Origin of the sequence: Streptomyces zhihengii, from assembly GCF_016919245.1 — a bacterium.
Classification (GTDB): Bacteria; Actinomycetota; Actinomycetes; order Streptomycetales; family Streptomycetaceae; genus Streptomyces; species Streptomyces zhihengii.
Map to the genome: position 1 here is coordinate 519042 of NZ_JAFEJA010000003.1, position 57671 is coordinate 576712.

The 57671-nt window shown below is 69.7% G+C and carries 48 protein-coding genes, 2 pseudogenes and 2 CRISPR repeat arrays (1 of these 52 only partly in view); of the genes and pseudogenes, 22 read left to right on the forward strand and 28 right to left on the reverse strand.

What is annotated here, in order from left to right:
- Positions 1–147 precede the first annotated feature (147 nt).
- The 3 genes from JE024_RS40025 to JE024_RS40035 form a co-directional block, all read right to left on the reverse strand.
- The gene (locus JE024_RS40025) at positions 148–657 is read right to left on the reverse strand and encodes a DUF6302 family protein (protein WP_205378860.1); all 510 of its coding nucleotides are present in this window, start codon (positions 655–657) and stop codon (positions 148–150) included.
- Positions 654–1112 (reverse strand): hypothetical protein, encoded by a 459-nt coding sequence (locus JE024_RS40030; protein ID WP_205378861.1) that lies wholly within the window; start codon positions 1110–1112, stop codon positions 654–656. Before JE024_RS40030 ends, JE024_RS40025 begins: the two co-directional genes overlap by 4 nt.
- Positions 1113–1330: 218 nt before the next feature.
- Positions 1331–1531 (reverse strand): DUF5999 family protein, encoded by a 201-nt coding sequence (locus JE024_RS40035; RefSeq protein ID WP_030390311.1) that lies wholly within the window; start codon positions 1529–1531, stop codon positions 1331–1333.
- Between the two features lie 1109 nt (positions 1532–2640).
- On the opposite strand from JE024_RS40035, the gene JE024_RS40040 reads away from it, so the two are divergent.
- Both JE024_RS40040 and JE024_RS40045 read left to right on the forward strand, forming a co-directional pair.
- A complete protein-coding gene (locus tag JE024_RS40040; RefSeq protein ID WP_244883757.1) occupies positions 2641–3093 on the forward strand; it encodes an ATP-binding protein in 453 nt (150 codons plus the stop codon).
- Positions 3094–3122: 29 nt separating this feature from the next.
- Entirely contained in the window at positions 3123–4163 is a 1041-nt protein-coding gene (locus JE024_RS40045; RefSeq protein ID WP_244883759.1) for an aldo/keto reductase, read from the forward strand.
- Here the strand turns inward: JE024_RS40045 and JE024_RS40050 are convergent.
- The 4 genes from JE024_RS40050 to JE024_RS40065 are packed head-to-tail and all read right to left on the reverse strand — an operon-like array spanning position 4136 to position 7080.
- Positions 4136–4648, reverse strand: coding sequence for an NUDIX domain-containing protein (locus JE024_RS40050; protein ID WP_030390314.1), 513 nt, complete (start codon positions 4646–4648; stop codon positions 4136–4138). The two genes, JE024_RS40045 and JE024_RS40050, sit on opposite strands and share 28 nt — an antisense overlap.
- The gene (locus JE024_RS40055; protein ID WP_244883762.1) at positions 4645–5868 is read right to left on the reverse strand and encodes an NsdA family TPR-like regulatory protein; all 1224 of its coding nucleotides are present in this window, start codon (positions 5866–5868) and stop codon (positions 4645–4647) included. Before JE024_RS40055 ends, JE024_RS40050 begins: the two co-directional genes overlap by 4 nt.
- 58 nt (positions 5869–5926) lie before the next feature.
- Positions 5927–6406, reverse strand: a complete 480-nt coding sequence (locus tag JE024_RS40060) for a PPC domain-containing DNA-binding protein (protein ID WP_205378864.1) — start codon at positions 6404–6406, stop codon at positions 5927–5929.
- A 35-nt stretch (positions 6407–6441) separates the two neighbouring features.
- On the reverse strand, positions 6442–7080 hold the full coding sequence (locus JE024_RS40065; protein WP_205378865.1) for an asparaginase: 639 nt from the start codon (positions 7078–7080) through the stop codon (positions 6442–6444).
- A gap of 192 nt (positions 7081–7272) precedes the next feature.
- Here JE024_RS40065 and JE024_RS40070 point away from each other — a divergent pair, with 192 nt between their 5' ends.
- The 4 genes and pseudogenes from JE024_RS40070 to JE024_RS40085 form a co-directional block, all read left to right on the forward strand.
- Positions 7273–8178: a helix-turn-helix domain-containing protein gene (locus JE024_RS40070; RefSeq protein WP_205378866.1), complete on the forward strand. Its 906-nt coding sequence runs from the start codon at positions 7273–7275 to the stop codon at positions 8176–8178.
- On the forward strand, positions 8175–8417 hold the full coding sequence (locus tag JE024_RS40075) for a DUF397 domain-containing protein (protein ID WP_205378867.1): 243 nt from the start codon (positions 8175–8177) through the stop codon (positions 8415–8417). Before JE024_RS40070 ends, JE024_RS40075 begins: the two co-directional genes overlap by 4 nt.
- A 1221-nt stretch (positions 8418–9638) precedes the next feature.
- Positions 9639–10364 (forward strand): restriction endonuclease, encoded by a 726-nt coding sequence (locus tag JE024_RS40080; protein WP_205378868.1) that lies wholly within the window; start codon positions 9639–9641, stop codon positions 10362–10364.
- 83 nt (positions 10365–10447) lie between these two features.
- A pseudogene (locus JE024_RS40085) lies at positions 10448–11467 on the forward strand (NAD-dependent epimerase/dehydratase family protein); the annotation flags it as partial.
- 3 nt (positions 11468–11470) lie between these two features.
- Here JE024_RS40085 and JE024_RS40090 read toward each other — a convergent pair.
- Positions 11471–12436, reverse strand: a complete 966-nt coding sequence (locus JE024_RS40090) for an NsdA family TPR-like regulatory protein (protein WP_507232751.1) — start codon at positions 12434–12436, stop codon at positions 11471–11473.
- A gap of 196 nt (positions 12437–12632) precedes the next feature.
- On the opposite strand from JE024_RS40090, the gene JE024_RS40095 reads away from it, so the two are divergent.
- The 5 genes from JE024_RS40095 (at position 12633) to JE024_RS40110 (ending at position 21232) form a co-directional block, all read left to right on the forward strand.
- Complete coding sequence (locus JE024_RS40095) at positions 12633–13031, forward strand: Scr1 family TA system antitoxin-like transcriptional regulator (RefSeq protein WP_205378870.1); 399 nt, start codon at positions 12633–12635, stop codon at positions 13029–13031.
- 1140 nt (positions 13032–14171) lie between these two features.
- Positions 14172–14567: a CRISPR direct-repeat array (repeat unit 29 nt; unit sequence GTCCTCCCCGCTGGCGTGGGGGTGTGCCG).
- A gap of 340 nt (positions 14568–14907) precedes the next feature.
- Positions 14908–15231, forward strand: coding sequence for a hypothetical protein (locus tag JE024_RS42655; protein WP_386254083.1), 324 nt, complete (start codon positions 14908–14910; stop codon positions 15229–15231).
- Positions 15232–15248: 17 nt separating this feature from the next.
- Positions 15249–16070: direct repeats of the CRISPR family, unit length 29 nt; unit sequence GTCCTCCCCGCTGGCGTGGGGGTGTGCCG.
- A 235-nt stretch (positions 16071–16305) separates the two neighbouring features.
- The gene (locus JE024_RS40100; RefSeq protein ID WP_205378871.1) at positions 16306–17457 is read left to right on the forward strand and encodes a HEAT repeat domain-containing protein; all 1152 of its coding nucleotides are present in this window, start codon (positions 16306–16308) and stop codon (positions 17455–17457) included.
- Between the two features lie 2071 nt (positions 17458–19528).
- Positions 19529–20185 (forward strand): GNAT family N-acetyltransferase, encoded by a 657-nt coding sequence (locus JE024_RS40105; protein ID WP_205378872.1) that lies wholly within the window; start codon positions 19529–19531, stop codon positions 20183–20185.
- Positions 20186–20641: 456 nt separating this feature from the next.
- Complete coding sequence (locus tag JE024_RS40110; protein ID WP_205378873.1) at positions 20642–21232, forward strand: GNAT family N-acetyltransferase; 591 nt, start codon at positions 20642–20644, stop codon at positions 21230–21232.
- 722 nt (positions 21233–21954) lie between these two features.
- Here the strand turns inward: JE024_RS40110 and JE024_RS40115 are convergent.
- Positions 21955–22659, reverse strand: a complete 705-nt coding sequence (locus tag JE024_RS40115) for a hypothetical protein (RefSeq protein WP_205378874.1) — start codon at positions 22657–22659, stop codon at positions 21955–21957.
- 883 nt (positions 22660–23542) lie between these two features.
- On the opposite strand from JE024_RS40115, the gene JE024_RS40120 reads away from it, so the two are divergent.
- From JE024_RS40120 to JE024_RS40140, 5 genes are all read left to right on the forward strand, one after another.
- The gene (locus tag JE024_RS40120; RefSeq protein ID WP_205378875.1) at positions 23543–23866 is read left to right on the forward strand and encodes a hypothetical protein; all 324 of its coding nucleotides are present in this window, start codon (positions 23543–23545) and stop codon (positions 23864–23866) included.
- A 312-nt stretch (positions 23867–24178) separates the two neighbouring features.
- Positions 24179–24724 carry a DUF3085 domain-containing protein gene (locus JE024_RS42065; protein WP_205378876.1) on the forward strand — a complete coding sequence of 182 codons (546 nt, stop codon included), beginning with the start codon at positions 24179–24181 and terminating at the stop codon, positions 24722–24724.
- Between the two features lie 210 nt (positions 24725–24934).
- Positions 24935–25354: a hypothetical protein gene (locus tag JE024_RS40130; protein WP_205378877.1), complete on the forward strand. Its 420-nt coding sequence runs from the start codon at positions 24935–24937 to the stop codon at positions 25352–25354.
- Positions 25355–25844: 490 nt separating this feature from the next.
- Positions 25845–30536, forward strand: a complete 4692-nt coding sequence (gene mobF / locus JE024_RS40135; protein ID WP_205378973.1) for a MobF family relaxase — start codon at positions 25845–25847, stop codon at positions 30534–30536.
- Between the two features lie 787 nt (positions 30537–31323).
- Positions 31324–31800: a hypothetical protein gene (locus JE024_RS40140; RefSeq protein WP_205378878.1), complete on the forward strand. Its 477-nt coding sequence runs from the start codon at positions 31324–31326 to the stop codon at positions 31798–31800.
- 640 nt (positions 31801–32440) lie between these two features.
- Here the strand turns inward: JE024_RS40140 and JE024_RS41825 are convergent.
- The 4 genes from JE024_RS41825 to JE024_RS40160 all read right to left on the reverse strand — a co-directional run bounded on the left by JE024_RS41825 (position 32441) and on the right by JE024_RS40160 (position 36218).
- Entirely contained in the window at positions 32441–32632 is a 192-nt protein-coding gene (locus JE024_RS41825) for a barstar family protein (protein WP_307840750.1), read from the reverse strand.
- 370 nt (positions 32633–33002) lie between these two features.
- Positions 33003–33866 (reverse strand): hypothetical protein, encoded by an 864-nt coding sequence (locus JE024_RS40150; RefSeq protein WP_205378879.1) that lies wholly within the window; start codon positions 33864–33866, stop codon positions 33003–33005.
- 702 nt (positions 33867–34568) lie between these two features.
- The gene (locus JE024_RS40155) at positions 34569–35816 is read right to left on the reverse strand and encodes a GNAT family N-acetyltransferase (RefSeq protein ID WP_205378880.1); all 1248 of its coding nucleotides are present in this window, start codon (positions 35814–35816) and stop codon (positions 34569–34571) included.
- Positions 35817–35822: 6 nt separating this feature from the next.
- The gene (locus JE024_RS40160) at positions 35823–36218 is read right to left on the reverse strand and encodes a hypothetical protein (protein ID WP_205378881.1); all 396 of its coding nucleotides are present in this window, start codon (positions 36216–36218) and stop codon (positions 35823–35825) included.
- 556 nt (positions 36219–36774) lie between these two features.
- Between JE024_RS40160 and JE024_RS40165 the strand changes: the two genes are divergently transcribed.
- A complete protein-coding gene (locus JE024_RS40165) occupies positions 36775–37875 on the forward strand; it encodes a hypothetical protein (RefSeq protein ID WP_205378882.1) in 1101 nt (366 codons plus the stop codon).
- A 316-nt stretch (positions 37876–38191) separates the two neighbouring features.
- On the opposite strand, the gene JE024_RS40170 is transcribed toward JE024_RS40165, so the two are convergent.
- From JE024_RS40170 to JE024_RS40185, 4 genes are all read right to left on the reverse strand, one after another.
- The gene (locus JE024_RS40170; RefSeq protein WP_205378883.1) at positions 38192–38995 is read right to left on the reverse strand and encodes a hypothetical protein; all 804 of its coding nucleotides are present in this window, start codon (positions 38993–38995) and stop codon (positions 38192–38194) included.
- Between the two features lie 749 nt (positions 38996–39744).
- Positions 39745–40605, reverse strand: a complete 861-nt coding sequence (locus JE024_RS40175) for a hypothetical protein (RefSeq protein ID WP_205378884.1) — start codon at positions 40603–40605, stop codon at positions 39745–39747.
- Entirely contained in the window at positions 40602–41417 is an 816-nt protein-coding gene (locus JE024_RS40180; RefSeq protein WP_244883765.1) for a sigma-70 RNA polymerase sigma factor region 4 domain-containing protein, read from the reverse strand. Before JE024_RS40180 ends, JE024_RS40175 begins: the two co-directional genes overlap by 4 nt.
- Positions 41418–41491: 74 nt before the next feature.
- Positions 41492–41716: a hypothetical protein gene (locus JE024_RS40185; RefSeq protein WP_205378886.1), complete on the reverse strand. Its 225-nt coding sequence runs from the start codon at positions 41714–41716 to the stop codon at positions 41492–41494.
- Between the two features lie 719 nt (positions 41717–42435).
- Here JE024_RS40185 and JE024_RS40190 point away from each other — a divergent pair.
- Positions 42436–43095: an HNH endonuclease family protein gene (locus JE024_RS40190; RefSeq protein ID WP_205378887.1), complete on the forward strand. Its 660-nt coding sequence runs from the start codon at positions 42436–42438 to the stop codon at positions 43093–43095.
- Positions 43096–43617: 522 nt separating this feature from the next.
- Here JE024_RS40190 and JE024_RS40195 read toward each other — a convergent pair.
- The 5 genes and pseudogenes from JE024_RS40195 to JE024_RS42235 all read right to left on the reverse strand — a co-directional run.
- Entirely contained in the window at positions 43618–43887 is a 270-nt protein-coding gene (locus tag JE024_RS40195; RefSeq protein ID WP_205378888.1) for a hypothetical protein, read from the reverse strand.
- A gap of 937 nt (positions 43888–44824) precedes the next feature.
- A complete protein-coding gene (locus JE024_RS40200) occupies positions 44825–45154 on the reverse strand; it encodes a DNA replication/repair protein RecF (protein WP_205378889.1) in 330 nt (109 codons plus the stop codon).
- Between the two features lie 185 nt (positions 45155–45339).
- A complete protein-coding gene (locus tag JE024_RS40205; protein ID WP_205378890.1) occupies positions 45340–46623 on the reverse strand; it encodes a protein kinase domain-containing protein in 1284 nt (427 codons plus the stop codon).
- Between the two features lie 171 nt (positions 46624–46794).
- Entirely contained in the window at positions 46795–47037 is a 243-nt protein-coding gene (locus JE024_RS42230; protein ID WP_307840751.1) for a LysR substrate-binding domain-containing protein, read from the reverse strand.
- Between the two features lie 80 nt (positions 47038–47117).
- Positions 47118–47780, reverse strand: a pseudogene (locus JE024_RS42235) (LysR family transcriptional regulator); the annotation flags it as partial.
- A gap of 26 nt (positions 47781–47806) precedes the next feature.
- Here JE024_RS42235 and JE024_RS40215 point away from each other — a divergent pair.
- Together JE024_RS40215 and JE024_RS40220 are read left to right on the forward strand one after the other, a co-directional pair.
- Positions 47807–48700 carry a PhzF family phenazine biosynthesis isomerase gene (locus tag JE024_RS40215; RefSeq protein WP_205378891.1) on the forward strand — a complete coding sequence of 298 codons (894 nt, stop codon included), beginning with the start codon at positions 47807–47809 and terminating at the stop codon, positions 48698–48700.
- A gap of 157 nt (positions 48701–48857) precedes the next feature.
- Positions 48858–49046 (forward strand): hypothetical protein, encoded by a 189-nt coding sequence (locus JE024_RS40220; RefSeq protein ID WP_205378892.1) that lies wholly within the window; start codon positions 48858–48860, stop codon positions 49044–49046.
- Positions 49047–49305: 259 nt separating this feature from the next.
- Here JE024_RS40220 and JE024_RS40225 read toward each other — a convergent pair whose 3' ends face one another.
- The 4 genes from JE024_RS40225 to JE024_RS40240 form a co-directional block, all read right to left on the reverse strand.
- Positions 49306–49641, reverse strand: a complete 336-nt coding sequence (locus tag JE024_RS40225) for a hypothetical protein (protein WP_205378893.1) — start codon at positions 49639–49641, stop codon at positions 49306–49308.
- Positions 49641–50978 (reverse strand): hypothetical protein, encoded by a 1338-nt coding sequence (locus JE024_RS40230; protein WP_205378894.1) that lies wholly within the window; start codon positions 50976–50978, stop codon positions 49641–49643. Before JE024_RS40230 ends, JE024_RS40225 begins: the two co-directional genes overlap by 1 nt.
- 6 nt (positions 50979–50984) lie before the next feature.
- Positions 50985–51440 carry a hypothetical protein gene (locus JE024_RS41830; protein WP_244883766.1) on the reverse strand — a complete coding sequence of 152 codons (456 nt, stop codon included), beginning with the start codon at positions 51438–51440 and terminating at the stop codon, positions 50985–50987.
- Between the two features lie 407 nt (positions 51441–51847).
- Positions 51848–52399 carry a hypothetical protein gene (locus JE024_RS40240; RefSeq protein WP_244883767.1) on the reverse strand — a complete coding sequence of 184 codons (552 nt, stop codon included), beginning with the start codon at positions 52397–52399 and terminating at the stop codon, positions 51848–51850.
- Between the two features lie 422 nt (positions 52400–52821).
- Between JE024_RS40240 and JE024_RS41835 the strand changes: the two genes are divergently transcribed.
- Together JE024_RS41835 and JE024_RS40245 are read left to right on the forward strand one after the other, a co-directional pair.
- Positions 52822–52947, forward strand: a complete 126-nt coding sequence (locus tag JE024_RS41835; protein ID WP_244883797.1) for a DUF6228 family protein — start codon at positions 52822–52824, stop codon at positions 52945–52947.
- A gap of 1434 nt (positions 52948–54381) precedes the next feature.
- The gene (locus JE024_RS40245; protein WP_205378895.1) at positions 54382–55269 is read left to right on the forward strand and encodes an RNA polymerase sigma factor SigF; all 888 of its coding nucleotides are present in this window, start codon (positions 54382–54384) and stop codon (positions 55267–55269) included.
- A gap of 66 nt (positions 55270–55335) precedes the next feature.
- Here the strand turns inward: JE024_RS40245 and JE024_RS40250 are convergent, their stop codons facing one another.
- Entirely contained in the window at positions 55336–55839 is a 504-nt protein-coding gene (locus JE024_RS40250) for a MarR family winged helix-turn-helix transcriptional regulator (RefSeq protein ID WP_205378896.1), read from the reverse strand.
- 305 nt (positions 55840–56144) lie between these two features.
- Positions 56145–57671, reverse strand: the 3' portion of a protein-coding gene (locus JE024_RS40255) for a DEAD/DEAH box helicase (protein WP_205378897.1). Its footprint extends 1077 nt past the window's final position; only the last 1527 of its 2604 coding nucleotides appear in the window; the start codon falls outside the window, past its right edge; the stop codon is at positions 56145–56147.

Genomic DNA, 57671 nt, shown 5'->3' on the forward strand with positions numbered 1-57671 from the left:
GGTTGCTCACCGAGAGCGATATGCCACAGGTGGTCACTGCGTAACGTCATGAGGGTGTGTTCTCCAGCGAGTGATCGGGGCTCCGGTGCCGCGCCGTGGCGGGGGTGGCCGGCGCGGCACCAGAGCGGGGACAGGGCGCCGCGGCTGTCAGGCGTGCGCGGCGCCGGCCGTGACGACAGCCCGGGGAGGAGTGGGCTGTCGTTCGGGCGGTGACTCGGACAAGGGAGGCCAGCTCCTCGTGCCTTGGTCACGCCCCCCGTGTCCGGCGGGGGGCCGCATGTAGGGCCCGTACCTGGGCTCCTCCCGTAGTCCCTGGAAGCGGCGGCGGGCATCCGGGGCGAGGTCTTCCGGCATCGGCTCGCCCCAGCGCACGACCTGCCCGGAGACCGTGACCTGGTCGAAGCCCGGGCGTCCCCGCAGGGCGTCGGCGAGTGCTTCAGCGAAGACCGGGTGGCCCATGTCCATGAGCCCGCTGCGGCGATCCGTGCCCACCGGGACCGCCAGGAGCGGAAGCCGGTACAGCGCCACGGCCACCGCGTCGAGCAGGAGGCCGGGGTTCGCGAGCCGGCTCCTCCAGTACTCGTAGTCGTGGGCGGCCAGCGCGGCGAGAAGCCGCACGCCCAGGAGCTGCTCGGCAGGCGGGTGGAAGGGGGTCACGTCGTCACCGCCTCGCGCGGCAGTGGCCGCCGAGGGTCGACGGCACCGGTGGGCAGGAGGTACCCGGTGTCCTTGAACACGGCGGTACAGCCGTTGAGGGACAGCACCTGACGGGTGGCGACAAGCCAGTGGCGGGCGGGATCGCCGTAGGCGACCTTCGTGAGGTCGTCGCCGGGGACGGGCGAGAGGGTGTCCCTGTCGTACAGGATCCCGGCGACGCCCCACGGCAGCGGCCGTTCGACCCAGGCCGCGACGTGCCCGCGCAGGTGCGGGCAGTGCTCGACCGCGATCAGCGCACACGGGGGGCAGACCGGGGCTGCGGTGGTCAGCTCTCCCTCTTCGATCGGCCGCCCGACGTCCTTGAGGACGAACAGCTGCCGCTCCGGATCGTGCTTGAGGGTGTCGGCGCCGCAGACCTGGCACAGCATCCGGCTGACGGTTCGACGCTGGCGCAAGGCGTGGACGGTGGGGAACAGGGGGCGGCCGGATCCCCGGGCGATGGCCTGACGGATCCACAGCACTCCGTCCGCATCGCGGTCGTACGGCCCCTCATCCGTGAAGCCGATCCCGCGCCCGGTTCGGTGACGAACCACGGCCGGCGCATGTGCTGTCCCCACGCTCCACGCGGCCACGTACGGCACCGGGAGGCCAGCATGCGTGTACCGACGAGCGATCATGCGGCTGCACTCGCCATCGCGGCCGGCCGATGCGGAGCGATGATCGTGCCGTCGGGGAGCAGCTCACCGGTGTCGTCGAACGTCAGTACCCCGTTGCAGCGGAGCGCCCATCCCTGATCGGGATGCGCCGCGACCAGGACGGCGGCCTCGTGGTCGGGGGCGTCGGCGGAGGGGCAGGCGGGCGCGTGCTGACACATGGCGATTCCTTGAGGGAAGCGGCGTTGGAGAGGCAAGGGCTCGAGCGGCGATGAAAGGGATGACCGGCTGCCGCGGGGGAGTCCCTCGCCGCGGCAGCCGGGAGGCATGGGCAGCGTGCCCGTGCGCCTCGCTCCGGCCTTGTGGGAGCCGCGGTGCTGGGGCAGCACCGGACAACTCCCGTTTGAGGAACGGAGCCTGAGGGCGAGGCAGCGCAGGGCGTGCACGGGGAGCCTGTACCGTGCGCTGGCGCTCGCCCCGTTCTTGGGGTGGTCGACGGTGGCCTCTGCCGTGGCCAGGACCTTGGTCGTGCGGCGTTCGGCGGCGAGGCGGGCCATCATCAACTACTCCCTTCTGGGGTGTGTAGGGCGGGGCGCGACAGTGGCGTGCGCGCCCCTGGTGAACGGTGCGTCACTGACCCGGCAGCAGGGTTCACCGCTGTGAACCTGTTCGTCATCTAGGGACTGCGCGGCCGAATTGCGTGTTCCTGGTACCGCGTGAAGCTGTGAATAGCGTTGCCCTTGGGGAGCCTTGCCGGTAGCAAAAAGCCACCCCCACTTCTCCCCACTTCGGTACTGCGGAGTGGTCCCTGCTTGCCGAACCACCCGCACCAACCTCATCGGGAAAATGGGCAAAAGGGGTCATTCTTTGGTGGGTTGAGACGTGCGCGACAGGTCCGGCGGTCGACCGGCCCGCGCCACCCCACTTCGCCCCACTTCACCGGAATCGCTTGCCGTGATTTATGTACGGTGATAGGGCGCTCACTCGGCGGGCCTGTGGGGTATGGAGCCGCCATTTTCTACCTTCTGCCAGGTAGGGGCCGGTTTCGGCGCCGTCGTTCGAAGCAGCTCGCCCCGGCTGGGGCGGGTATTGGGAGACGCCGGGCTGGTGCTAGGCGTGCTGGATTGACCATGCGGAGCCAGAGCCTGTGTGCGAATTCCGATCTCCGTTGCCTGTGCGGATGCCCGGAAGTCCGCCTTCTCGGCGATGAAGTGGGGAGAAGTGGGGTCGGCTTTCCCTGTCGCCGGCACCGCGTCATCAGCGACCGTATTCACCAGGACTCGCCAGTCCGTCCCCCCGGGCATTGTGAATGCAGCGAGGAGTGACCCCCGTGCTTGGTCCCAGTACCGCCTTGCAAGAGAACCAGGAGTGCAGCCTCGGTCATCCGCTGACGCGCGCCGTGCTCGACCTCCGTGGCCTCGACGCTCCGCAGAGTGCTGCTCGCGGCATAGTCCGTCGTGCACTCACCCAGGCCCCGGTGGAGTTCATGGACGACGTGGTCCTGGTGGCCGACGAGCTGGTGGGAAACGCGGTTACGCACGCCGGGGAGGCTGTCGACGTCTCCCTAGACCTGTACCCGTGGGGAACGGTGGTCCAGGTCCGAGACCGCGACCGCGACACGGCCGCGGTGCCCCTGAAGCCGGAACCGGCCGGCGATGAGGATGTGAACGGGAGAGGCCTGTTTCTGGTGAACGAATTGGCCAGTGCTTGGCGCGTGCAGACCGACGAAGCGGGGAAACGAGTCGTCGCGGTCTTCCTGTACCGAGCGGGTGGCACGCACTGATGCTGCCCCGCGATCTTCCCCACTGCCCCATGGCACCGGGCTTGCTCCTGAAACCCCTGTGCGTCGGAACGGGCACCTCACGGTGGTCCGTGGGCACGAGCAGGCCGGACGACGAGAAGCTCCTCGACGGCTTGCGCTGCGCCGTGGAGTCAGGTGTGGAACTCGTCGATACGGCGGACAGTCATCTTCACGGGCACGCCGAGCGGCTCGTCGGCAAGATCCTCAAGGAGAACCGGGGCCACAGGGTGCAGGTGTCCAGCACCGTGGGTCGTGTCCTGGGTTCTGCTCCTCATCCGTACGCCGGCCCGCGTGTGCGCCATCAGCTCGAACAGACGCTGGAGAATCTGTACCTCGCCGAACTCGCCGTCTACATCCTGGAGTCGTACGACTTCGGCAACGGCGATCGCTACCTTGCCCCCGTGGTCGAGCAGATGCGGACCCTTCGGGATCTCGGCCAGATACGAGCTATCGGGCTGCGAGGCCCGGACGGCTCCTCCTCCCCTCGCTACATCCGCCGCTTCCTGGAGCTCTTCGACGAGGTCCGCCCCGACGTGGTCTGGACACGAGCAAACGGGCTGCTTCCCCTGCCGGACGTCGGTGACGGCGAGAGCCTGGGAGCCTTCACCGATCGCCAGGGCGTCGGCTTGCTGATCGCCTCTCCGCTGGCCAACGGCGTCCTTGCGGGCAGGCGCCCACGTATGGAGACGGGGGCGGGGGACCAAGGGGAGAAGCAGGCCACGGCAGTCGACCGCGGCCTGGCCGTTTTGGCCGACCGGTTCGGCCCCTCGGCCGATGCCCGGCTCCGAGTGGCCCTACGGTTCATCCTCCACCAGGCGCAGAACGCCGTGGTGGCCGTCGGCGTGGGTGAGCGCGCTGAAGTGAGTCGGTATTTCGGCTGTCTCGATGGGCCCCTGTGCGCCACGGACCTGGCGGTGATCGAGGAGGTTTTCGAGGTCGTCCGCAAGTCGATGCGCCTTCCCGAAGGTCGCGCGGTGATCGTAGAGGCGACCGACCACCCGGCTGGACGCGAGGTGTCTTCGTCTCAGCCGGAAACGCCGTTGCGGAGGTAGCGCGGGATCCCGTCGTTCAGCGCTTGCAGCGCCTGTTCCGTCCGGGCCCGCTGCCGGGCCGGCAGTAGCTGCAGTGCCTTGGGCACGTCGAAGAAGCCGTGCTCGGAGATCTCCTCGTCGCAGGGCTTCAGTTCTGCGGCCTGTCCGGGGGGAAGTACCCCGGCGTCGAAGACGAAGCCGAGGTAGTCGTCCCACGGGCCATGCGGTTCGACCCAGTCGACGCACAGGAAGTGCAGGCTGGTGATGTTCAGGCCGAGCTCCTCACGGAGCTCGCGGCGAAGTGCTTCATCAGGGGGTTCGTTCGCCTCAGCCATGCCTCCGGGCAGGTCCCAGCCGTCCTTGTAGGTCGGGTTCACCAAGAGCAGCCGACCCTCCTCGTCCCGCACCAGGGCATCGGCGGCCGCCCGCTTCCGGGCCTGCTTGGCGTTTCCTTCGGCCAGGTAGGCGTCGCGGCCCGGCTCTCCTGGCCTGGGTACATCGTTCACTGGGGACCTTCCGGGAGCGCGAGACTGCCGAGCAGCAATCTACGATGCCGCGCAGCTGCGGCCATCCGCGAGAGCAGGTCACGGACCTCCGGAATCGCGCGATGGTTTACGAAATCGCTCTGCAGAAGAGCGAGTTGGCTGCTCAGCCGCAGCGACGTCACGGACTGGCCGGCGGTCAGCAACTCCACGCCGACCTGGCACGCTGCGTCGACATGATCTTGAGCTAGCAGGACCCGCGCAAGCGTGACCTGCCCGAACGCCCGGCTCCGCACCCGGCTCGCGTCACGAAGCGCCAGTGCACGGGCCGCTTCCGCAGCCGCGGCGTCAAGCGCGCCGAGATCCAGGAGCGCGGAGGCCGCCTCACTGGCCAGGGCCGCTTCGTCGAACGGTGCGACCCACGGCGACATCGGAACGGAGGCTGCGAAGGAGAAGGCGTCGCGTGCGGCGTCGAGAGCCTGACGTGCACCGCGTCCCTCATCGCGCCGGGCGAGTGCCCGGGCCTCCATGGCGTGAAGGCGTGCCGAGAGGGCCGGGACCCGTGGGCCGGCGGAGAGCCGCGCCAAACCACTGCGCGCCAGGTCGGCGGCGATGTCCACCTGCTGGGTCTGCAGGGCCAGGTGGCTCATGCCTGCCAGTACGTTCGCCCCCGCGGTCACGTCCGTGAGGCTCTGAGCCAGCCGGAGTGCGCGGTCGAAGTGCCCGGAGGCCAGGTCGTCCCGGCCGGCATCGTGAGCCATCCACGCTGCCATCTCCGTGAGTACGACCGCGGCCCCGAAGACTCCTTCGCCGTCCTCGCCCGTCTCGGTCGAGCCGAAGAGGCCGGGGGCGACGACGTTGGTGAGATAGTGCACCACGGACCGGTAGACGTGGCCTCCACCGAGCTGACGGTCGGCAAGCCGGAACGACTCCAGAGCAGCTACGTGCGGCCCCTCTGCGCCGCCTCCAGTCGGACGCTCGCCTCTCGCCGCCGATTCGGGTTCGGTCCGACCGCCGGCGTCCGGTTCGGCCGGACCGAACAGCCGCTCGGCCGACTCGTCGAGCAGATGCTCCAGGACCCGGCAGGTCGGGTTGCGAGGGAGTCCTTTGATGTCCCCGGCCATCCACCGGTCCCATGTGGACCGGGAGACGTACACCGAGGCGAGAGAGGGGTCACCGTCCAGCTGAGCCACCTCCTTGGCAGCCCGCTGGAAGCGCACCGTGAACGTCTCGTAGACGCGCATGCGCCGCTCCGCGACCACCCTCGGAAAGAGGATCGCCCTGCGCATCGCCCGCCCCCTCTCAGAGGCCTGCGCCGAAGCCGAGGAGCGGAACGTCGTACAGAGAGGGGTTGCGGCGCCGTGTCAGTGACAGGCCCTCAGTGTCGCCGAGAACTGCGATGATGGGGATCTCGGAGATGAACTGTACGGTCGCGCCGAGCAGGTGAGAGACCCGTCCCTCGGCCTCCGCACCCTTGATGCTGGCCGCGACATGGATGTGGGGCGCCAGACAGTCCTTGTCCAGGTCCCAGGCGAGCGTCCCGCCGCCGAGTGCCTCGAGCGTCTCGACCGTGACTTCCTCCCACAGCGGGGCCTCGGGGTCGGCGAGCGGCTCACAGGTGCCCACGAGCCGCGCCGAGCTGAACCCGCCGACGAAGGTGGGGATGTAGCCGGACCGGATGTCCTGCTCCTCGCAGAATCTCGTGAGCCCGTCGAGGAAGTCCTCTCCGTGGTCGAGGGCGAGTACGAACTGCCGGCCGGGACGGACCTGGGAGAAGCGCATGGGCAAGGACGTCCTTCGTGATCGTTGCTGGGGGATCAGGCGTAGTCGAGGAAGGCCTTGGCGATGGCCTCGCGGGGGGTTCCCGCCGCCAGGTGGGCGGCCAGGACGAGGCGGGCCTTGTACGGGTCGAGCGGGCCTGCGGCGATCAGGCCGTGGGCCAGCAGGTCGCTCTCGGAGCCGGGGAAGGCGTAGGTCGAGGTGAGTACGGGCCCCGTTCCGATGCGCGATGCCAGGACGACGGGCATGGCCTCGGCCAGAAACGCCAGCCGGGGGACCCACGTCTGGGGTACGTGGCCGACGCCGAAAGCGGCCACGACCAAGCCGGTGACCCGGCCCTCCAGCCCCTCCAGCAGGATCCCGCTGCTGCCGAGGGACGCGGTGACAACCGCCACCTCGACCGGGGTGGACTCGGGGGTGAGGGGCAGCGCCACGGGGGCGGTGCGCTTCAGCGGATGCCGGAGTCGGACCGTTCCCTCCACCAGGTGGCCGACCGGGCCCGTTGCGGGAGAGGCGAAGGCGGCCGGGCTGGTCGTGTGCATCTTCCGGACATGCCGGGCGGCATGGATCTCGTCGCCCATGACGACGAAGACGCCGGTATCACGCACCCCAGCAAACACTTCCCAGGTGGTCAGGTTCTGTTCCTTCAGCAGGAGGCTGAACAGCGTCGGACTCATCGCGACAGCCCTTCCCCTGGGTGTGTACGGGCAGCAGAGCAGCGACCCTACGTCCACGCATGGCGACAGGGACCGCACACTTCGTGACCCTGGCAAGGATGCGCCCAAAGGTAAGCCGTTAGCAATATGGTCGAGCAAATTGCTCGGCCATATTGCTTGTAGGCGACGTGGCGAGCCGTCAGACTGGTCACCATGCCAGAAGCGAAGACGCCGTGGTCGCTGACCCTCAGTGAAGTCGGCCTGCGGCTGGAACAGTTGCGCGAGCGCCGGGGCCTCACGCAAGGCGACGTCGCCCGCCACGAGGTGCTGCGCCAACGCGGCGTCAAGATCGACACGAGCGCCATCAGCCGCCTCGAGCGCGGCCAGCGCCGCCGCGTGGCCCGCGATCTCGTCGCGGCGCTTCTCGAGGTCTACAGGGCCAGCGAGTCCGAGAGCTCAGAAATCCTGGCACTGCTGGGAGCCGACACCACGCCAGCCGGCCGGCCGCGCCCTGCCCTGTGGCGGCGCAACGCGCACCTGCTCGGGCCCATGCAATTCGAGAGCTACCTGCTCATGGAACGCCGGGCCGCCGGGCTGAAGAACTATGAAGGCGAACTCTGGCCAGGTCTCTGTCAGACCGAGGACTACGCCTACCTCGTCATCGCCCGGATGCGGCCCGATCTTCGCCTTTCAGAGGTCAAAGCACTCGTCGACGTGCGCATGGACCGCCAGCAGCACGTCCGAGCCGGCGCTCTCACCGACTTTCGCGCACTCGTGGACGAGCGCGCGCTCCGCGTCGTTGGCGACGACCCGGCAGTGTCGAGACTGCAGATGGAGCGAGTTTTGGAGGAGTCCGAGGACCCTCGCACCACCATCCGGATCCTGCCGGACACCATCGGCCTGCATCCGGGGTCAGCGGGCCCCTTCGTACTCATGTCCTTTCCGGAGGCCGCTCGCCAAGTCGTGTGGGTCGAGACGATGGTCAGCTCGCTGTACTTCGACGGCGACGACGACATGCAGCGCTACTCCGCGACCTTCACGGATCTGTGGGAGCGAGCGCTGGACCCCGATGAGACGCGCTCGCGTCTCAAGAAAAGGATCAAGGAGCTAGAACAGTGACAGCGAAGCCGGACCCTTCCTCGTTCGACCTGACGTCGGTCGAATGGACGGTGTCCTCCCACAGCGGCGGCGGCGGCAACTGCGTTCGCGTCGGCGTGCAGAACGGCCACGTACTGATCGGAGACTCGCAGAATCCCGATCGGCTGCCCCATGTGTACACGCCGACAGAGGCCCAGGCGTGGCTGAAGGCCGCCAAGGGCGGCGAGTTCGACTTCCTCCTCAGCCTGCCGGCAGATTAGAAGCAACTCCCGTGGGTCGGCCTCAACAGTCTGAGGCCGACCGCAGGGAATTTCGAGCTCTGTTTGGATGCCTCTCAAACCGACAACTGCGCTCCGCGCTACTCCTCGGATCGTCCGAGAGATGATCCGAGCTGCTTCGGCAACATTTGATCTGCCACGGTCCAAGGACAGAATCTTCTGCTGGCGCCCGGCGTGCCCATATGGGCTGAGCAACGCGGTGACAGCGAGTACACGCTCCGCTTTCGTACGACGTCTGCCCTCCCGGGGTCGACACCTTTCGGATGAGCTGGAAGCTCTGTTGTTGGTAGTAGGCGGCGAGAGCAGCCGAGCTGCAGTCCCGACGTACGCGGCTGATGCCTTCGCGTGCCGCGCGGTCGACCGCCCAGTCGGACCGCGCGGTCGACCGCCCAGTCGGCGATGAGGGTGCCGAGTTTGCGGTGGCGTTCGGCGGGTCGGTGACGGTGCCGTTGAGGTAGTAGGCGGATTCGGCGGCTTCGTCCGCGGTCCAGGTCCAGGGCGCGGATGTCCGAAGGATCGTTGTGCAGCCCAGGATCCGGTTGCCGTACTCAACGAGGACCCACATGTCGCCGGGGTGCCGTGCGCAGTTGTCGGCCAGCTCGTGGACGTGTCTTCCTCAGCTGCGCCAGCTGGGGAGTTGGTTGCCCTTCATCCAGTCGGAGCGGGCCTGGATCATCTCGGCGAGGCCGGGTTGGTCGTCCGGCGTGGCCGGGCGCATTGCGAGCATGCGGTCCGTTTCCTGTGTGCTCGTCCGTGAGCGGTCGCAGTTGGCTTTCTGGTCCGAACCATAAACGTCTACTGCCTGGTAGGTACATCGTTCCCGGGGGTGGGTGGGCGAGGCGTGCCGGTACATGGCGGGATGCCCTGAAAGCGCTCTCTGGCAGTCCGTCAGATACACCCGGATCGGGGGCGGCGGGCGGTCGGCCAGTGGAGGCCGGAGGCTGGCTGACCTGACCCTTGATGACCGGGTGGGCCTTACCGGCGGGGGCGGCGCGAAGCTGACCGTCGGTTGTCGGCCACGTTGTGCGCGGCGTTGCGCCGTGTCTGCCGTTTCCCGGGAAGTCTCGGTCCCCCGGATGGCACGATCGGCGCTGTGACCAGGCTGATCGCCGTACTTGCAGGTACGGCAGGTTGCCGTACTCCCCGCCGCCGTGGGCCGGGCAAGCCGTGCCCGGTCCCTTCACTAGCGGCCCGGAGGTGTGGGTGTTCAACGAGGATGGGTCACTCGACCCGCTGCTGAAGTTCCTGTTGTACGCCGTCCTTGCCCTGGCGATCGGCAAGATGCTGTGGGAGTGGCTCACGGAAGACGTCATCCCGTGGATCACCGTGGACCTATGGGGACTGATCACCGATCACCCCTGGTGGACCGGCTTCATCGCCGTTGGCACGCTGTGCCTGATCATCCTCCTCGCGAAGCTGCTGTCCTTCCTGTTTGGGGCCGGTACTTACGCCTACGTCGACAGCGAGGAGGACTGCACCTCCGCCGCCGAGCCGGGCGAGGCAGTGGATCCGGACGTCCTGACGTTCAAGATGAAGCAGCTCGCCGCGATGAGCGCGACGGGCTTCGAGCAGGCGTGCGCCGATCTCCTGGCCCGTGACGGCTTCCTCAGCCCGCGGAGGGTGGGAGGCGCCGGAGATCTTGGCGTGGACGTCAGCGCCCGTGACCACGACGACCGGCTCCTGATCTTGCAGTGCAAGCAGTACAAGGCACCGGTCGGCTCGGGGCACGTGCAGAAGTTCAACGGCACGGCACGTCTCCACCATAGAGCCGACCTCCCGATCATGATCGCCCTGAACGGGTTCACCGAGCCGGCAATCGGCTTCGCTGCGCACCATGACCTGATCCTCATGGGTCGTCCCGAGCTGAAGAGATGGGCGCACGGTCAGCACCTGTACGACGTTCTCGGCATCCCGAGCACGACGGAGTGATCCGACACTGCCCCGCCTGATTTCCGTTTCCTGGACGGGAGTTGCCTTCCCCATCGGCCGGGCTGCAAGAGATCATCGGCCCCATGGGACTTCTGGTGACGGGCGGGACCTGGTTCCTCGGGCGCACCGTGGCGGAGAGCGTGCTGGCCGCAGGCTGGGAGGTGACGACGCTCAACCGCGGGCGATCCGGCGAGGATGTGCCCGGCGTGACCGACGCGCACGGAGACCGGACGTCCGGTGACGACCTGGCGCGGCTTGCCGCGTCCGGCACCTGGGACGCAGTGGTCGACACCTCCGCGTCCGAGATGGCTCCCCGTGACGTCTTGGCGGGCGCGCGGGCGTTGGAGCCTGTCGCGGGCCGGTACGTGTACGTGTCGACCGTCAACGCCTACCGGGGATGGCCCGCTGAGTGAGGAGTCGGAGCTGCTGGACGGCCCGCCGGACGCGGACCGTGACTACGGAGTCCTTCCGGACGACTGGGAGGGGCCCGACTGGTACTACGGCCGGCAGAAGGCCGGGGCGGAGCGCGCCGCGGCCGCCGCGTTCGGCGACGACCGGACGGTCATCCTGCGGCCCGGGGTGATCCTCGGCCCAGGGGAGTACGTCGGCGGGCTCCCGTGGTGGCTCCAGCGCGCTGCCCGTGGGGGCCGGATGCTCGCCCCCGGTGCTCCGGAGCGGACCATCCAGCCGATCGACGTCCGGGACCTGGCGGCGTTTGCCCTCGAGCAGGCCACGGCGCAGACGGGAGGCGGGTACAACTGCGTCGCGCCGATCGGGCACGCGACGATGGCGATCTGCTCACGGCGTGCATCCTCGCGACGGGCGGCGAAGCGCAGCTTGCCTGGGCCCCGGAGAAGCTGCTCCTGGACCACGGGGTGCAGCAGTGGACCGAGCCGCCTCTGTGGCGTACGCACGCCAGCGTCTGGAACGTCGAGTCGAGGAGGGCGCAGGCGGCGGGGCTGCGGTGCCGGCCCATCGAGGAGGCGGTGCAGGACACCTGGGTTTGGCTGCACGGCGGGGGCGTCCCGGTCGACCACCCGCGGTGGGCCGAGCACGGCATCGCCCCCGCGCGAGAAGCAGCGATCCTGGCCGCGCTCGGCCGAAGGTCATCCTTCGATTGCCAGCGGGCTCGTTCCGCCGAGTCGCCGCGCGGGCGACAGCGCGGTGAACTCCTCGATCTCCTCCGCCAGGTCGACGGCTGAGCGTGCTCCCCGCAGCGCGGGGTGCGTCAGCTCGCACCGTGCTGCGGTGAGCCGCTCCAGCATCCCTGCGCCGCGCCACTGCACCGGGATCTTGAGTACGGGCCTCAGCGCCTCGCGCGCGCCCTCGATCTCGCCCGCCATGATCCGCGCGCGGGCGAGGTTGGACGCGGCCGGTGCCGAGATTACGAACCAGCGGTCCGACGTCCGGCGCTCGTTGTGGAGTTCGAGCGCGCGACTCGCCAACTCCTCCGCACCTTGTGCGTCGCGCAGGAGGAGGCACGTCGTGGAGTTGCTCATCGCAGTCCGCGCGTCGTCGAATGCGAACTCTCCGCCGATGCCGTCGTGCAACTCGTCGCGGTCGGCGCCGGTCTCTTCGAGGGCGTCCCGGATTGCGCGCTGCGCCTGGACGTCGTGCCGCTGGTGACCGTGGCCCCGGGCCTCGATGGCGTAGAGGCGGCGGCGCGTAGTCGCGCCGAGTCCCGGGAAGGCGAGGCCCTTCTTGGCCAGGCAAACGGCCTCGGTGGGGCGGCCGTCCCAGAACGCCATGAAGGCCAGCATGCCGTAGGCGAAGCCCTGGAGCGGGCCGTGGTTGACCGCCTTTCCGTACTGGGATGCGGATCGCGCGTAGGTGACGGCGGCAGTCAGGGAGCCGAGATCGAAGCACACCGCAGCCAGCAGCGCACTCGCCTGGCCCGCCACGTAGTAGAGCCGAGTCTGCTGCTGTGGGGAGCGGGTGCGGTCCAGCATCGTCTGGGACAACTTCAGCAGGTAGGAGGCATGCTCGAACACCCCTGAGGGGGGAATGCGGCCGTACTGCTGGGAGAGCTGGGCAAGGTCGTCGTCGAGCTGGTCGAGGGTCATCTCGTCCAACCGGAGCGGGGCGGAGGCTGACGCCCGCTATGTGGCCGTGCTGTGCTCGGCCAGCGAACTCATCGAGCACGCCACCACGCACATCCCCCGGACCTGAGTAGTGGCCAGAGTTCGGCGGCCAACGACATGGAGGGCATGCCGTCCTGGGTGTGCACGGTAGGACGTCATCCCGCGCAGCGTCGGACGCTGTTGATCGATGACCTTATTGCTGCGCCGTCCGATCGGCGGCCCTGCCATGGCGGCTAAGCAGCTCCGTCATCTCGTGGACCTGATGGATCGGGAGGATGAGAGCAGCCTACGGATCCGCGTGCTTGACTCCAACCGGCACAGCATCCTGGATCTGCTGCATACGCCGGCGCTGGTGACGATCGGCTCGCACCGCATGATCGTGGGGTACGGACTCTCGCCCTACTACGAGACTCGGTCCGGGGCGGCCGTCACCGCAGCCGACGGCTTCCGGGAGGCCCAGGAGCACGCCTACGACCGAATCACCACGATGAGTCGCATTGAACGTGCGCTTGAAGCGATGACCCACAAGGCAAGGCAGATTCCGCCTGCCCGCGCCCACCCAGTCAGGCCGATAGCGCGGCGCTGACCTCTCGGGGGTCCCCTGCCGCGGGGGTGTGCCGCCCTGATCCCGTACGGCTCCGGGCTGCTCCTCATCGTCCCCGCCGACAACGCCCTTGGCCTCAACCGGTCCCGCTACAGTGACCCCGTGCACCACCAACCCTCCCCGCAGCAGCAGGCGAAGAGGGAGCAAAGCCACTGCTAAGTCCCAGGTCAGGAAGTGTCCTCCCCGCTGGCGTGGGGGTGTGCCGAACCTGCTCGAACTCTCCGAACGCCTCCGCGCGTCCTCCCCGCTGGCGTGGGGGTGTGCCGCCACATTCGGCGGCCCGGGAAACCGGCGAACGGTTGTCCCCGCCGAGGCGGGGGTGCCGCCGCCGTTCCGCATCGACCCCGCCGGTATCGCGTCCTCCCTGCCGACGCGGGGGTGTGCCGGTGCGCACGCAGGTCCGCGAGGGCAGGTACCAGTCGTCCCCGCCGACGTGGGGGTGTGCCGGAGCTGGTGGTCGACGGCTGGACCCCCGTCGAGTCCTCCCCGCTGGCGTGGGGGTGTGCCGGACGGCACGATGACCGAGCTGTTCGGAATCAAGTCGTGCCCGCCGACGCGCGGGTGTGCCGGCGCGGGTGCGGGCGTACTCGGCCGTTCTGCCGTCGTTCCCGCCGACGCGCGGGTGTGCCGCAACGCCTGAAGGAAATGCGGCGGGCTGGGTGGCTGGTCCATCAGGTCCCGGATGGCGGCGTTGATGCGCGCGGCGGCAGGGCGCGACTGGCCGCGAGGGCGGGGTGGGCATCCAGTCAGCGTACGGGCCGGGCCGACAGCCGATTCAGAGCGTCGATTGCTGGGGCAGATCGAGAATCCTGGTTCTCCCCGCTGGCGTGGGGGTGTCCCGGACGGGCTGGCCGCCGGTGTTGGAGAGCTGGAGTCGTCCCCGCCGACGCGGGGGTGTGCCGGCGATCTCGGTCACCAACTCCTACCGGAACTCGTCGTCCCCGCTGTCGCGGGGTGTGCGGCCCTGATCCCGTACGGTTCCGCGCTGCTCCTCATCGTCCCCGCCGACAACGCTCCTGGACTCAACCGGCCCCGCTACAGTGACCCCGTGCACCACCAACCCTCCCCGCAGCAGCAGGCAAAGAGGGAGCAAAGCCACTGCTCAGGCCCAGGTCAGGAGGGGTCCTCCCCGCTGGCGTGGGGGTGTGCCGCCGAGCGGGTCCTCGAGGCGGCGACGGAGCGCGTCCTCCCCGCTGGCGTGGGGGTGTGCCGCTGCCGGGGCGGGGGCGGGGAGGCAGCCCTCTGTCCTCCCCGCTGGCGTGGGGGTGTGCCGCTGCGCAACGACGTCACCGTCACCAGGAGCGGGTCCTCCCCGCTGGCGTGGGGGTGTGCCCAGCTCCCGCGTGCGTGCCGTGCGGAACGACTCGTCCTCCCCGCTGGCGTGGGGGTGTGCCGCACGACGCGGTGACCAGGGAGACCCTGCTGCAGTCCTCCCCGCTGGCGTGGGGGTGTGCCGTTGACGACGATGTACAACTTCGTGCGTCCGCAGTCGTCTCCGCCGACGCGGGGGTGTGCCGGACCAGGTGGCAGACGCGCTCAAGGCCAAGGTGTCGTCCCTGCCAACGCGGGGGTGTGGCGGTCTGCGCCGAGGACGCACTCGCCATCCAGGCGTCGTCCCCGCCGACGCAGAGGTGTGCCGCTCCGCGTCCTGGCCCTGCGCGGTCCAGATTTGTCGTCCCCGCCGAGTACGAAGGCCGGAGCCCGCCCGTCGTCCCTGCCGACGCGGGGGTGTGCCGGCTGAGGGCGTCATCGTGCCTACGGCCCGTCTGTTCTCCCCGCTGGCGTGGGGATGTGCCGGTGCTGCGCCCGTTCGTCGAGCGGTCCTGGCGGTCCTCCCCGCCGACGCGGGGGTGTGCCGGTGATCGACGGCTCCTGGCCGCTGATCCCGGCGTCCTCCCCGCCGACGCGGGGTGTGCCGCACGACATCGCGGTGACCGAGGCCAACATCCTGTCCTCCTCGCCGACGCGAAGGTGTGCCGGCGATCTCGGTCATCAACTCCTACCGGAACTCGTCGTCCCCGCTGTCGCGGGGTGTGCGGCCCTGATCCCGTACGGTTCCGCGCTGCTCCTCATCGTCCCCGCCGACAACGCCCCTGGCCTCAACCGGTCCCGCTACAGTGACCCCGTGCACCACCAACCCTCCCCGCAGCAGCAGGCAAAGAGGGAGCAAAGCCACTGCTAAGTCCCAGGTCAGGAAGTGTCCTCCCCGCTGGCGTGGGGGTGTGCCGCGGAGTTGGTGGACCTCCCCCGGCCCACCCTGGTCCTCCCCGCTGGCGTGGGGGTGTGCCGCGACAGGTCGTAGCCGCGCGACCGTTCGTCACGTCCTCCCCGCTGGCGTGGGGGTGTGCCACCGGTGAGCCTGGCCATGCTGGCCAACCCGGTGTCCTCCCCGCTGGCGTGGGGGTGTGCCGGCCCTCGGCATAGGTGTGTCCAGCACCCCGCCGTCCTCCCCGCTGGCGTGGGGGTGTGCCGCCGTACCGCGCCGAACTGGCCGCGCAACTGGGGTCCTCCCCGCTGGCGTGGGGGTGTGCCGATGCTCGCCGACATGGACCGCCGACTGAAGGCGTCCTCCCCGCTGGCGTGGGGGTGTGCCGAAGACCAGCTCCGGGGGCGACTCCCCGGCCTGGTCCTCCCCGCTGGCGTGGGGGTGTGCCGTCGATCCGGTCCTGTACGCCCGGCTGACTGCCGTCCTCCCCGCTGGCGTGGGGGTGTGCCGTACAGCCAGTTCGACGTCTTCAGCCGCTACCGGTCCTCCCCGCTAGCGTGGGGGTGTGCCGGCGGGAGGCCAGCCGCTTCTCCTCCGCCGTCAGTCCTCCCCGCTGGCGTGGGGGTGTGCCGCCGGAGTACGGGGTGATGAGCGGGCTCGCGGTGTCCTCCCCGCTGGCGTGGGGGTGTGCCGTCTGTAGGGTCGAAACAGCAGGTCAACGAACTGTCCTCCCCGTTGGCGTGGGGGTGTGCCGACCACGTTCCGGATCATCCAGCGCGTCGACGTGTCCTCCCCGCTGGCGTGGGGGTGTGCCGAGCCCGCGCGACGCCCCCGACCGCATCCGCCCGTCCTCCCCGCTGGCGTGGGGGGTGTGCCGGGGCCGACCCGCACGCGTGGACGCTGAGACGCGTCGTCCCCGCTGACGTGGGGGTGTGCCGACGGTCACGGTCACCACCCGGCTCGTCGTGGTGTTCCCTGTCGTGTTGCTGTGCAGGGATGCACGGAGAGAATTCGTTGGCTGTTGGTGTTCCCTGCTGGAACGATTCTGAGATGACCGATCATCGTGACGCCGTCCTCCGCCTGTGGGGTCGCCAGCTCTTCGAGCGTCAGGGCGAGCCACTTGCCTGGGCCGAGGGGGTCCTGGGAGCCACAGGCCGCCCGCTGACCGTGGTCACCTCGGCGATGTCCGGCCGATTGGACGCCCTCGCTGATTCTCCATCGGACCGCGCATGGCTGCTGTTCCGTACAGTCGCCAAGCTGGTTGCGAACCTGCGGGCCGATGGCCGCTACGACGCCTACGTCGGCACCCGAATTGGTCCACTGGCCCTGCGGCTGGGCGAGCTCGAGCCATCGCTCGCCGGTCCGCTCGGGGACGCACTCGGCCACTTGCCGGACGGCCCGGCATCTCTCGTCACTGTCCACGCCGCCGAGTTGAGCAGGAGCCACACGCAGCGGCTGCGGGCGATCGACGCCTTGCTGGAGTGGGCCGAGCTCGGCCATCCGCAGGCTCGGGCGGCCCTGTCCGACGTCGCCTCCGACCACCGGATGCAGGAAGTCACCGTCTGGACCAAGGCACTGAACCGGATCGCCCTGTTCGGCGACGCGAGCGTCGAACAGGGCCTGCTGCGCGCGCTCGCCGACACCGGGCATCGCGGGGTGCGGTGGACGGCGCTCGCTTGTGCCGAACTCGGCTTCCGCCGGGCCGTTCCGCTGATCATCGCACTGCTCGAGCATCCCGATCCGATGGTCCGTGAGGGTGCCTGCGAAGCGCTCGGCATCTTCGAGGACCCCGCCGCCATACCTGCCCTGGCAGCCCGGCTAGATGATGAGATCCCCTGGGTACGCAGCAGGGCCGCCCTGGCGCTCGGCCACATCGGCGGCGACCGTGCACTTGCTGTGCTCTGGCAGGCCATGATGGAACGCCGCAACCCGAAGGCCAATCATCTCGCCTCAGCGATCGCTGCCTTCGGTCCGCCAGTCGTGGACGACCTGATCACCCTCACCACCGACCCCGACCCGGACCTTCGAGCACTGGCCTGCCGCGCTCTCGGCTCCACCGCCGACGGCCGTGCCCTGCCAGTGCTGGAACGCCTCGCCGCTCATGACCTCGTCAGAACCACTCTTGGCTGCCTCGTGGCAACCGCCGCCAAGCAGGGACTGCGGACCGCGCGCCGCATTCGCGCGCGCACCGCCTCGACGTGAGTTCGAGGCTCGTCTCGACGGACGTTGACTCTGAGCCCACGGCCGCGTGGCACGAAGAGGCCAAGGCATGGTCAACTGATGCCTCCCCTGACGCTTGAGCTCAACAAATACTCAGGGAAGTCGTCTTGTCCCCGCCGACACAGGGGTGTTACTCCGTTCACCGTGCGGACCGGTAGGGTCGACTGGTCTTCCTCGCTGACGCGGGTATGTTCCCAAGAAGGCGCCGATAGCAGCCCACGACCGGCGAGTTCCCCGACGCGGGGTGCGTCGCAAAGTTCGGCCTCATCCAGCCCATCACGCTGGTCGTCCCCGCCGATGCGTGGGTGCTCCGACGCAGCAGGAGTGCGGCAGCGCCCGGTGCGTGTTCCCTGCCTGTGCGGGGGTGCTCCGCGGGAGTTCGCCGATCGCCTCGGATGGGGCATGTCTTCCTCGCCGAAGCGGGGATGTTCCGGCCCAGGCGCCGACTGCGCAGGCACAGGCCGGATTGCCCCGCTGACGCAGTTGATGCGGGGGGCTGGTCGACGGTGCGAGGGTCTGTCGGCTCAGTGAGTCGTCGCTGCTGACGCGAGCGTGTGCCGAACTTCCGGATGAGCCAGGCGGCGGTCTCGACCTGTTCCCCGCCGCCACGGAGGTGTGTCGGCGTGGCTGGACAGGTCGCTGGAAAGGTACGAGTCCTCCCGTAGACGGGTGGGCTGTTCTCGTGGTGCGGATCGGGACGGCGACGGGCCAGCTGACCTCCCCGCCGACGCGGCGACACCCGGATGGACTCGGGCCGCATGCGGTGGGGGTGTCCCGACCGGCTCGCGAAAGACGAATCCGGCCATATAGTCCTCCCGGCTGACGTGCGGGCAGTCCACAGGCCGGAGCGAAGAACTACCCTGTGACACCTCCTCGCCGCCGACGCGGGGGTGTTTCGATGGCGCTCGTGGTCTTTCCGGCGCCGACCTTGTCGTCCCTGCCATCGCGGGGGTGCTCCGCGGACCTGGGCCCGGACTGTTTCTCACAAGGGGTCTCCTCTGCTGACGCAGAAGGGATCACTCTCCATACCGATCAGGCCCGCGGCGACATGAACGGGGGCCGCGAAGCGCTGATCGCGCACGCGGAGTTGAGAGTTGGGCAACTTGGCTGCCCGCGAGCCAGGGTCCGGGGCCTACGGGAACGAGGCTTTGGCCGGGCGTACCAGCCAGCGACGATCGCGTACCGGCCCGGCACATGCCCAGCCGCCTGTTCTCGACTGGTGCCGCCCCTTGCCATGGTGTGGTCATGCCGCACCCGTTCGCTCAACGGTCATCGCCCCTCACTCCGCCCCGGCCACGCCTGCCCACCCGGGCTCCTTCAGCCGCCCCCGCGTCATAGCCGCAAAGCTCTCTCTGCGCCCGCGCCGGCCGGGCGCAGTGCTTCCTGCCGTTTTTCCCTGACGGCGACAGCGCCAGCTGTCCCTACGGCACCGAGTGGATGCGCTCCAACAGCCGGTGGATCAACCCGGGCCAGCAAAAGAGCCTGACCTGGGTTGCCGGCTGGTGGCAGACCGGGGACGGGCCCGGCAGCAGGCTCGTCCTGGCCTACCGGCTTGAGCCTGCGGAGACGTACCTGCTCTCTCGCATGCGAGCACCACCCCTTATCTGGGTCGAGTCCGTCCGTCAGCCGATCCCCGGGCCACAACTGCGCCGCCCGGCCTGGCAGGCCGCCCAGATGCGCGCACCGCGAGCGTGCACCTGGACCTACCTACCGGCATCGTCACCTTCCCTTCCCTGCGCGGCGATGTCTTCTTCCCATCCACCGCAGCCGTCGCCCCGGCACCGTGCGCCCCCCGTCGTGATGTCTTCGCAGGACGGGCATGCTTCGGCACGCCGGCCGGGCTCCGGAAACCCAGCGGGCGGTGCGCCCTCGGTGTGGTTGCGGGTGTTGGGCCGTTGAGGGTGAGGGTGCGTTCGCCGCCCCTGCCGCGGAGGTCCCTAACGGTGCCCGCGGCTGTGTTTGGGCAGGCCCCCCATTCCTCGCGTGCTGTGTCCGAAAGGACTGCGAAACTCCCATGACCCGAACTGTCCCTGCCTCACCGGATGCCCGTGCCGTGCGTGTTGCTGTCGGCCCGCTGCACGACGCAGACCACGCCGCATACCTGGCGCTGCTCGATCTCACGACATCGGGCGGCGGTCTGCCTGCCGGGATCGAGAATCTGATCACGCTGCCCGGCTTCGACCCGCCCTCCACGCACGGCCCGGCCATGTGCCTGTCCGCGCACCTACGCCGCCACCCGACGCCGGTCGGCGCGCTGTTCGCCGCCGTGCCGGAATGGGCCATGGAACACACCCTCGGCACGCACCGCGCCCGCCTCGCAGGCCCCCTGTCCGCCGCGACGATCAGCATCTACGGGCTGGCGGTCGCCGCCGAGTACCGCGGCCGCGGAATCGCGCGTGCGCTGCTGAGGGAGGCCGAAACCCGGGCCCGCGCCACCCGCTGCCGTCTCGCCACGCTCATCCACGAGCCCCACCTCGCCTCCTTCTACCAGCGCATGGGATACACCACCGCCACGCAGCCGACCGTGCTGCTGCCCGGCACCGCGATGCTGCTCACCCAGCCCGCCCCCTACATGACCGCCGTCAAACCCCTCCACCCCACCGTCCGCCTGCAACCTGTGCCGGGCGCGCCGGGACCGGTCGTGACCGGATTGCTGCCCGGCTGCGACCTGCCGCCGACGGCCCGGTTCGGCACCCACGTCGTCGGCTGACCGGCACCCCCCTCGCCAGCGCCATCAAGATCGCTGACCCCCTCCGCACCGGGCAGAACGGTCCGCCGCGGCGGGACCGGGCGTCGGCACCAGCCCCTTGCGATGAACATGCCCCGTCCCTGCCCCCCGTTCTTGCGGGCGGCGGGGGCGGCCGCGCGTCAACCAGCCCCCGGCGCTATGACCAGCACCGCCCCGACCCACCGGCCGACCTCCCGCCACCAGGCGTGGGACGGGGCCTGGACAGGCTGCTGACCTGGGGCGACATGGTGTTGCCCCGCTAATGCGCTGCCCGGACACCGTCCGGCCGTACCCCCGGGCCCCCGGCTAGTTGCTGCGGGCCCGGTCCCGCTACGGACCGGAAGGCACCCCGCCATGCCCAGCCCCCGCCCCCACACGGCACCGACACCCCACCCGACACCCCGCTGGACATCCAGCCCGCCGTCCGTGGAAGGACTCGTGATCCGCGCGGCGCGCGCAGACGAGGTCGATGCGTTCTTCGACCTGACGCTGCTGGTCGACCTCCACATGCCCGCCGATCAACTCCCCGCCCTGAAAAGCACGATCGGCGAGGCGCTCGCCGATGTCCGCCCGCCGTTCTCGCACGGCCTGAACCACTTCCTGCTTGCCACCCTCGACGACCAGCCCGTCGGCGCAGTACATGTCGGCCCGGCCCGCTGGATGCTCGACCGGAAGATCCCCGCCCGCATCCGGCGCACCCTCGTCGAGAAAGTCACCAGCGTCGACACGATCGCCGTCCACGGCGACCACCGCCGCCAAGGCATCGCCACAGCAATCCTCACCCGCGTGGAAAGCGACTTCGCAGCCGCCGGATACCAGGCCTTGGCCCTGCGCCACGAACACCGCATGCGGCACTTCTTCACCGCACACGGCTTCACCAGCCTTCCGCGCCTCGCGGTCGACCTCGGCCCGGCCGGACTGTTCACCGAGTACGACCGAGAGTGGAAGTACGCCGTCAAACCCCTCGACCCCGCCGTCACCTTCACCACACAGCGGGGCCTGACCGTCGTGTCCGGCCTCCTGAACTGACCCCGACCCGCACCCTCAGCGGCACCCCGCCCGGTGCCCGCCCACACGGGCAGGGCACCGGGCCCTCTGGGGTCAGCGGCCCGCTGCAGCGTTCCCCTGCTTGCCCCCCCCACCGGGCAAGCTCGGATGCACCGGGCAGACGCTCCCGCACCCGCCCCCAGACGTGGTCGAGCCCCCGGTCACCGGACCGCCCCCGAGCCCGCGGAAGCCCCGACGAGATACGGACGGGGGCCGCCACCGGCCGCGTGGAACGCACCCCCTGGCGACCCGCACACCTCCAAGCCCCCGCCCCGGGAGCGCAGCCAGCAACGCCGGGGCAGCCGCACGTGGCGCGCACGCTCCACCAGCACCGCAAAGACACACGCCCACGAGGTGCTGACTCAATCCTCAGAGAGGGCCGTTGCGGGACTTGCCTGCCCGTCCGCCACCGTTGAGGCAGCGGCCGGGGGAGTGGTGACCACCCCCACCCCCCGGCCGCCCCCAACTCCTGGACCGCCGCACCCACCAGCAGGTTCCGCTCACGAGAAGTAGTGCGGGATCACTCCTGCACGCAGACCCCCCGGTCACCGCCCGGCGATCAGCAACGGGTCGCCACCTACGACCTGCGCCCGCCCAAGGGGTCGCGCAGCCTTCACACGGTGGATACGGGCGCGGTCCGTGCCGGCGACAGCGCAAAGCTCCAGCGGATCCACGACAACGGACTGCAGGTTTCACCGCAAGGGCTATTGACCGGACCCGGCGCGGGAGATCGCGGGGAAGGCCGCAGCCGTGTCGACGTAGTACTTGCGGAGCAGCGGGCCGAAGCGGTTCGGGTCGTTGCCGAGGAGCATGAGCTTGATGTGCGCGATGGCGTCCGCCTCACTGAGCGCGGACACCTTCTTGACGGTGTCGCCGATGGTTCTCCTGGTCGTCCACGTCTGCCGGGCCTCTGTCACGGCGCTGACGTCGGGGTCGAAAGCCAGGAAGAAGGGCCGCCCGCCGGGGCCGCCGTCGTTGCCGGTGGCGAGAAGCACGATCACGTGGAACCCGGCCCCGTTGGCCTGGATGAACAGGCTCCTGGGTCCGCCGACATGGCCGGTCGGGCCCTTGACGGTCACGGCGCGGTCGGCATGCAGACGCTCGCCGATCCCGGCCCACTTATCCGTGATGTCAACGGCCGCCGACAGGTCCGCCGGATCGTACAGACCCCCGGCTGCGGCCGAGCTGAGGGCAGTCCCCACCCGCTTGCCGCGGGCCTCACACAGCTTGTCCAGCATGCCGGCGACCGTCGTGTCGGTCGGCAGCTGCAGCCAGAAGCTGACGCGGTCCAGGACGGTACCCGTGCCCGGCGCGGGACTGCTGTCGATCGCGGCCCCGATCCGGGCCCGTAACGACGCCACCGGCGGGTTGGTCACGTCCGCAGCCTCAAGATACGCCTGCTCGATCATGAAAGATCCCCCCATTCGACTCAGTTGCTCCCACTATGGCGCACGGAACCTGCTCCCGGTGCAGCAATCAGAGAAGGCCCGACAGCAGCGCAGGACGGAAGCGAAAGCCGAAGACTCGATGTGCCTGCGGGTCCGGCGTGACCATAGGCAAAACCGGATGCAGCCGTTGCTGATGCCGCACGCGGACCCTACGGGGAACCCGCTGCTTCCTACCCGCTGCGCACAACGCCGCCTGTCCCCGCTTGCCCCCGCCCCCGGGGACGCCACCCACCGCGCCGGCAGACTGCACACGGCCCAGCCGAAACGCACCCCCGGGCACCCTCACGCTGCTCCGGGATGAGGGCACAGAAGCCACCCAGAACCGGTCCGGGGCGTGAACAGCGCCCCATCCCCGCACACATGGCCCGCAGCTTTCGGCATCACACACCGGCGGACGCCCACACCTCCCGGCACCCGGCGACGCAGGCCGACGCACCAGCGCGCACCCCTTTTCCGGATCGTCACCGCCCCCAACCGCTACGCAAAGACCAGACCACCGGCAACGCGAACCCCACAGAACACACGACCGCAGGACCCCGGCACCGTGAACGCCACCTCCACCCGCCCACACCCGCCCACCCACGTCCAGACGCCAGAACGCGCCCGACTCCCGTACCAGGCCGCCCGTCGCGCCAGAACCGCGCACTGTCCCCCGCCGACCAACCCGGCCGCCGCCCCGAAACGCCCCTCCCCACAGCCCGGAGCCCCCTCCGGCCGCCGCAGTTGCGGGCCTTGACCACCCTCCCGACACCGTCCGCACACCACATCAACCCGGCACGCCACCCGCCAACAGGCCAGCCGCAACGCTCTCGCCCACCACCAAACCCGGAGAGAAAGACGCTCCATGACCGACATGCTCGACACCTTCTGGGCAGCAATCAACCAACAGCTCGAACAACTGCGCACCGCCACCAACGCCGACGACGTCCTGCGTACTCTCGCCACCGACCAAGGCCCGGACCGCGGATTCTTCGCAGGCTCCGGGGGAGACGAGACCGTCAGCGCCGCCCTGCACCACGCAGGCTGGGAACTGACCTGGGCCGAATCCTCGATCGACTACACGATGCGCGCCCCCGACGGGTCGATGATCACCTACATCGAAGGCGACATCCTCCGCGGCGACCACCACACAAAGACCTCCACACAGACCAGCCACACCGACAACTGACCACTCCCACACCCACCCGCCCCACCCACGGCCCACCCCCAACCCGGGGGTGGGCCGCACACGCACGCCCTGACCCCCGCCCCAGCCGACCCGCCGCAGGCCCTTGCGGAGCTAAAACCGCCCCAGGCAAGGTCAGTCCCGCCGGAAGACGCTCCCACGCCACCCCCTCCCCCCAGGAGGCGGCGAGGTCGAAGCCCCGGCCGCCGAGCCGCCCCCACCCCCTCCCCCAGGGGCGGCTCGGCACCCTCAAGCCGGACACCACACCAACCCCCCGGCACCCACCCCCGCACCCTCAACCCACCAGGAGCAGACATGACCGACCCCACCCAGCAACGCCCCGCAACGCCCAACAACGACCCCGGCAACACGACCATCCCGCCCACCCCCCACACCACCACGCCCCCTCACGACACGCCCACGGCCAACACCGCCCACAGCCAGAAGAAGTGCACGCTCGTCTTCCCCCTCGCCGAAGTCCTCGCCACCGCAGAACACGCCGCCGCCGCCGACAACCACAAACTCGGCTACGCAGAGACCGAAGTCGCACCCCGCCTGTGGTGGGTCAAAGACGACGGCACCTACCTCATGAGCAACGGACAAGACCCCACCGACACCCGCAACGCCGACCGCCTGCCCACCGTCGTCCACGCCCACGGCTGGGGACCCGGCACCGACGCCCGCTCCATCCTCGGCGGCGACGACTTCCGCAAATCCATCGACCTCACCACCCCCCTCGACGAAGACACCACCACCCTCCTCACGATGCTCCGCCAAGCCGCCGCCGAAGGCGCCACCTGCTTCCTCCTCAAAGCCACCCTCGACGAACAGCACATGACCCTCACCTACATCACCCACTAACCCCCACCCACCAACCCCTGTCCAGCCCCGCGCCCCCACCCCATCCCGGCGCGGGGCCCCACCCCGTTCCCGCCCAAAGAACCCGCCACCCCAACCCGGATCCCGCCCACCGACACCACACACCCCCACCCGCCCCACACACACCCCCGACCACCTACCGTCCAACCGAACCAGCACACAGCCCCACCACCAAACGACGGGGGAAGCACCGTGAGACACGAGACCACCATCGACCAACTCACCCAATTCGCCGGCCTCTTCACCACCATCGACCACATCACCGTCCCCGAGACCAACCCCGACACCGGCATCACCGAAGAAGTCACCCTCCCCCCACCACTCATCCGCCGCACCCAACGCCGCGACGACACCATCTGGTGGATCCTCACCCCACCCGGCATCCACGAACGCATCTTCGTCGCCGACCAGGCCCCCATCACCGTCTATCTCAAGAACACCAACCCAGCCCCCACCACCAACAGCCACCACCCACCACCCCAAACCACCGCCCCACAGACCACCTGGCAACAACAGACCACCGCCCCCCACCCACCCCAACAGCACCCACCCGCCCCCCAAACACCCACACCACCCCGCCCCGCCCCACCCTGGACACACCACCAGCCCTGACCCCACCACCCGGCCCCCACCAACACCCCACACAGCAACCGGAACCCACCCACCACCGGCCACCCCCGCCGACAGACCACCCTCCGGCAACCGCGCCCCGCCAGCCGCAGCCACCCCCAACCTCCACAGCGCCTCAACCCACCGCCACACCCCGTCCCGCTCACAGCACGCCCCGCAAACGGGGCAAGAGGCAGCAAGAAACGCAGGTTTGCAGCGAAGTGATAGCCCCGGAACCCGGGGCGCCGGCAGGTGTCGGCGTACGCGCATCGCAGCAGCGCCAGGACAGTGGCAAGGAGGCGTCGGCAGCCGCCGGCCGATGCAGGCTCGTACACCTCTGGCACCCGCGACGCCTCTTCCTGCTGCAGGGGGCTTCCTCCCTTCGGACGGGACGGGTTCGCAGATTGCTTCTCGGGCCCTGGGAGGTTCGCGGCCCGGGGCCCGGTTGCCCCGGCATCGACCTGCCACGCGGTGATCTGCTGGCGTCGTGGGGATGACAGCCAAGGCGTTCACTGCGGGGCGGGAGCGCTACTACCGGCGTAACGTCGCCCGCGGCGACGGTGCCCCGGGCGCCGAGCTGACGGTGTCCTCCAGCGTGCCCGGGGTGCCGCCCGGTGTCTGGCACGGGCAGGGGGCTCAGGCTCTGAGGCTGACCGGACTGGTGAGCGAAGCCCAGATGCGCGCTCTGTTCGGGCTCGGTATGCATCCCGATGCCGAGGAGATCGTCGCCCGTGAACTGGGTGCCGGTGTCTCGCTCACACGGGCCATGAAGTCGGCCAAGCTCGGGCCGGCCGTGCCTCGCCTGACCGAACTCTCCCCGCTCGACGAGAAGATCGAGCAGGCTCTGGAGCATGTGAGCGGCCAACTGTGCCGACCGCTGTCGAAGGCGGAGACGCGGGACGTGCGCATGGGGTGTGCGGCGCGTGCCTTCAAGGCCGAGTTCCGCCGGGATCCCGCGGATGGGGCCGAGGTGGGCCGGTACCTGGCTACCCGCACCGGCCCGCGGCGCCGTGCCGTGACCGGGTACGACCTCACCTTTTCCTCAGAGGAACTGTCGCTGCTGTTCGCGCTCGGCGGCCCCGAGGTGCGGCGGATCGCTCTGGAGGTCCTGGCCCAGGCCCGCTCCGAGACTCTGGCCTGGCTGGAGCGCAACGCCCTCGCAGTCCGCACCGGCGCGGGCGGGGTGGCCCAGCAGCGGGCAGAACCCGGGCTGCTGGCCGCCATCTACCTGCACTACGAGTCCCGCGCGGGCGACCCGATGCTGCACGAGCACGCGGTCATATCCCCACGCGTGAAGGGCCCCGACGGGCGCTGGCGCAACCTGGACTCGCGGCTCCTGTTTCGCGACATCGTGGTTGCCAGCGAGCTGTTCAACCAGCGCGCCCTGGAGCTCGCCTGCACCCGCTTGGGCCTGGCCACCGAAGAGGTCGAGGTCACGCCCGGCCAGCGACCGGTGATGCACATCGTCGGCATCGACCGGCGTCTGCGGAGCATATTTGCGCAGCGCTCCCACGCGGTGCGCACCATGGCCGAGTCGCTTTTCGACGACTACCGGCGCAGCCACGGGCGCGAGCCCGGGCAGCGGGCCCGGATCCGGGTGCAGGGGCAGGCCGCCGTGAAGACCCGCCCGCCCAAACGCCGTGCACGCTCCCTGGACGATCTGCTCACCGACTGGCGGCGCCGGGCGATCGCGGCCACCGACCGCGACATCGTCGACAACCTGCTCGCCACGGCCCGCTCTGCCGCGCGGGAACGGCCCGCCCCGGCGGCACTCGACATCGCCGCAGCAGCCGATGCCGTCCTGGCAGCCGTGACTGAACGGCGTACGACGTTTCGCCGCCGCCACGTGCTGGCCGAAGCACGCCGCTACCTGATGCGCACCCTGGCCGGGGTCACCGCTCCGCCCCGGGCGGCCGAGCAGATCACCGAGCGGGTCCTTGCCCACGGCGACTGCCTGGACATCACCCCGCCCGCGGTCAACCCGCCGCACCCGGATCTCCAGCGCACGGACGGCACCTCCGTCTACCAGCCCATCGGCTCACAGACCTACACCACCCGCACGCTGCTCGCCGCCGAGAACCGGCTGCTGGCCGCCGCCCGCACCCCCGTGATCCCACCAGTGGGGCGGGGCACCTTCGCCCGCATAGCTGCCCTGCACCGCGCCCCGATGGACGCCGGACAGCGCGCGCTCGCTTCCAGCTTCGTCCTGTCCGAGCAGCTGCTGCTGGCCGGGCTGGGGCCTGCAGGCGCCGGAAAGACGACGGCGATGCGCCTGGTGTCCCGGGCCGTGGACGCGGCCGGCGGCCGGCTGATCCCCCTCGCACCCTCCGCCCGAGCGGCGAACGTCCTCGGCCACGACCTCGACCGGCGCGCTCACACCCTGCACGCGTGGCTGCACCAGCGCGGCCGGGCCGCCGACGGCAAGCAGGTCGGCGAGGACTTCCACCTGCGGCCTGGCGACATCGTTCTCATCGATGAGGCAGGCATGGCCGGCACCCGCCTGCTCGATCGGATCCTTGCGGATGCGACGGCCGCCGGTGCTGTGGTGCGCCTGCTCGGCGACCCGCACCAGCTCGCTGCCGTCGAGGCCGGGGGAGCCCTGCGGCTCATATCCCGGGCCGGCGGGGCACCAGAACTCGACCGGCTGCACCGCTTCCGCACCCCCGGGGAACCGGACGCCTCCCTGATCCTGCGCGACGGCCAGAGCACGCGGACGGCCTTCGACTGGTACCGGGACAAGGGCCGGATCGTCGCCGGACCCTACGAGACGATGTGCGACAGGGTGTTCACCGCATGGGCCAAGGACCTCGGCAAGGGCCTCACCTCGCTGATGACGGCCGCCGACACCGCGACGGTCACCGCGCTCAACCTGCGGGCCCAGGCCTGGCACATCGCCTCCGGCACCGTCGACACCCGATCCGCAGCCGCCTTGCGTGCCGGGCAGCGTGCGCACGTCGGCGACACCATCGTCACCCGCTCCAACCGCCGCCGCATGACCGTGCGCGGCGGCAGGGACTTCGTCAAGAACGGCGACACCTGGACCGTTCAGCAGATCCTGCCCAGCAACGACATCGTGGCCCGCCACATCGGTCACCGCGGCCGTATCCGCCTGCCCGCCGACTACGTGGCCGCCCACTGCGAACTCGGCTACGCCTCCACCATCCACCGCTCCCAGGGCATGACCGTCGACACGTCGCACGCACTGGCCTCCGCCCGGTCCACCCGCGCAGACGTCTATGTCCAGCTGACCCGCGGCGCCCGCACCAACCGCCTCTACGTCGCCCTCGAAGACGGCGCCCATCTCGACGATGCCTTGGCGGCCATCGCCGCCCGGCGCCGCGCCCACGTGCCGGCGACCGAGACGATTGCCGCCCTGCAGCAGGACAGAGCCAGGCCCCGGCAGCTGTCCGCCGAGTACGCCGACGTCGCCGAGCGCGCCACCACCGCCCGGCTGACCGGCCTGCTCGAGCACGCCCTCGGCCCCGACCAGAGCGCGCTGCTCATGGCCGCCGACGCCTACCCGGCCCTCACCCGCGCCCTGCACGACGCCGAGCGGGCCGGGTTCGATCTGCCCCGCCTGCTGTCGAACACCGTGCCGCAGCACGGCTTCGACGAAGCGGACGACCCTGCCGCGGTACTCGCCTGGCGGCTGCGCCACCGCCTGCAGGACGCCGCCCATGCCCAGCAGGACAACCGGCCACGCCCCCTGGCCCATCTCACCCTGGCCCACCTGCACACCCTCACCCGACTCGCAGCCTCCCACCGCGCCGCAGCCCGCGAGGCACTCACGGCGGCCGACGCCGCCGCAACGCACCTGCCCGCGCCGGTCACCACCCGCACCGGACACACCCACCCCGCCTGGGACCAGCGCCCCATGGGCGAACTGACCAGCCGCGAACTCGCCGCCCACCTCGCCACGATGCACATCCAGACCGGCCGCGCCCAGACCAGCCAAACCCCGCTGTCCGATACAGCCCGGCACCTGAGAGACGACCTCACCCGCGAGTGGCAGCTCCGGCGAGCCCTGAACCGGCGCGACACCGCACGCGAGGACTCCCAGCGCGAGCAGGCCACCAGCAGCGCCGCCCCCAGCCCGACCTCACTGACCGCATTGCGCCGCACGCTTCACGCACGGCGCGCCTCCACCGCCGATCGCCAGCACTCCGCGCGGGCCGCACTCACCCGCGCCAACGCCACAACCGACAGGATCAACGCCGAGCTCCGCTTCCGCGACCGCCTGCCCGACCATGCACCCCACCGCCCCCACCACCGCGGACCCCTGCCCGACTGGGTCGCCGACTCCCACGCCCTGGCCCACCCCGACACCCCCGCACACTGGACCACACACCTCGCCGAACGCCACCGCATCCTGGCCCGCGCACTGGCCGACCGAGGCCACACCCTGGCCGCCGCCCCACCCGCCTGGGCCCGTCCGCTCGGCCCCCCGCCGCCGACCAGCACCCCCCGCCGACGCCACGCATGGGCCACCACCGCCGCTCTGGTGGAACTGTGGCGCACCCGCCACGCCACCACCGACGCCCCCGGACCAGGCCCACGCCCCACCGATCCGGGCGACGCGGAGGCATGGGACGCCCTGGACGCACGCATCCGAGCCCTCACCGGACGCCGCCGCCCGATGCACCTCCCACCGCCCGGAACTCCCGCCTCCGTCCTGATCGAGGCAGCCCTCGGCCACCTCAGCACACCCCCGCCCCCCAGGCCACTGCCCGACCACCAGGCACTGCGCGACCCTCTCGGCGTGACCGTCCCCTCCCACGCCGCGCTCGACGCACGGCTCGCTCGACACGCCCTGGCCACCGTGCTCGCCGGCGATCCCCCGACCGCACCATGGATGGAGGAGATCACCGCCCCCAGCCAGGACGACGAAGACGAACAGCGCACCTACACCAAGCTGCTCACCGCAATCGGTGGCTACCGGCGCCGTCACCACCGCGCGGGACCCGACCTGCTCGGCCCGCGCCCCGCCGGGCTTGACGGTGAGGAATGGGACCACCTCACCGACGCCATCGACCTGTACACCCACGCCCAAGTTCAGCGCCGCCTGCAACAGATGCGGACCCGCACCCCCACCGAACGCGCCGCCCACAGCGCGCCGTCCTCGCCACAACGACGACAGCCCCTGCCCGACACCAACAGGTCCGGCCACCGGCCACCGGCACGGTGAGCACCACACCAGCGTCAAGGAACCCGGATCCTCAGCGGGGGAGATCACCCAGCCGACCCCTACTGGCGCGCCCAGCTCCGCGACCAGCCTCCGTGGCCTGCCACCGGCACGAGTGAGCGCAGCGGGGGCACCCACATGGGGGATGCCTGCGACGCGGCGAGCCGGTGCAGCAGCCAGTACACGGACCAAGCCGCTTCACGGTGAACGCGCCCAGCTGTCTCCTGGCCCGTCCCGCGTCGCAGCCACCCAGCTTCACCCAGCCCGGCACGCCCCGGTCCGTAGCCACCGGGACAGGCACCACGGGCCTTCCAGATGACAGCGCACGCACGGTCCGTTCCCTCAGATGCCACCGCATTCCGGCACCAGATCGACTACCAGATCGTGAGAGGCCGCTTCGCGCAGAATCAGACGGCTCCGGATCCCGTCGCCGCGCGGGCCACGCCCACGCCCTCAGCAGCGTGCCACCGGCACGTCCGGCACGCCTTGGCCCGCCGTCTCTCCGCCCCAGCAATCTCCCGACAGCGACCCGCGCCGCAGCCCTGCGCATCTCGCACGGCGGGTCGCCTCACCCGCGCCCCTCGCCAACTGCCGGGAGGCGAGGCACCAGCCTCCCGTAGGCAAGGACGGGCAGTTGAGTCACGTTCCTGGCCCTGTTGGGCTTGCTGCGACAGCACCGGAGCCTGTTGCAGCCCCACGCGCTCCTCCCGACGACGCACCCGCGCACGTCTGCCGCCACTCCTGCAGGAACCGGACAGCCAACCGGCCCACTTCGATAGGAACTCAGGGCATGACAACAACCTTCCGCAGCACAGCCCTCACAGCGACGTCCCTCGCGCTGCTGGCCGGCCTGGCCGTCGCAGTGACCCCGGCGGAAGCCGCCGCGACACCGCGGATCAACGCCTGCGGAACCAGCTACGCGCTCCTGAAATCGTGGCCGATCGCAGCCCAGTACTGGACAGCAGACGCGGGCAAGACCAAGGGATACATCGACGTCTACTTCTCCAGCACCACCGGAAAGAACTGCGCCATCGCCAGGCCCGTCGACGGGGTGTACCTGCCACGCGGTATCAAGGTCAAGATCGGCAAGACCGGGTCCGGCTGGGCAGCGCTCGACGGGTACCAAGCCAACTTCACCCAGTACGCGGGGCCCGTCTACGTCTCCGCCCGTAACGCGTGCATCAGCTTCGAGGGCGGGTTCACCTACAACGCCACCTGGGACGCCTCAGGCGCCTGGAGCAGGTACACCAGCAAGCACTGCGGCTGACACAATCCGAGCATCTCCGCGCCGGGACCAGCAGGCCAGCACGGCTCAGGCAGGACTGCCGGATCCCGGATTCCCGGGCAAGCCTTAAGACGGGATGGGGCACCGCTTGGGTTGACCATTCAGCCCGAATGCTGCGCCAGAGGCAGGACACAAGCTCCAACGCGCCTGCATACGAGGCCTTGTCGCGCACAGGCCTCGGGCCCTGGTGGGCTTGCCGATGTAGGGAAGGGCCCCCTTCGCTGTCGTCGCCGCTTGCCCGGTGCCAGCGTTGAGCTCCGGGCGGGGGTGTGGCCTGTCCCGGCAGGTCACCTGTGCCAAGGCAGGCATCTGATCTGCCAGCTTCGGTCTGAGACGTCGTCCGCGGCCGGGTTCTGTACCCCGCCAGGGCGTGATGCCGATGTCTGCCCCACGCGGAAGGATGGGTGCGCCGTCGCCCGGGACAACGTCCGGTTGGCTGGTGCCGAGGTGATCTGAGGCCGGCCACCTGCGCGGTGCCAGGGACCATGACGGACGTGAGACAGCGGCGAGCAGCCACTCGCACGACGCCCGCCGCTCAAGAGGCGGCTCGAGCGACAGGCTGCTGATCGAACCCGAGTCCGAAGGCCCTTCTCGGTTCTCCCTTGGACGGCTCCCTGGTCTGCTACTCAAAGGTCACCGTCAAGCGATCGTCCCATCCGAAGGACTCGTCCTGAGACTGCACGCGCAGAAGGAGTTCGCGAATCTCGCTGAAGGACTCCTCGCCGAGATTCTGCGATGTTGCTTCGGTGTTCTTCCATACGATCTCGACGGGGCGTTCGACATCTGTCGACAGTCGGTCCCAGAGGGCGTTCAGGTTGGCTCCGTAGTACGGGCGAAATCCAGCCGCAGTGAGAAGAAGCGGTGCAGATCGTGCTCAGAGTGGATTTCCGGGCCATCGACTTCGATGCGCACGCTAACTACCCTTCTCGGCAGATGATGAAGGCTCACGCAGGGCCACCACGATCAGGGTGACGTGTGCACGCCGTCGGCGGCGACCCCCAAGGACGGCGACACCACATCGAACAGCCGAGTGGAGTCGATCCTCGGTCGCTTCTTCAGTTCCCCGACGGCAGGAAGCGCCAGTCGGTGTTGAACACGAACTCTGCGACCAGGGAACGGCGCTGAGGGCGCACGGCAGTGCAACGTCGACGATCCAGCGGCAGCTGCGCTTCCCGAGCCAGGTCTCAGGTGCTCAGGTCGAACACGCCCCACTCGGTGAATGGCTCGGCCTGGACGTAGATGCGGCTGCCCCGGCCGACGACCCGCCGACGGCCAGGTGCAGAGCCATCGGGCAGGGTAAGCCTGCCGACGTCCGACGGCTCGACGGATACGTCAGTGAGCTCTGCGTGGGCGAGCCTGTCCCCCTCCTCGCCGTAGCCACCGTAGAAGGCCACCCGACTACCGTGGACAGCCACCGCTTTGGCGCCCCGTATGCGATTCGCCCACACCCTCACGGGCCGCTCCACCCGAGCGGGGCGAATCTCGACAAGCGGGAAGTCCGTATACGGGCACGCCCAGGCGACGGCACCCGACACGTTCAGGGCATAGCAGTCGAAGAGGCCCGGAATGCGGGCGCCGTCTGACGTCCAGTCGAGTCGGCCCGTGGCAGTCCACCGGCGGATCCCGGCCGGGTTCTCATCGAAATGCCCGACCCAGAGATGGCCGGCCTCGTCCGCGAGGAGATGCTCGATGGCGTCCCCAACGGGAAAGGCCGCGGTCTCGCGGCCACGCGTGTCGAAGACCTGGACCTGGTGCGCGTCCTCGGACCGCCGGGTGCGAGGCGCGGCGACGACGAACCTGCCATCCGGCAGACGGTCCAGGTGCGGCCAGTGAGCACGCACGGCGCTCAGCTCAGTGAGCTCGACGCCACCGCCCGGATGGACGGAGACAACCCGGGCATCGAAGGGCCGGACCTCAGCGCGTTGCGAAACGCCTGTGCCGAGCAACCAATGAGCGGCGCCGAACACGTCGACTGTACTGGTCAGGACGTGGCCGTCCCGGTGCGCTCGTGGGAGGCAGGCATAGGGCTTGAGGGCGGTCTTCTTCACAAGTGAGCTCTCCTGGGTGAGCCGTCACATTCATCGGACGCTGCGGTGACCGTCGGTCGGCGGCGCACGAGCGGTGGAGAGGGAATCGTGCGCCTACACGGCATGGTCCCACCGGATCGTCGTCGGGTGATCATCGTCGACCTCCAGCGTCGTGACAAACCCTTTCGATACGCAGCCACAGCCACACCGCTGTATCTCCGGCAACGCGGCTCTTGGCAACCGGACGCTGCACCTGGCCACACCTGGCCAAGTCGTGCCCTCCAACTGCGCAAGCGGCAAAGCGAGGCGGCGAGAGCAGCCGGGCGGCATCGGAAACTGAAGGCAGAGAGACTTTCCGGGCCGAGCTGACCGGGAGCGCAGCAACCCGTCGCCCCCGGCGGCTGCGGGTGCGGACGCTCCACCAGACTGACTGCCGACCCGTACCGGCCACCCAGGCTTCCTCCTGCCCGCAGGATCCTTCCTCTTGGCGCGCCACGGCACCGGTCGCCCGGCGCAGCACACCCGGGCGGCGCCCCGAGCTGACTCTCCCGGCACTCGATGCGCCGTCACCTGCCAGCGTGTCCGGGGTGCGCACCCCCGCGCGGGCCGCGTACGTTCTGCTGGCCGGCTGTGACAGGAGGCGCGGTGGGCCCGACGCTTCCTTCGTATGGGCCCGTTCTACGACTCGGCGCAGGCAGAGCGCCCATCGTCGCGCGCGACCGGCTAGCGCAGGCGTGGTGGCTGCTGGGCGTACGTACTCCGGTGGGAGGTTTGCGCCGGGGGCTGCTGTGCACGTCGGGGTTCGCTAACAGGCTCCGGCGGGCCGGAGGCAGCGAGGCGTGCGCCGCTTTCGGCAGTGATACGTCGCGCCAGAGCCGCGATCTCCAGCTCACGCGTGGCGAGGACATCCACGGGTTGGCGGCGTGTGCTCAGGCCGGGCAGCAGTTCCCCGACCACGTCATAGCGGGCGGCGTAACGCGCGCTCGCCGGGCCTTCGGGGGCGATCGCGGCGCCGACCGGAGGGCTGAGGTCCGTCTCGTGCGTCAGCCACGGTGCGGCCGCATCCCGCCATGCCATGCCGTGAACGTCCACCTCGATCCCGGGGGAGTCGAGGTAGCGCACCCAGTCGGCCCGTGCATGATGCTCGGGCACCTCCTGCCCGGCCGAGAGCCGGACCTGGAAGGTCACATGCGTGGAGGCGGCTCCGGGCTGCGCTGGCGGTGTGCGGATCTGTTCGTCCGCCAGGTCCTCGAATGCGGCGTGTCGGGAGGTGCTCCACGGCTGGTCATGGGGCAGGTTGCCGTGCCCGATGTGATGGAGCAGCATGTCGGCCCGCTCCGCGGCGCTGCGCTGACCGTCGTGCACGACCCGGTGAATCCGCGTCGGCAGCACGATCCGGATCCCGCCGTACAGGTCCTGGACGGCCGGATCGGGCCCGGACGCCGCAGCCTCCCGGTAGGCGGCGGCCCACTGAAGCGCATCTTCCTCCAGTGCCTGTCCGTACCGGTGTTCCGCGTCCCGGTGCCCATACAGGCCCAGCTCCTGATTCCGGTAGGCGTTCGCTGCCCGGTGTGCGGCCACCTGCAGCGCGGGAAAGTACGCCGCCCATTCGGACATGGGCCGGTTGTGAATATTGCGCTCCGGCGCCGGGTCCGTGTACGCGTCCCACCACCGTGCCCCATCGGGCTGCCGGGAACCGTGGTTGATCCAGGCCTGCGGATGCGCCGCATGCAGGGCATCCATCATCACCGAGGCCAGCCCACGGCGCTGGAACTGCGGCTCGACCGCCAGTTGCCACACCGTCAGAGCCCGCCCATCGGGATGGAGCAGGAAGTCCAGCCGCCCGGCCAGCTCGCCGCCGACCAGGGCCATCATCCGCCTGGGCACCCACGTGTCGCTGTGGGAGATCTTCCAGTCGGTCAGCCACAGCGCAACACCCTCGTTCCCAAGCTGCGCCTCGGCCCCGGCCACGGCCGGCTACTCCCGCACTCCGGGCAGCCCCCCGACAGCGACCAGGCGGGCGCTGGCCGCCCGGACGCCAGGCAACCGTCCTGCCGCCTCCGCCACCGACGACGCGACACCCTCGGCGGCGTCCTCAGCCTCGAGCGCCACAGGGTCCAGCTCCAGCACCGACTGGACGGTCACGACCGCACGCTGCCCGCTCACCGGACCCGCCGGGGAGACAGCCGGGGGACGGGTCACCAGCTGCGCAGTGCACAGGACGTTGCCCCCGGCAGCCGGCTGCGACACCGGACCGAAGATCACCTCGCCGACCCCCGACAGATGCTCCATCAGGCGCGCGACCGCGTCGGCCGGACCTGTCAACTGCACCTGCGTGAACTCGGAACTGACCTCAGTGGTCACGCTGTCCATGGCTACTCCCGTTGGCCCGGCGGGCCCGCTGATATACGGCGGTTGAACGACCGCCCCAAAACGCAGGCACCGCACCCGGCCCTGCGATCCTTCAGTGTGCATGGGGCAACCGCGCGCACCCGCACCGCCCCACCCCCAATCTTTCGAACAGGGCGCTACAGCCGTGGAGTTGACGGACCCGTCATGGCCCGTCGCCACCCGCCGACCCCATCCGCCCCGACGCAGCGCCGGCCCGGCTGCCCCCAGCAGCCTGTCAGTGCTGATTGCCGATCCCGTGCGTCAGCACTCAGGCGCGCCAGGGCCCGGCACCACGATCCGACCCCGCGTACCAACCCCTGGGAAACCCCGCAGCACACCCGCTGTATCCGCAGCGCACCCCACTACCGTGAGCGGCCCGTCCACCAGATCCGGACGGAAGGACACCCACGAAGACCGCCCCTACGGACATGCGCGTCGATGTCCCCGACCGCCGCCGTCCGGCCGACCCACCCCAGAGCCGGACGAGGTGCAGCGAGCCGGTGCACGGAAGCGGAACGGGGGAGAGGGAATGGCGACCATGGCCCGTACGTACACGATCACAAGGGACACCGCGGGAGCGGTGACCGGAATTCCGGGCACCGAGCCGCATACCGTGACCGGCGATCCCGTCGAGGCCCTGATGCAGTGGGCCCGCCTCGACCGGCCCGGACTGCGTTACCGAGTGCAGGTCGACGGGTCCCCGGGCCTGGAGCTGCCAGTGCAGAACCTGCTGTGGGACGCGGCCAGACACCGCCGCGAGGACCCGGCTCGCGAAGCCGGCGTACACGAGGCCGTGGCCGGCTGGCTCCGCCACCATTCTCGCCCGCTCTTCCCGGAGGAACTCGTCGGCGGCTTCGACCCGCTGGCACTGCAACGGGCCGGACAGGCATGGATGCTGCGGACACAGACGTCCGTCCCGTCCGGTGCACTCGCCCACCTACCGCTGGAGGACCGCGAACAAGTCCGACACGGCGCACGCGAGATGGGCGACGCCCTCCACAACAGCCTCGCCCGCGGCGGGCCCGGTCCACGGCTGAGAGGTACAGCCCTTCGGGAACTGCACGGCCACTGGCAGAGGCTGGCGGGCGCCGCCCAGCTCGTGCCGGAGGCCACCGGGCCGGCCCGGAAAATCCTCGACCGGCTCATCACCTCTACGCCCGACGCCCCGCACCCGCCTGCTGCGAACGCACCAGACGCAGACCTGCGAACGGCTGCCGCCCGCATCTGGTGGCTCGCCCGCGAGCACCAGCCCGATCTCGCCCAGGCCCTGCGCCGCGTCGCCGACCCTGCAGCAGCCGGACACCTCCCGCGTCCCCTGTTCACCGTCCTGCCGGACTACCTGAGACACCACCCGCACATGGTGGACGACCTTCTGCACTCCGCCGAAGCGCTGGGGAACAATCTCGCCCTGCACGATCAGTACACCTCGTACCCTGACAGCGTACGGCGCCGCTTCAGCGAGGCAGTCGACGTCGCCACCCTGACGCTCGGCGTTCAGGGTGCCGCGGTCGCGATGGCAGCCAACGCAGCAGCTCCCGCACCCCGGCGCGAGGCCGCCGCTTCGGCAACCGTGCGCCTGCAGGCCCACACTCAGCAGCCGGCGGCACAGCATCAAGGCCCACAAGGCATGACCCGGTGAAGCGACGCGCATTTGACGCCCGACGATCCAGCAGGCCGGGGCGTCCGTCGCCACAGGCCCCGACCGTGACGCGGTGTCGCCCCTGTGACCGGACCCCGAAACCCGACGTGCGGAAGCAACCTCACCCGCAACAGCGGCGGAGCACAGGCCCGCCTTGACACATGACACACCGAGGTCGATCACCCCCACGCCCTGCCAGGATGGAGCCGGGGAGAGCGCGGCCCCACCCGGCCTCATCCGGCAGAAGCAGTGCCATCGGCGGGTAGGGGCCCACATCCGGCCCCAGGCCGTAGGCCGTCAGACGCGGGGCCGGCCCTCACGGACCATCTGTCCCCAGAACCTGACGTGCAGCCTCGATCAGCTCCTGCCTGGCCTCTTGGTAACGGTAGTTCCGCTGCGCCCACTCCCGCCTTGCGTTGAGCCGCAGACCTGCCTGCGTTGGTTCGTGACCTCGCTCGTACTCCAGTGGCTCCACCGCTGTCACCAGCAAGAGCCGCACCTGGCCCCGCTCCAGTTGCGGCACGGCGTTCAGCGCGGCGATCGCCGCCTCGTACTCAGGCGGAGGATCTCCATCGCCATGCCTCGGATTCCACACAGGAGCCCCCTCAGCACGCAGACGCGCCAAGGCGCCCTTGGCACGCGCAGCAGCCGCATCCCCCTGACGGCTCAACCTGTCAAGCTCCCGCCACGCCTGTTCACCCGGAGCCCGGGTGCGCGCCCAGTGATGCGCCGTCCTCACAGCCCGCCCCACCGCCGCGAGTTCCTCCTCCACCCCCGGCGGCGCAGCCAGCTCAGCTTCGGCGAAAGCCAGACGAAAAGCGTGAAGCACCTGCTCCGCCTCGGCTTGTTCCCCGCTCGCCTCCGGTGCAGCCAAGTAGAGCCGCCCCGACGCCTCCACGCACTCGCCAGCCGCGCGCAGCAACGCCGTCATGGTCCTCCACCGCAGGTCGTGCAACGCCTGGCGCCGCGCAGACTGCGCGACTGTGTCAGCGGCGTCCCTTGCTGCCTGGGCCTGCGCCAGCCCACCGTTCGCTTGAATCCGCGCACCCACGATGGCGCCGGCGATCGTGCCGCAAACACCAGCCGCACCGATCAACGCGACGGTTATCTCCGTGTCCATGGACAGCATCATCTCCAGTCAGTCGACAGGGCCGCTGGGAAGGGCAGGCAATGCGACTCATCCCAGCTCGGAACTCTTCACAGCAGCGGGCCGTAGAGCCGATGAGGCTTGCGGGACAGGTGCACTGTGTCAGGAGTTCACCAGCCTGCGCAGAGACCGGCACAGACCCGGCGAGTTCGCGCTGAGCTGCGCACCCGCGTGTGCGCCCCCCACAAGGTCTGCTTGATCGGCGTCGGCCCATCGTTGTTGGTTGCGGCCATGGCCTCCCGCGCGGCTGCAAGCGGTGACGGCGGCGACGTGGACGTTGTCGAGCCGGCCGCAGCGACCGTCTGGCTCCACCGTCTACCGGTCGGACACCTTGACGGGTGCAGGAGCACACCACGGCGCCCTACGGTTTGCCCCCGTCGGCCTGCTCGCTCCCGAGAGGACCGCGCAGAGTCTCATGGGCGGCCGTGCAGGCCAGACTCTGCGCGCTGGCCCGCGGCAGCGGCACCGAACCACCGCAGGTCCACGCGCGACCGACCCGCCCCGCAATACCGGCGCGCAGCGCGGACCTGCCAGCTGACACCATCGCACGCGAGCCGCTGCGTTCAGGCATGCTGGTGCTCGCCGTCGACATGGGGAAGGGTTGCGCAGTCACCGCCAGCCGCTCGGCGCCTCCGCACACGCCGACGGCCGGGGAGACCGGGGCTACGACGTGCTTGCCGGCCCCGGGCTGCAGCACACGAGCTTGCGGGGCCTGGCCGCCTCTATCGGGCCGCTGTGTCACGGATGCATGTAGACACGGCGTGAGGCTCGGGCGTTTTCGAGGGCGTCGGGCGCTGGGTTGTGGGTGCGGGATCCGGGGTGCGCGGGTTGCGGGCTGGGAGCTCCGGCCGCCGAGTGTCTGGCTGCTGCGGCGCAGTGTCCAGGAGATGTGCGACGCGGGTCGAGAAGTCGGGCCCGGGCAGGGGCATCTCCCAGTCGGGCTGGCGGAGGTATCCGGACGCGACGGCAGTCGGAATGTACTCCATCAGTTCGACGAGTACCGCGGAGTAGGGACGTGTGGTGTGCTTTGCGAGGTGTCGCAGTACCCGGAGCATGGTGGCCGTGGAGGCCTTGGTGACTTGCTGGTTGGCCGGGTGCCAGGTCTGCGCCGGTTCCGGCGACTTGCCGGGTTCTTCTGGTGTCTCGTTCGGTCCGTCGTTGGTGTGCCGGTGCCACCAATCCGCGAGATGGGCCTCTCCCTGAGAGAGGTGGTGGAGGTAGAGGCAGTAGGCGGCCGCACTCTGGCCGGCACCCCAGGCGTACTGCCACCAGTAGCGGGCGCCGTCGTCGGTGTCGGTGAGCTGGAGAACGCAGGCGAGGATCATGGCGCTGCGGGGCTCAGGGACCTGCTCGGTGACGAAGTCCGCGACATCGTTCGCGGGAGCGTGGGTGACCAGCGTCTCGCACAGGGCCCGCAGATCCTCCGCCGCGGCGGAGGACACGGGTGTCTGGCCCTGCGCGCCGACAGGGGCAGCTGGGTCCCAGTCGGAGTACGCGGACTTAGACGGCGGCACGATGTCCCGGGGTACTGAGCGGTCCCGGACCAGCAGGGCCCGGGAGAGGATCTCTTCGATGCGTGTCATGCGGTTGTCCCTTCGGTCTCGGTCGGCGGGCAGATGACGCTCTCCAGGAAGTGGGTGGCGTGCCGCTCGCTGGACAGCACGACGGCCTGCGGCACACCGAGCAGCGCGGACACCTCCTCGGGGAGGAAGGCATAGGAGCGGCGCATGATCATCACGTCGAGCTGCTGGTCGGGGAGCCAGCTCATGGCCTTGAAGAGCTGGAGGCTCTCTGCCATCTGATGGGCCTGGGCCGCCTCGGTGGACAGCTGCTGCAGCGCGATCGTGTCGAAGGCCGCCGCCCCGAACTCGGGCCGGCCGTCGATGTGCGGCGTGCGAGACATGACCGTGGCGCGCAGCGCCTGCCAGGCGAATCGCCGGATGTCGGGGCTGGCCAGCGCGTCGTTCCAGCTCAGCCACAGGATGTCGAACGTGTTGGAGATGGCGGTGTCCCGCTGGTCGTCGTCGAGGAAGACCTGCGCGTACAGCCGGTACTTGTTCTCCACCGTCTCCCTAAACGCCTGGTGGTCGAGCGGAGGCGACTGGGATGTGGTCACCGATGCCCTGTCGGTCGACTGTTCCACCCAGTCCGATGACTTCCTGGCCTCGAGCGCAGCCTGGCGCCACAGCCGGTACAGGGGCCAGCTGGGTACCTCCAGTGGCTGCGACAGGCTGAAGATGATCTCCCACCGGGGGTAGTGCCCGATCCCGCGCAGCAGCTCCGAGATCTTCGACTTCGCCAGCGGCACCCGCACGCTGAGGTGGCTCATGGTCAGCCCGCTGCCGAGGTAGGCCGACCGTAAAGGCTCCAGCCATGCCCGGTGAACGCTGCCCACGCCGTCCACGATCGGCCCGAGTTTGCGGCCAGGCCGTACAGGAGCCGGCTGCGCCGGCGGCTCCAAGGGGGTCGTCACAGTGCGCTGCCCTCCTCGCCGGAGGTGTCGTCTCCGCAGCCGTCTGCCGCACCCCGGGACGTGCGGCCCGATCCGCGCGGGATCTGCTGCACGACCAGGACGACGAGAGGGGCCAGCGCCGCGATCGCAGCAGCCTGCCCCATGGCGACCATCGCGATGCTCCCCGCAAGCACCGCGAGCGCAACGATCAGTATCTGATTGAACGTCATGTCCAGCTCCATGAATGTCGGCTCCATCCGAAGCCCACGGTTCACGGGTGCCGAATCCGCTCACCGAGGGAGGGCAACCAGCTTGAAGCACACGGGAGTTGTAACGCCACGTGATCATGGATTCACGGAACAATGGCAGTCGCAGAACGAGCTCAAAGCGCACAAAGATGACCGTTCCGGAGCGCAGGGTGCCCGAACGGTCCGTCTGCCGTGTAGAAGTTCCCTGTTTTCCTTGCAATCGCACCAGGGACCCACGTCAATGGATACAGGACACCTCCAGGGTGTCGGCCTTCCCATCCGGAAGGGCTCTGCCCCGTGCCGAGAACAACAGGGACAGAGCGCCGCCGCTCCCGCCTGACCGCCCAAAGAGGTCAGGCGGGAGCGGCTCAAGTCCCCACGCGCGAGGACCTCGAAGACCGTAGCGGAGAGCACCGACACCCGGAGCCGCTGACCGTCCGACACCGAACTTCGGCCGGTTATCGCTCTGAGAGACCCACGGCGTGCCCCGAGCCCGGCCCGCCATACCCACGCGGACCTACCCCGCCAGCCTTCGGCACCACGAGCGCCCGGACACTAACCGGACCACCCCCTCCGGCTGCACCACACGGAGAACGTGACGTCACCCGCGGCGCCTTCGTGGAACGTTTCGCCAGGTGAAAGCGCTCACCCGCTCGGGTAAACAACACGCCGCGCGCTATCGCCACAGCCGAACGGCCGGTATCCACATCTTCGTGATCACGAACCTCCTGCGCGGAATCACCGCGCTCACCCTCGCACTTGCCCCACTCACCATCGCTGCACCGGCCCAGGCCCTGGAGACCGTGCCGCTCGCCGACGCCGTCGAGTTGCTGCCCGTCGTCGTCGAGGACCGCACCGGCTACACCCGCAGCAGCTTCAAGCACTGGACGGGCGGCGACGACCCGGCCGACGGCTGCAACACCCGCCAGGAGGTGCTCCTCGCCGAAGCCACCGTCGCACCTGAGATCGGCCCCGGCTGCGCCATCAGCGGCGGATCGTGGACCTCGTACTACGACGGACAGACCGTCATCCAGGCTGGCTCCCTCGACATCGACCACATGGTTCCCCTCGCCGAGGCATGGGACTCGGGGGCCAGCACGTGGACCGCGGCACGCCGCGAAGCGTACGCCAACGACCAGGGTGCCGCGGTCTCGCTCGTCGCCGTCACCGCCCGCTCCAACAGGGCGAAAGCCGACCGCGATCCTGCCGAATGGCTGCCGCCGGCCGCCGACGTGCACTGCCGGTACATCGGCGAGTGGGTCGCAACAAAGCTGCGCTGGGGACTCGCGATCGACGAGGCCGAACAGAAGACCCTGGAGGTCTACGGCGAGACCTGCGAAACGACGGTGGTGAACTACACGGTAACCCCGTAGCTGAGCTGGTCCGTGCTGCGATCACCGTCGATAGGTCGCAGCGCGAACCCATGACAAAGACCGCTTGCACCGATTGGCCCGTGCATGGCGGCCTGCGGGCCACGGCATCCTTGGGAGACCGTGACGGAACGCAACGGCGCCTTAGTTTCCAGTTGGCGGCGCGTGTGGTCGGCTTCCCCACAAAGGATCAAGACCTGGACGCCATTCTCGGTACTGGCAGGGAAGGCAAGCTTCTGCGGGAGAGGGAAACCTGCCAGAGGAATCATGCGCCTGCGCAGGACGGTCTGCTCACACCGGCGGTGAGCCGAGCCTCCACACGGGGAGGTTCGGCGGGCCCCGGGGCGCGTCACGTCACCCAGGGAGACTCTTGATGTGACAGCGCCGCCATCACGCCGCGTGACGCCGCAGCGGAGGGTCAACCTCGGGACGGTCACGTTCGGCCGCACGGCGCACTGACCGTGCGCGTGGCGATGCGCGGGGTGGTCGGCTTCGATCACGAGGCTCGCTCGGGGCCACAGCCGGTTAATAGACTCGCAGGACCTCGAAGGCGCCGTCCTGGGGGCGGGCAGCCAGTTCGGCGATGAGCGAAGGGTGCACGCTTGTATAGGACGTGCCGTCCGGGAGCCGAGAGCGCGGCCCCGTAGCGGGCAAGTAGGTCGCCACCGCGCGGGCCAATTCCTCCGGCACATCTGCGGACACGACGAGTTGACCGCGTGGCAGCCGCAGGACGAGCTGCCGGGGCTGCGCCGGAGGGCCGATGTAGCCCGCCATCGTGGCCTCCAGAGTGTTCATGCCCTCAAGCGTGCCGCAGCCGCGCCTAGCGACGGGTGAAAAGCAGCACGTGACACGCAGGAGGGTGGAGGGTGCCACGCCGCACAGGTTGCGGTAGGCGTCTCGGCCGGGTGCTCCAGGGGCCAAGTGTCGCCTCTTTCGGTGCCGCTGGGTTGGTGCTGTGCTCCTGCCCGGTGGACAGCGGACCAGTCCGGACCAGCTATGGTGGGTCACACATCAAGCGCTTCGGGTAACTCCTGGGACAGAGCGTTCATGCCGAACTCGGCATGGCCCTCGCCGTGGTCCCTGCTTACTCGGCCTGCTGGGCGACGCCCTTAGTGGTACCGGTGGGGCCGACCGCCCTCTCGCGACGCTGTCTGGTGCAGGCCATGTACGCTATCGCCCGACTGCCCAACTTCCATGCCCAATCCGTTGTCGGTCTATCAGGACCAGGCCGTGGGGCAGGAGACCTGGCTAGACGGTCGACCAGACCTGGGACACTCGCGTCGCACTGCCCACCGTTGGCCCCGCCTGGAGACCGAGAACCCGCCGCGGGGACAACCCCAGCCCCGCCCAAAGAGGCCAAGCCGTGGACAGCGATCAGCGGGCTTGTGGACTCCTTTGCGGGACCACGTACCCCCGCCGCGTCCGGCTCGAGCGGCTCACGACGGAGAAGCAGCGCAAGGCGGGATCTTCCGATACCCACAGCTCCGTCCACCCTCGGTGCCGAGGGCGGAGAGCGCGGTGGAGAAGAACGCTGGCACGGTGGGGCCAGCGACGAGCGAGCGAGCGTGCTTATTACGGCGTAATGGCAGCCTGCAGCTGGGCTACGGCAGTTCGGCCTTGCCTCGGCGCCCCTCGATCCCTCTTCCGCGCGGGAGAGTAACTCCGACTGGTAGTCGCTCGCTGGTGGGGTCTTCACGTAACCCGCTGATCGAACAGTTCCCCGGCGCGGCGATCAGCACCGGCGGGTGAGTGACCATGTTCCGGAGAACGACAGGTGGCGGCGCCGGGGGTGAGGCATGGACTGCTGTGCTCTGGCGGCGAATTCTCCAGCGGTCCGGCGCCGCCGCGGGCCGTTCCCGTGGTCGACGATGGCGACGGGCAGCTTCCTGCCGCGCATGACCGCTTCGCGGATCGCGGCGCGTGTAGCCGCGTGAGACCCGTCCCGGCCGGTGATCGCATCGTGCCCGTTCTCGCCCACGACGACGGCCGGTGTGGGAAACGGTTCAATGACGAGGTCACGAAAATTGCGAAAGTTCTGGATGCGAACGCGGCGAAGCTGCATCGTTCTCCCGGCCGGCACATGGCGATGTTCTCTCACTGCTGCGCCGAGGCCTGCCCACGCGGCTGTTCGAGACGGATGAACCATCGTAGCTACGGGCAAACCCCGGCGGGCTCAGTTCCCCCCGAGACAGAGAACCTGACCACAGCTGGAAGCCGCCCCAGGTCGGTGCGGACCGGCAGATCGCCTTAAGCGAGGCTGTCGGTCACGCTGTCCGCCAGCGTCTGCAATGCGTGCGCAGCGGAGGGAAGCCTCACCCGGCCCCACTCCGTCTCGGGCCAGCTGTGCTCCAGCTGCCAGTCACCGGCTGTCAGCCGGTGCGTCTCGGCAATGAACGAGACCCGTCGGCCGTAATACACCGCCCCCAGAATCACCCTGCGATCGCTGCCCGCGCACGAGGTGGAGAAGCTCAGCAGACCATCCGGTTCGAACCCGTCCTCCGAGTTGTGCGGCCACCCGTACGTGGCAAGCCAGCGAGGCCTTTCCGGGTCCCCGAGGGCATACTCCTGGTGGCTGGCCTGGTCGCCCAGATGTCTTGCGATCCGGATCAGCATCCGCCGCATGATACCGCGGCTCTCCGCCATGTCCCGGGCGTAGTCATCCTGCGGACCCCAGCCGCTGCGCAGGCCGGTGTTCCTGACCAGAGGGGTCTGGGCGGAGTGGAGCCACAGGCGCAGTTCCTCCTCGAGGCCGTCGATCCTCAGCCGCTCGTTCCGGTCGTTCCTCGTGGCAGCTTCCAGTACATGCCCCAGCGCGTCCAGAGCAGTGTGATCTCCCTTCCAGCGCCGGTTGAGGTCGTAGTCCGTGGCTCCGGCGCGGAAGGTGCCCGGGAGCGGGAGCTGGCCGAGGGGGTAGATGAAGGCTGAGAGGGTCTGCGCCAGAGAATAGACGTCGGCCTGACTGCCCTCCTCCCGCTTGGTCATGCTGCGCATCTCGGGGGCCATGAACCACAGGGGTCCGAGCTTCTCGCCTTCGTAGGTCACGCTCGCTTCACCGAAGTAGGCGATGCCGAAGTCCGCGAGTACGGGGCGTCCGTCGTACCAAAAGAGGTTGTCGGGCTTGATGTCTCGGTGGTAGTACTCCCGCTCATCGAGCTCGCACAGAGTCTGTGCCAGCACATGTATGTGGCCGACGATCTCCTGCAGGCTGGTCGTCTCCACGAAGACCGACTCGAGCGGACTGGCCTTGGGCATCACGTACCAGGCCGGCGTGCCTCCGGTGTCGATGTCCAGAACCGGAAGTACTCCGGCGAGGCCTTCGCCTGTGAACCGGTGCATCATGACAGCTTCGTCGTGGAAGCGTTTGGCACGATTGCTCATGGGCGGCGCCGACCGGTGCTTCAGGACTGCTTCTTCACCGGTCGTCTCGTGTTTGACACTCCGGACGAAGTGCTTCGTCGACTTCGGGTCCTTGATCAGAGGACCTAGATCCTTCCAACCCGGAACGCCAGCTTTGTAGTTGATTTTTCCCACTCACTCAGAGTACGGATCACGCACCCGGGCGCGCTCGTGAATCTTCTGATCGCCGGTGCCGCTTCCCTGCGAAGACCACAGCGCCGCGCACGGCGCGTGTCCAGAGTTCCGGAGCACCAGACCCCCACTCGGCGAGCAGGGGCCGCACCTCACCGATGGCCCGCGTGATGGTCACCGCGCCCGGTGCGGGAAGTAGCGTGGCAGTTCCGCGGTGACTACGGCCGCCGCGGGGGAGACCCAGCGTCGGCGTCGGCGCGCCAGCTGGACGGTGACGTCGGGGAACCGTGCTCCGGGAACCTGTGCCAGGCTGCCCGCCGCGAGCGCGTCCGCGACGTTGGCGTGTGCCAGCAGGCTGAGGCCGAGACCAGCGGCGACGCAGGACCTGGCAGCCTCCAGGCTGCCGAACCTCGTGATCCGGGGCGGCCGTCCTCGGCGGCCGCGAGCAGCCGCTCGAGGAAGCGGTCACTGTACGAACAGCCCTGCTCGTGCAGGAAGTAGTCCTCGCGGGCCAGTTCCGTCCAGTCCACCGGTGCGCCGGCGGCCTTGCCCGCGGCCCGGTGTCCGGGAGCGCAGACGAGCACCAGCGGCTCGCGGGCCAGCGGCGTGCACTCGATGTCACGGAACGCCGCCTCGTCCTCCAGCAGCAGGGCCAGATCCAGCTCGCCGGTGCGCAGCGCGGCGACGGCGGCCGCGGTCCCCATCGTGCGCAGATCCACCTCGATCCCGGGGTGAGTGCGCCGCAGCGCGGCAATCACCGCCGGCAGCCGGGCGGAGACCAGGCTCTCGCCGGCCGAGAGCACGACCCGTCCGGTCAATCGGTCACCTCCGCCACCGGCGGACGCGGCGACCGCGCGCAGCTGGGATTCGGCCTCCAGCACCGCTTCGACGTGCGCCATCACCTCGCGTCCGGCGCCGGTGAGCACCACTCCGCGCGGCAGTCGGTCGAACAGGCGCAGGCCGAGTTCCTTCTCCAGTGCCTGCACTTGGGCGGTGACGGTGGACTGGACGAGGTGGAGGCGCTCGGCGGCCGCGGTCAGGCTCTCGGCCCGGGCGACGGTGGCGAATGTGCGCAGGAGTCGGGTGTCCATCGCGCCGACAGTACTTGCTGCCATCGGAACCAGCGATGGATCGGATCGAAATTCATCGCTTGTACGCATACCAGTGGGGTGTCACGGTAGGGGACATGAACCTGACCACAGACCCTGAGATCCTGCGATACAGCGCATTCACCACCGACCCTGCCGCTGGCAATCCGGCCGGCGTCGTGCTCGACGCGTCCGGACTGGACGACGCCGCCATGCTCGCCATCGCCGCCGAAGTCGGCTACTCGGAGACCGCCTTCGTCACCGCCGCGGACCACCCGGCGCGCCGGTTCCGCCTGCGCTACTTCAGCCCGCTCGCCGAAGTCGCCTTCTGCGGTCACGCGACCGTGGCCACGGCGGTGGCCCTGGCCGAGCGGATCGGTTCCGGCCCGCTCGTCTTCGACACACCGGTGGGCGAGATCGCCCTGGACACCTCCGCGCGGTTGTCCGCGTCCGTGGCGGCGACACTCACCAGCGTCCCCACCCGCTCCCGGCCGGCGAGCGACGAGGAGCTGCACTCCTCCCTCGCGGCACTGCGCTGGTCCCCGGATGACCTCGACCCGGCACTTCCGCCGCACGTCTCCTTCGGTGGCAACGAGCACCTCGTTCTCGCCGCGGCCACCCGCGAACGTCTCGCCGCCCTCGACTACGACTTCGACGCCCTGGCCGAGGTGATGCACCGGCACGGCTGGACCACGCTCCAACTGGTCTGGCGAGAGTCCGGGGAACTCTTCCACGCCCGCGACCCCTTCCCCGTCGGCGGTGTCGTCGAAGACCCGGCCACCGGCGCCGCGGCGGCAGCGTTCGGCGGCTACCTGCGCACACTCGACGCCCTCCCGCCCTCCGGCGCGTTCACCATCCGCCAGGGCGAGGACCTCGGCCGACCCAGCCTGCTCCGCGTCGAAGCGTCAACCGCAGACCCGCGGGTGCGGGTGACCGGGCAGGCGGTCGCGATCACGACGGCGGACACGCGCACCGCGGGCACACCTGCCTGACCGGTCCGGTGCGCCGCGCACCGCCTGAGCGCCCGGTGCGTTGCGCGTGCCGGCGGCGCAACGCATCAGGACCGGCCCCGATGCGAGGGCGGGCCCGTCCCCGGCCGCCTCCGCCAGACCCTGCGCCGATCACCCCGCCCCGTGCTCCGCAATGCGCGTGACGCATCCCGCACTGCCAGTCGAGACTCCGTACACGCGTACGAGCGACTACATCTACATCGACAACCTGCGGCAGGAGGACGAACTGCTCACGGACGCCGTCTGGCAGGCTGGTGAGCACGCCCCGGTACCGACGTGCCCGGCCGAGCTCGTGGCACGTGAGCCACCGGGTGCGCCCACAGGGTGACCGCTCGGGGGCGGCAGGCAGGCCGACTGCACGCTCTGGCGCGGACTCCAACAGAGACTTCACTCCCTCGCCGGCGGAGCACGGCAGACGAGTGGGCGGCCCGTGCCCGGCTTCGCCGCACGCATCGGGACACCGGACGCGGACAACGGCGAGCCCGCCGAAGCACCCGCCCCGGTCTACATGTCGCGGGGCGACATTCGGCCCGCCGACGGCGCCGAGGGCGTACGCCCCGTACCCCCTCGCGCTGGTTCTCGCCTGATCAGCCCGCCGGAGCGAGTACCGTCAGGCGCAGCACCGTGGCGATGGCGATGAGGGCGGGCATGGTGAACCACCAGCGGCGCAGCCAGCCTGCCTTGACGAAGAGAAGCGTCAGGATGCCGGTGACCGCGGTGACGCCCATCCCCAGGCCGGCCGCGACGCCGGAGTGCGCGGCGGTCTCCGTGGTGCCGGGCTCGACCATGTAGGCGAGCAGGATCAGATACGTGGCGACGAGATGTCCCGCGCTGAGCAGAACTCCGCACGCGATGGTTCCCAGGCGGCCGGCACCGCGGCGTTCGGCAGGGTGTCCGGGGGAGGTACTTGCTCGCGTGGCCATCACCGCAGGGACTCCTTGGCCTCGTCCAGGTGCTGATCGAATTGACGGCCGTAGCGCTGGGCGTCGGCGCTCTCGTAGTACGGGCCGCCGTTGTAGCGGGCGGCGAGTTCCTGCATCTGCTCGCGTGTCATCTTCTCCGGCGGCACGTCGGCGAAGCCACTCTCCGCCTTGAGCTGCGCCAGGTACTCGGAGGCGATGAAGATGTTCGTCGCGGGGGCCTTGACGGCGTCCACGACGACGGCACGTTGCGTGTCCGTCAGGGTTTCCGGGTCGTAGCCGAGGACTTCGGCGGCGCGACGGATCTGGATGGCCATGGGCCCCATCGAGGTCCGGTCCGGGTCTTCGCTGCCGGGAAGGATCTTGCGGCCTTCGAAGGCCGCGTCGTCCAGCAGGCCGGGATCACCTGCCACTTCCTTCCAGGCTATGCCTGCCACCATTTCCGGGGGAAGTCCGGAATCCGCTGCTGCGGCCTTGAGGAGTTCCTTGTTGGCCGCGATGTACTCGCGACGGTCCTCGTCCGATGTGGACAGCCACCAGTAGTTGTTGCCCACGCCTTCCGGCAGGCTGTTCACCCTGGTCTGGATGCGGAACAGCGCCTCCGACATGTACACGTGCTCACCCACGGTGGGGATCGAGTCGACCTTGGGGCCGGCTCCCGGCAGCTGGGTCCCGGCGTTCCCCCTGGCTTCCCGGGCCTCCGTCTGGAGTGGCACGAGGCCCTTCAGGAAGGCCGCGATGTCGGGCACCGTGCCCTTGAACTCGGGTATCGCCTTGTAGGCGGCCTTCAGGTCGGCGACGCACAGCCGACGGGCGGCCGACTCCACGCGCAGCGCGTCACCGTAGTGGTCCTTGGTCTGGTTGTAGAGGCGTTCGGCGTCGTCACGGATCGCGTCCACGTCCACGGTCGCCTCGGCGAGCCAGTCCATGACGCCTGTGCTGGCGCGCAGGTCTTCCCACTGGCGCAGGGGTTCCGCCGCCCGTGCGGTGGGTGTGATGGCGGACGCCTCCCGGGCCATGACCTCGGAGAGCTTGCTCTCGGCAGCCCGGCCGTTCCGGTAGTGCGTCTTCGCGGTCGTGACGGCATCGGCGTATGCCGCGAGCGCTGTCGAGGCCTTCCGGAACGCCTCCGAGAGCCCATCGGCCAGCGAGCGGCTCTCCTGGAGCCGCTTCGCGTACAGATCGCGCGCGGAGCTGACCCACGCGATCCGCCCCGCCTTCCGGAAGGCGTCGTCAGTGGAGTCGATGAGCGTGTGCAGTCGCCGGAACTCGGCGGCGTTCCGGTCGATCAGCGCCGGATTGGCTTCTTCGAGGAAGGCGACGTCCGCGTGATAGGCCATCACCGGTCACCTCTTCTCGGGCGGGACGAAGGTACCGCAGTCGAGGATCGAATCCATCCGGCCCTGCACGCCCTTGTCCACGGTGACATAACTGCTGCCGGCCGCCTGCAACTTCGTGGCCAGGGACGCCAGGAGAGCGACCATGTCGTTGTACTGGTCCTGTGCGAAACGGGCGAGTGTGTCGACCTGCGCGGCCACCTCGTCATGGGCGCGGGGAAGCCTGGCCTGGGTGGCATTCTCGCCGTCCATACGGCCCTCGTAGAGGAGGCCGGCGATCTCCATGAGGAGATGCGAGCTGCCGTTGATCGAGGCCTTGCTGACGGAGTATCCGCCTCCCGCATTACCTGCCCCATCGGAACCGGTGTCCGCGGCCGGCACCCCGTTGAGTTGCATCTGCGCGGCATCACGCCGCCGCGCGAGCGCCGCCTCTTTGAGGCTCGCCCACTCCTCATCGAACGACATCGCTCTCCCCCTGAGCTCGTACATATGGTGATCTGACGATAAGTCCACCGACGATCAGGATGTCACAGGTCGCTGGTACGGTCCGGCCGAGATTGCGCCAGGGAACACGCATCCTCTGGGTGAGACCCCCGGCACTGCGCGCACGGGGGACTGCGTCCCGGATCTCCGTCGGGAACAGGGCAGTTTGAGCCCTGCGGAGCGGCCCGCACGTGGTTGGAGTCGATCACCGCCGGGACCTGCGGGTCACCCACGTCGCCGGCGCCTGTCTCTTCTCGCGAAGCTTCGACAGCAGCTGTTCACCGCTCCGGGAGACAAGCGGACTCACCTGCCTCCCGTGTTCCTGGGCACGGGAGGCATTGTGTCGTCCGGCCTCTGGCGGGCCGCCGCGCTCCTGCCATGCCGCAAGGTCATGGTCCCTCCGCCGGCCGTTGGACCGTCCTCCAGCGCGGGGCGTCGTCATCCGGGACCTCCGGTGACGCGAAGTGGAAGGGCACCTGGAGGTGGGCGGCCAGCGCCCCGCCGGCCTCAGTGGCAGCAGCGCCGGGAGGAGGGCTGCCAGGCCGGTGATAGATGGTCGCCAGGCGGATCTCTCCCTCCGGAGCGTCCAGAACCGCTACCAGGTCCACGAACCAGTCGTGCACGGTGTTGCCGTCCCAGATCGCCTCCACCGCTGCCACACGGTCAGGTAGAGCCGCGGCAAGGGCTGCGAGCGAGGGGAGGTCCAGCGGATCGGGCGGCGTGTGCTCTACTCGGTCGCCCAGAGCCTGGTATCGCGCGTGGACCACCCGCTCGGCCTCGTGTAGCCCGACCCCCAGCGGGCGCAGCGCCTCCCAGACGGACCTGACCGCCGACAGTCGGCGGTCACGCAGCACATCGGCATCCACCTCTCGGCAGGTCCGTTCCTCCAGGTAGGCCCACCAGCCACTCACTGGGCCACCAGCCGGGATCTCAGGATGCATGTCATGCGTGGGAACGTACGCCAGGACCTGATACTCCGGCCCGGTCCCCGGGCATGACCGTGACCGATGACCCGCATCGGACCTCGGCCAAAGGGCAGCTTGGCAGCAGCGGAGGGATCGGAGGCGGCCCCGGCGCTGTGATGCGTCTCGTGGAGGTGGCCCACGCTGGTCTGCGCGAGCCACCGCTCCACCTGGTCAGCGCCGAATCCTGATGACGGCAAAGGCGGTACCGACCTAGCGTGCCGCGCATGACCTCCCCAGGCGGCCACCCTGACGACAAGCCCAGCGTGACCATTTGCTGCCATGACAGCTCTTCCATAGGCGTGACGCTTTGCGACCGATTCGCTTCGACACGGACGCCGTGCAATACGCCGTTGAGCTAGGCGCCCCGATAAGGAGGCTATGCCGGACTGACCTGGACCCTGCGGCCCTGGCGAGGGGGCGCCGGCGGCTGGGACGCCTCGGTGACCAACGGGCTGGAGGCCGGCGAGCAGATGACTTCCCTGGCGGCCGACGTCTGGAACTTCCTCACCCGCGGGCAGCCATGACAGCTGGCATACGCATCACCTGGACGTTGGCGGGATCCGGGTGGGCCGACTGCACCCTGGAAGATGATCACGCGAATGCCGGACTCACTGTGTCCCGCGTCAGCACCGCACCCGGAGAACTTCTGACCGCCGTGGCCCGGCTCGTCACCCGTGAGGCAGAAACGCACGCCCAGTTCGAGGCCGACGCTACGCGCCGAAGGCGCCACCGCCGTCCATAGGGCCCCGGGCGCGCTGACGCGACCACGGCCGTCGAAGCCGCTGTCCGGTTCGACTGACCGGTCGGGCACCGGCCTGGCCTCGACAGGCGCGTGCAACATTGGCTTGGCCACCGCAGTGAACACCGGTTACGAGACAAGTCCAACAGCGGGGCGGCGGAGGCAGGGCGATGAGCGGGCTGCTCGGGTGGATTCAGTCGCCTCCGCCGAAGTCGCCGCTGTGCGGGGCTCTGTCGTGGGTGCCCGAGTCGGCCGGCTCGTCGAGGTCGTGCCGGGCGGCTGTGCGGCCGCTGGGGCTGTGGCCGCGGCTGAGGTTGTCCGCTGGGCGAGAGCCTGTTGTCCTGTGCGGTGTGGACGAGCTGGTGACGGACACCAGGTGGTGAGTGTGGCTGTCCTCGCCGTTCAGTGCCTGGGTGACGACGGTGCGGCAGTGGCGGGTGAAGCGGGGCCAGGGGCGGGTCGTGCCGGCGGGCCAGATAGCGGCGGGCGGCCAGCACGGCCCTCAGCGGTATCCAGGCCGTCGTCCACATGCCCGGATCCAGGGAGGGCAGTCCGGGCACTGGACACCGCGCGATCATCGCGTGCAGGGACAGGCTGAACGCCGCGCGGACCTGCGCCGAGGCTTGCGGTCGTTTCCCGTCCCCGGCGACGTCCTCGGGCAGGTACGGGTACACGGCGCACAGCATCCCCCGTGCGGCCGGCTCCGCCTCCTGCGCGGGCTCCGGTACGGCGGCGTCCAGGACGCCGCCGGCGGTCAGCGCGATGGCGTACCCGAGCCACGTCCGCGCCCTCGTGTCCCCGCGCAGCGAGCCGACGAACCGGTCCGCCGCCAGCGTGAGAGAGCACGCCCGCCACAGGGCGAGGGACCGCGTCCGGCAAGCCGTCCGGTCGCCGTAGCCGCCGTAGAAAGCCGCCTGATCTTCGTGGACAGCCATTGCCGTGACGCCCACGGGGGGTGCGAGCAACGAGACCGGCGCGGCGGCTCCAGGCTGAGTGGTCGGCGTTGGGGGCGCGTTGGGCGGTTCAGCGTGCGGGGTGCTGACGAGGTCACGGCCTGCCGCACCAGCGGCCCAGGTCCGCAGAACGGTTTAGCCGGCCCTTCCGTCGCGATGCGACCGCTCCTTGCACTGTATTCGAATCCGGCGGCGTGGAGGTGTAGGTGTGCTACACCTGGGAAGGTGCCGGTCCGGTAAGGATGCACCACCGGGAGGGCTTGGACATGGCAGCGATCTCTGTGCCGCGGACGGACTGCAGGGCGACTGACGCACTGGCGGGTTCGGGGGAGCGGGTCTCGGACGTTGCCGACCTGCCCTGGGTCGAGGACGCCGGGAAGGTTGCTCCGAAGGATGCCCGTGCTCTGTCGAAGGTGTTCTTCGACCGGCTGCAGGTGCTGGAGGAGGGAACGCACGCGTATCAGTACGCACGCAACACGCTCATCGAGATGAACCTCTCCTTGGTGCAGTTCGCCGCCCGCCGGTTCCGTAGCCGTGAGGCCGGCGACATGGAGGACGTTATCCAGGTCGGCACCATCGGTCTGATCAAGGCGATCGACCGGTTCGACCTGTCCCGTGAGGTTGAGTTCAGCACCTTCGCCATCCCCTACATCGTCGGTGAGATCAAGCGCTTCTTCCGGGACACCAGCTGGGCCGTACACGTGCCCCGCCGCTTGCAGGAGCTGCGCGTCGACCTGGCGCAGGCCAAGGAACTCCTCGCTGCGCGCCTCGACCGTGACCCGAACGTGAGGGAGCTGGCAGACCACCTTCAACTGACCGAGGACGAGATCATCGAGGGTTTGATCGCCTCCAACGGCTATACGGCCGGTTCGCTCGACGTGCCTGGCGAGGGCGAGGGCCCGGCGGGCGTCGCACGCACCTATGCGGACGTTCTGGGCGCAGTTGATCCGGCCCTGGAGAAGTCAGAGGATCTGCAGGCGCTGGCTCCGCTTCTCGGGGAGCTCGGTGAGCGGGATCGCCGTATCATCGCGATGCGGTTCGGTCAGGAGATGACCCAGGCCCAGATCGGCACCGAGCTCGGCGTTTCTCAGATGCACGTGTCCCGGCTCCTGTCCCGCGCGCTCGCCCAGCTCCGCACCGGCATGCTCGCCTGACACTCCCCAGGACGGGCGCCCCATGGTCCTTCGCCGAGGCGCCGGCGCGCACGGTGTTCGGCTAGCTCAGGCCACTTGACGGGTGCGGGGTCTGCTGAGGTCTTCGCCGGGGAAGTCAAGCTGGACTGCGAGGGCAGCGAGTCCCTCGCCGAGTGCGCGGCGTTCGGTTGGGCTCAGGTTCCCGATGGCTCGGTGGAGCATGGTGTCGCGCTTCTCGCGGATGCCGCGCAGGTGCGTCTTTCCAGCGTCGGTCAGCTGCAGGGTGATCTCGCGCCTGCTGCCGGGGCAGGGGCGCCGCTCGAGGAATCCCATGGCTTGGAGGCGGTCGCACAGCCGGCTGACGTTGGACGGCGAGGACGCCAGCAGGGTGCAGGCCTTCCGCATACGGATGCCGTCGTCGCGGTCGATGACGTAGAGCAGCCGAAGCTGCGAGGTGGACATGGGCGCGGTTGCGTGGCTGGCAGAGTTCCTGGCGTGCTCCCACAGCACGTCGAGGAGTTCGGTGATGAAGCCTGCTGACTGGCTGGTCTCATCACCTGTGGTGCTGGGGGCAGTGTCCGGTGCTGGCATGTCTTCCCCATGGTGTGGTGCCTGTACCCGGCGGTCGGCCGGGCAGTGGCTCATCTGGTGCTGTTGGGCCCGGTGGGGCGGGCCGTCTTCGTCTCGTCGCCGGAGCTTGCGGGCTTCTCGGCACGGGTGGGGAGTGGTCGCCAATCAGCCGATGACCTTATTGCTGGTCCTCCGGAAGCAACCCGCCGCCTCCGCGGCCGGATAGATCACGAAGCCGTTCCTGCCTGGAGTGCTGCTGGCAGGGGAGCCGGTGCGGACGTGGGTCCCTCGAGCCCGTCGGCCTGAGGGACCCACGCGCCGTTTCGCTACTCCTTGACTGGGGTCGCCTTCAGCAGGGGCAGCCACTGTGATGGCAGCGCCTGCTCGGCCCGGAAGATGTCGGCGAGTTCGGCGAGGCTGAGCACTGTGATCGTGCGTGCTCGGGCAGTGCGCCACGACCGGATGAGGCGGTCGAAGACGTCCAGGACCGTTGGCTGGCGTACGAGGTAGGTCTCGTCGTTGGCGAGCATGCGCGCGGCGGCCATGATCTTCGGCTTGGGGGACATGAGGAGCGCGATGGAGCCGCTGGGCGCAGAGGCCTTTCGTTCTGCCTCCGTGTACCTGAGGTGTCCTTGTGCCTGGCGGACATTGTCCGGACCGATCTCACCGGTGGGCGTGGCTTCACTCTTCGCCTCCCAGGTGACCCAGCGGGCGTCGTCGAAGATCCAGACGGCATCAGGGGCTGCGGGGTTGGCGTCGTCGTCGTTGCCGTAACTTTCCGAGGCGCCGGCGAAGCTGCCGAGGTGGACGAGTCCGGCTTCGTAGGCGCGGTACTCGGTGCCTGCGAGGCCGGCCCGCGCTTCGGTGAGGGCCCGTTCGAAGGGCTCGGGACGGTGCAGTTCGGTACGGGCGATGACGGCGAGCATCGCGGCTTCATCAACGGGGGCGAGGTCGCCGAGGACGGGCGCGTGGGCCCGGTCGCTCGGCGAAGCGATGTGGGCGAGGAAACTGCTGGTCTGCGCCTTACGCTGGAGCTCGCGGTAGTAGCGGACACCGGTGGCGCGGTGCGTTGAGTCTCCGCCCTGCTGCGCGAGCCGCTCGGCGATGCTGTACCCGAGGTAGTTCCACAGCGCGGCATAGCGCTGGGGTGTCCGCTCGCCCTTGAGCTGGTCCAGGACGCGCTGTACGGCGGTGAGGGCCCAGTCCCATTGGTTGTTCCAGATAGCTTCCCAGGCCGCGACCTCGTGCCGGGCCGCGTTGTGCAGCTCACGGGAGCTGGGGGCGACGGTTCGGGTGTACTGCTCGCGCTGGGAGGAGATATGGGTGTCGACCCCAGCCCAGTCCTGATCATGCCTGCGGAAGACGGCGAGGTTGTCGAGCATCTCGCTCGAGGTGGTGCCCAAGCTGTTCGTCCGTCCGAACTCGACCTCGGCGTGGACTTCCGGGTGCAGCGCCCCCTGAACGTCTGGACCGGACAGGTACGACGTCAGGGACCGGCCGAGCACCATGACGGCCGCCCAGTCTTTGTTGTTGCGTGTGGCCCGGCCCGAGCCCTGCACGATGCGCGCGCGGATGCGCTCCTGAAGCACTTCCAGGGCGCCGAGTGATTCGTGCAGGAAGCGTTCCTGCAGGTCTCCTCGGGCGGGCAGGCCTGCGAGTACGACGAGCCGGCAGTCGTCTCCAGGGAGGTCTATGCCGTCGTAGCGGTTGGTGAGGAGCAGGACCGCCTGGTCCATCGCGGTGAAGGCAGTGAGGTCGTCTTCGACGTCGTTGGCCTTCACGACGGGGTGTGTCTCGGGCAGGCACTCCTTGGCGAAGGTCTCGGCTGTACGGCTGTCGGGGGTGAGGATGAC

Bases quoted from the DNA above. Each gene is read 5' to 3' on its own strand.
- JE024_RS40035 (WP_030390311.1), bottom strand. From the start codon at position 1,531: ATGTGTCAGCACGCGCCCGCCTGCCCCTCCGCCGACGCCCCCGACCAC.
- JE024_RS40045 (WP_244883759.1), top strand. From the start codon at position 3,123: ATGGCACCGGGCTTGCTCCTGAAACCCCTGTGCGTCGGAACGGGCACC.
- JE024_RS40055 (WP_244883762.1), bottom strand. From the start codon at position 5,868: ATGCGCGTCTACGAGACGTTCACGGTGCGCTTCCAGCGGGCTGCCAAG.
- JE024_RS40060 (WP_205378864.1), bottom strand. From the start codon at position 6,406: ATGCGCTTCTCCCAGGTCCGTCCCGGCCGGCAGTTCGTACTCGCCCTC.
- JE024_RS40065 (WP_205378865.1), bottom strand. From the start codon at position 7,080: ATGAGTCCGACGCTGTTCAGCCTCCTGCTGAAGGAACAGAACCTGACC.
- JE024_RS40070 (WP_205378866.1), top strand. From the start codon at position 7,273: ATGCCAGAAGCGAAGACGCCGTGGTCGCTGACCCTCAGTGAAGTCGGC.
- JE024_RS40095 (WP_205378870.1), top strand. From the start codon at position 12,633: ATGACCTTATTGCTGCGCCGTCCGATCGGCGGCCCTGCCATGGCGGCT.
- JE024_RS40100 (WP_205378871.1), top strand. From the start codon at position 16,306: ATGACCGATCATCGTGACGCCGTCCTCCGCCTGTGGGGTCGCCAGCTC.
- JE024_RS40115 (WP_205378874.1), bottom strand. From the start codon at position 22,659: ATGATCGAGCAGGCGTATCTTGAGGCTGCGGACGTGACCAACCCGCCG.
- JE024_RS40120 (WP_205378875.1), top strand. From the start codon at position 23,543: ATGACCGACATGCTCGACACCTTCTGGGCAGCAATCAACCAACAGCTC.
- JE024_RS42065 (WP_205378876.1), top strand. From the start codon at position 24,179: ATGACCGACCCCACCCAGCAACGCCCCGCAACGCCCAACAACGACCCC.
- mobF (WP_205378973.1), top strand. From the start codon at position 25,845: ATGACAGCCAAGGCGTTCACTGCGGGGCGGGAGCGCTACTACCGGCGT.
- JE024_RS40140 (WP_205378878.1), top strand. From the start codon at position 31,324: ATGACAACAACCTTCCGCAGCACAGCCCTCACAGCGACGTCCCTCGCG.
- JE024_RS40160 (WP_205378881.1), bottom strand. From the start codon at position 36,218: ATGGACAGCGTGACCACTGAGGTCAGTTCCGAGTTCACGCAGGTGCAG.
- JE024_RS40165 (WP_205378882.1), top strand. From the start codon at position 36,775: ATGGCCCGTACGTACACGATCACAAGGGACACCGCGGGAGCGGTGACC.
- JE024_RS40170 (WP_205378883.1), bottom strand. From the start codon at position 38,995: ATGGACACGGAGATAACCGTCGCGTTGATCGGTGCGGCTGGTGTTTGC.
- JE024_RS40175 (WP_205378884.1), bottom strand. From the start codon at position 40,605: ATGACACGCATCGAAGAGATCCTCTCCCGGGCCCTGCTGGTCCGGGAC.
- JE024_RS40185 (WP_205378886.1), bottom strand. From the start codon at position 41,716: ATGGAGCTGGACATGACGTTCAATCAGATACTGATCGTTGCGCTCGCG.
- JE024_RS40195 (WP_205378888.1), bottom strand. From the start codon at position 43,887: ATGAACACTCTGGAGGCCACGATGGCGGGCTACATCGGCCCTCCGGCG.
- JE024_RS40200 (WP_205378889.1), bottom strand. From the start codon at position 45,154: ATGCAGCTTCGCCGCGTTCGCATCCAGAACTTTCGCAATTTTCGTGAC.
- JE024_RS40215 (WP_205378891.1), top strand. From the start codon at position 47,807: ATGAACCTGACCACAGACCCTGAGATCCTGCGATACAGCGCATTCACC.
- JE024_RS40225 (WP_205378893.1), bottom strand. From the start codon at position 49,641: ATGGCCACGCGAGCAAGTACCTCCCCCGGACACCCTGCCGAACGCCGC.
- JE024_RS40230 (WP_205378894.1), bottom strand. From the start codon at position 50,978: ATGGCCTATCACGCGGACGTCGCCTTCCTCGAAGAAGCCAATCCGGCG.
- JE024_RS41830 (WP_244883766.1), bottom strand. From the start codon at position 51,440: ATGTCGTTCGATGAGGAGTGGGCGAGCCTCAAAGAGGCGGCGCTCGCG.
- JE024_RS40240 (WP_244883767.1), bottom strand. From the start codon at position 52,399: ATGCATCCTGAGATCCCGGCTGGTGGCCCAGTGAGTGGCTGGTGGGCC.
- JE024_RS40245 (WP_205378895.1), top strand. From the start codon at position 54,382: ATGGCAGCGATCTCTGTGCCGCGGACGGACTGCAGGGCGACTGACGCA.
- JE024_RS40250 (WP_205378896.1), bottom strand. From the start codon at position 55,839: ATGCCAGCACCGGACACTGCCCCCAGCACCACAGGTGATGAGACCAGC.